This window comes from Gordonia sputi NBRC 100414 (genome assembly GCF_000248055.1).
GTDB classification, from domain to species: Bacteria; Actinomycetota; Actinomycetes; order Mycobacteriales; family Mycobacteriaceae; genus Gordonia; species Gordonia sputi.
Map to the genome: position 1 here is coordinate 1 of NZ_BAFC01000052.1, position 57671 is coordinate 57671.

Below are 57671 nucleotides of genomic sequence, written 5' to 3' on the forward strand. Positions count from 1 at the left end.
CACTCGCTCGCCGGTGTCCGCGACCAGTTGGAGACCTCGTACCAGTCGAAACCGGCGTCGTGCAGGCGCTGATCGAGCAGCACGTACCGGTCGGCGAGCACGTCGTCGTCAGGCGCGGGCAGTTCGCCGCGTCGGATTCGACGTGCGAGCGCGGTGCCGTCCTCGACGATCAGTGCGTAGGCCGAGACGTGGTCGACCGGGGTGTCGAGGACTGCGTCGACGCTGCGATGCAGATCCGCGTCCGTCTCACCGGGTGTGCCGTAGATGAGGTCGAGGTTGAGGTGTTCGAACCCCGCAGCCGACGCCTCACGCGCGGCAGCGACCGCCCGCCCCGGCGTGTGGGTGCGATCGAGTGTCGCCAGCACGTGTGGAGCGGCCGACTGCATGCCGAGCGAGATGCGGGTGAATCCCGCCTCGAGGAGGCCGTCGAAGAACGCAGGCGACGTCGACTCCGGGTTGGATTCCGTCGTGATCTCGGCGTCGGCGGCGAGGTCGAATCGCTCGCGCACCGCGTCGAGCAGTCGACGCAGGCCGTCGGCGCCCAGAAGCGACGGCGTCCCGCCGCCGACGAAGATCGTCGAGACGGGGCGTCGGGGACTCAGCAGGGCTGCCGCTGTGTCGAGTTCGCGGCCGACAGCTGCGAGCCACGACTCCGGCGACGACGACGACCCGAGCTCCCCCGCCGTGTAGGTGTTGAAATCGCAATACCCGCAGCGCGTGGCGCAGAACGGCACATGCAGGTACAGACCGAATCCGGTATCCGGATCGACCCGGGAACACGCATCGACGATCGGCTCGATCACGCGAGCGGGCGCATCGCCCCGCTGCTCGACAATCGTCTCGACATCCACCCGTCCATGATGCGCGTCGCCTCACGTCGACTTCTGTGCGGGGCAGGTCGTCGACCGACTTTGCCTCAGCATGACGCAAAATAAGTGCAAGTAGACGATGGGTACCCTCCCGTGGCACCATGGATGGCGTGAATTTCCCCGGGGTGTGGCTCGCAGCACGACGCCACGTCGATTTCAAGCGCGTCTGTAGCGCTAGCTGTCGTCCTTAGACGACGACCGGCCCCGAGAGTTCCCCGCACGCTGCGGGAATGCCGGCAGATACCCGGTGGAACACCGACGGTGTCGCCCGACGGAACACCACCGTTGCGCCCACACGGAACCGCCCAGTCACAGCCCAGACCGCGCGAAAGCCGGTGCCCGTGCGCCCGGCATCAGGAGACTTCATGACGTCCACGACAGACATCACGCCGAACAGTGGTGCAGGCTCGAACGAGCAGCCCGGTGACGGCGCGTCGGGTCAGAACGGCGATCGCCGCACGACCCGCGAACGTCCTGCCCGCACCCCCCGTGCGCAGAACGGCGACCGTCCCGCCCGTAAGCCCCGCCCGACCAAGCGTCGCGCGGAGGGCCAGTGGAAGCTCGGGTATCGCGAGCCGCTGAACCCCAACGAGCAGGTCAAGAAGGACGACAACCCGCTCAACGTGCGCGCCCGCATCGAGAACATCTACTCCAAGCAGGGTTTCGACTCGATCGACAAGCAGGATCTGCGCGGCCGGATGCGCTGGTGGGGCCTCTACACGCAGCGCGCGCAGGGCTACGACGGCACCTGGACCGGCGACGAGAACATCGACATCCTCGAAGACAGCCACTTCATGATGCGCATCCGGTGCGACGCAGGCGCGCTCAACGTCGAACAGCTCCGCACGCTGGGCCAGATCTCCACCGAGTTCGCCCGCGACACCGCCGATCTGTCCGACCGTGAGAATGTCCAGTACCACTGGATTCGCATCGAAGACGTCCCGACGATCTGGGAGCGCATCGAGGGCGTCGGCCTCAAGACCACCGAGGCGTGCGGCGACTGCCCACGCATCATCCTCGGCTCCCCGCTGGCAGGCGAGGCCATCGATGAGGTCCTCGACCCCACCCCCGCGATCGACGAGATCGTGCGCCGCTACATCGGCGACCCGCAGTACTCGAACCTCCCCCGCAAGTTCAAGACCGCCATCTCGGGTCTGCAGGACGTCAGTCACGAGACCAACGACATCGCCTTCATCGGTGTCGAGCATCCCGAGCACGGCCCCGGCCTCGACCTCTGGGTCGGCGGCGGACTGTCGACGAACCCGATGCTGGCCCAGCGCGTCGGCGCCTGGATTCCGCTCGACGAGGTTCCCGACGTCTGGGAAGGCGTCGTGTCGATCTTCCGCGACTACGGCTACCGCCGTCTGCGCGCCAAGGCCAGGCTGAAGTTCCTCATCAAGGACTGGGGCATCGAGAAGTTCCGCCAGGTGCTCGAGGACGAGTACCTGCACCGCAAGCTGATCGACGGCCCCGCCCCCACCCCGCTCACGCAGCCGCGTGACCACGTCGGCGTGCAGAAGCTCAAGAACGGCCTCAACGCAGTCGGATTCGCCGCCATCGCCGGGCGCGTGACCGGCACCAAGCTCACCGCTGTCGCCGACGCCGCCGAGCGCGTCGGCTCCGACCGCATCCGATTCACGCCGTACCAGAAGCTCGTCGTGCTCGACGTCGCCGACGACAAGGTCGAGGAGCTCATCGCCGATCTGGCCAAGCTCGGACTCGTCGCCCGTGCGTCGAACTGGCGTCGAAACCTGATGGCGTGCAGTGGAATCGAGTTCTGCAAGCTCTCGTTCACCGAGACGCGCAAGCGCTCGCAGGTCCTCGTTCCCGAACTCGAGGAACGCCTGGCAGACATCAACTCCGAGCTCGACGTCCCCATCACCGTGAACATCAACGGTTGCCCCAACTCGTGCGCGCGTTCACAGATCGCCGACATCGGATTCAAGGGCCAGCTCGTCGAGGACGCCGACGGCGGACAGACCGAGGGCTTCCAGGTACACCTGGGCGGCAGCCTCGGCCAGGATGCGGGCTTCGGCCGAAAACTGCGCCAGCACAAGGTGACATCCACCGAGCTCGGCGACTACATCGAACGCGTGGTCCGTAACTTCGTCGACCAACGCGAAGAAGGAGAGCGGTTCGCACAGTGGGCAGTGCGGGCCGACGAGGAGGCATTGCGATGACGACGAGCACCCAGAGCAGGACCGGACGGCGGTTCAGCGAGGACGAGTTGCGTGAGATCGCTGCGCGCGGCGCAGCCGAACTCGGCGACAGCGCGACTCCCGAGGAGTTGCTGCGCTGGACGGCAGAGACGTTCGGCGACAACTTCGTCGTCGCGTCGAACATGCAGGATGCCGCGCTGGTCGATCTCGCCGTCAAGCACGTCGACCGCGCCCTGCTCGACGGCGACCCGGTGAAGGTGCTGTTCCTCGACACCGGCTACCACTTCGCCGAGACGATCGGTACCCGCGACGCCGTCGAGCAGGTCTACGGCGTCGACATGATCAACCTGACACCGCAGCACAGCGTCGCCGAGCAGGATGAACTGCTGGGCCGCAACCTGTTCGCCCGCAATCCCGGCGAGTGCTGCCGGCTGCGCAAGGTGGTTCCGCTGAAGGCAGGCTTGGGCAACTACGACGCGTGGGTGACGGGCATCCGACGCGTCGAGGCGCCGACACGCGCCAACGCTCCGCTCATCTCGTTCGACGAGGGATTCGGTCTCGTCAAGATCAACCCGATCGCCGCGTGGTCGGACGAGCAGATGCAGGACTACATCGACGCCAACGGCGTCCTCGTCAATCCCCTTGTCGACGAAGGCTATCCGTCGATCGGCTGTGCACCGTGCACCGCGAAACCCGAACCCGGATCCGATCCGCGCAGTGGCCGCTGGGCCGGTCGCGCCAAGACAGAATGTGGGCTCCACGCATGACCATCACCGAACCCTCAGCGAGCGCAGGACGTGCCGTGACCGAACCGGACGATTTCACCACCCTCGATGCCCTCGAATCCGAGGCCATCCACATCTTCCGCGAGGTGGCAGGCGAGTTCGAGCGCCCGGTGATCCTGTTCTCCGGCGGCAAGGACTCGACGGTGCTGCTGCACGTGGCACTCAAGGCCTTCTGGCCTGCGCCACTTCCGTTTTCGTTGCTCCACGTCGACACCGGCCACAACCTCCCCGAGGTTCTCGAGTTCCGCGACCAGGTCGTCGAGCGGCACAATCTGCGACTGCACGTCGCCAAGGTCGAGGACTACCTCGCCGACGGCAGGCTCACCGAGCGACCCGACGGTGTGCGTAACCCATTGCAGACCATCCCGCTTCTCGACGCCATCACAGAGAACCGTTTCGACGCAGTGTTCGGCGGTGGCCGACGCGATGAGGAGCGTTCGCGCGCCAAGGAGCGAATCTTCTCCCTGCGCAACGCATTCGGCCAGTGGGACCCCAAGCGTCAGCGCCCCGAGCTGTGGAATCTCTACAACGGTCGGCACGCTCCGGGCGAGCACGTGCGCGTCTTCCCGCTCTCCAACTGGACCGAGCTCGACGTGTGGCGCTACATCACGCGTGAGCAGGTCCTGCTCCCACCGATCTACTACGCGCACGAGCGCGACGTGTTCAACCGCGACGGAATGTGGATGACATCCGGTTCGTGGGGCGGTCCACGCGAAGGCGAAGAGGTGCAACGACTCTCGGTGCGTTACCGCACCGTCGGCGACGGCTCGACGACCGGCGCGGTGCTCTCCGATGCCGCAACCAACGACGCGGTCCTCGCAGAGGTCGCCGCGTCCCGACTGACCGAACGCGGCGCAACCCGTGGCGACGATCGCGTCTCCGAAGCCGCCATGGAAGACCGCAAGCGCGAAGGATATTTCTGATGGCATCGACCACCCAGCACGTCCCCGACCTGCTCCGCATCGCGACCGCGGGCAGCGTCGACGACGGCAAGTCCACGCTCGTCGGCCGACTCCTCTACGACACCAAATCGGTGTTGGCAGACCAGATCGACGCCGTGACCAAGGCATCGGTCGACCGCGGTCTCGAAGGACCCGACCTCTCGCTGCTCGTCGACGGTCTGCGCGCCGAGCGCGAGCAGGGCATCACCATCGACGTCGCATACCGCTACTTCGCCACTCCCGCACGGTCTTTCGTGTTGGCCGATACCCCCGGCCACGTCCAGTACACCCGCAACACGGTGTCCGGCGCGTCCACAGCACAGCTGGTCATGCTGCTCGTCGACGCCCGCAACGGGGTCGTCTCCCAGACGCGCCGCCACGCCGCGGTCATGGCGTTGCTCGGTGTGCCGCAGCTCGTGTTGGCGGTCAACAAGATCGACCTTGTCGACGACGCCGCGTCGGTGTTCGCCGAGATCTCCGCCGAGTTCGGTGAGCTGACTCGCACGCTCGGCTGGTCGCCCGAGCAGGTGACCTCGATTCCCGTGTCCGCATTACACGGCGACAACGTCGCCATCCGTTCGGAGAACACGCCGTTCTACGACGGCCCCACGCTGATCGAGCATCTCGAGACCGTGCCGAACGCCGTCGAACGCCACGACGAGGTCGGACTCCGCTTCCCCGTGCAGTACGTCATCCGACCGCGCACCCCCGAGTACCCCGACTACCGCGGATACGCCGGACAGATCGCTGCCGGTCGTGTCTCCGTCGGCGACGAGGTCACCGTTCTGCCGTCCGGCGTGCGTACCACCGTCACCCAGATCGACACGGCCGACGGTCAATTGGCGACGGCACACACCGGCCGCAGCGTCACCCTGCTGCTCGCAGACGACGTCGACATCTCGCGCGGCGACCTCATCGCCGCCGCTGCCGACGCCCCCGAGCCCATCAACCAGTTCACCGCGACGGTGTGCTGGCTCGCCGAGAAGCCGCTGCGCCCAGGCGCGCGGCTGCTCCTCAAGCACGGCACCAAGACCACCCAGGCCATCGTCGGTGGACTCGACGCCCTGTTCGACGAGCAGAACCTCACACTCGTCGACGCCCCGGACACCGTCGAGCTCAACCAGATCGGCCGCATCACGGTGCAGACCGCGGAGCCGATCCCGGCAGACGACTACCAGGTGAGCCGCGAGTCGGGCAGCTTCCTGCTGATCGATCCGCAGGGCGGCAACACTCTGGCGGCAGGCCTGGTGGGCGACGCACTGTCGACGCTGCACCTCAAAGAGTTGGTGTGACACCGACACTGCTCCTCGTCGCGCACGGTAGCCGCGATCCGCGCTTCGGCGACACCGCACGGCGCGTGCGGTCAGTCGTGGCACGCAGACTACCGTGCGTCGACGTCCGGCTCGGCTTCCTCGACCTCGACGCCCCTTCTGTCGCAGCACAACTCGCGGCACTGCGGGGCGAGTGCGTCGTCGTGCCGCTACTTCTCGCGCCCGGCTACCACAGTGAAGTCGACCTCCCTGCCCTGGTGGCCGAGCATCGTCGGGCACGCGTGACGACCACACAGGTCGTCGGGTCGTACCGACTGACCGATGCACTCGCGGATCGACTCGACGAGGCGGGCGCGCAACCCGGCGACGGCATCGTCGTGACTGCGGTCGGTTCGACGAATCCCACCGCCGCGCATGTGGTTCGACGCCGCGCCATCGAGTTGTCGACACGCCTGCACCGTCCGGTCGACGTGGTGTTCGCGACGAAGCTGGGCGCCGGCGACATCATGCTGCGCAACGCGATTCGACGACTCCGCACTGCCGGAGCGGAGCGCATCGCGCTCAGTCCGTACTTCTTGTCGGCGGGGCTGCTCACCGAACGCGTGGAGACCGCGCTCGATCGGCTGGTCTCCGACGCCGTCGTCGCCGGTCCGATCGGAACGCACCCGGTGCTTGTCGACGCGGTCGTCGACAGCTATCGCCGGGCATGCGCCGACGCGGCGGTCGACATGGACTCTGCCGCAGCTGAGTCGCCGCCTGCTGGGCCGCGAATCCCATCATGTGCGAGTGCGGCGGCCGGGATGTCGCATCCCGGCCGCCGCGTCCTCACACTCTTACACCTCGCTGAGCGCAGGCACCTTCGTCGCGCGGGCGTAGATGGTCTCTCCCTGCTGCAGGTGCAGCGCGTTGGCGTCGCCGCGGGTGATCTGCGCCTGGAACTCGTCGCCGGTCGCCGCGGCGACCAACTCCACCCTGGTCTCGAATCCGAGGTTCACCACGCGCTGGACCGTCGCCTTGATGACGCCGGTGTCCAGCGAGGCGTCGGCCGCGGGCAGCGCGAGTTCAGGGTTACGCCCGATGCGAATGTCGTGCGGGCGCACCAGTTCTCCGTTGAGTCGCACAGTGGAGCCGAGGAACGACGCAACGAACGGGTTGATCGGACGGTCGTAGAGATCATCGGGTGCGCCGATCTGCTCGATCTTGCCCTTGTTGAGCACCGCGATCCGGTCGCTCACGTCGAGCGCCTCCTGCTGGTCGTGCGTGACGAGAACCGTCGTCACCTGCATGTCCTCGTGCAAGCGGCGCAACCACTTTCGCAGATCCTCACGCACCTTGGCGTCGAGCGCGCCGAACGGCTCGTCGAGCAGCAGCACCTTGGGATCGACTGCCAGCGCACGCGCGAGCGCCATGCGCTGACGCTGTCCGCCGGACAACTGAGCGGGAAAACGCTTCTGGAAGACCGTGAGTCCGACGATGTCGAGCAGTTCGTCGACCTTGGCGTCGATGTCCTTCTTGGCACGCTTACGGATCTTGAGTCCGAACGCGATGTTGTCGCGCACCGTCAGGTGCTTGAACGCCGCGTAGTGCTGGAACACGAAGCCGATGTCGCGCTTCTGCGGCGACGCACCGGAGACATCGTCACCGTTGATGACGATGGTCCCCGAATCGAGGTCGTCGAGACCTGCGATCGCACGCAGCAGCGTCGACTTACCGCTGCCGGACGGACCGAGCAGCGAGGTGAGCGAACCCGCTGGGATCTCGATCGAGACATCGTCGAGTGCGGCGAAGTCGCCGTATCGCTTGTTGGCACCAACCACCGAGATGGACATGTCAGACTCTTTCTTTCTCGTGAAGTACCTGCTGCGAATCGATGTTCTCGGGCGCATACGGCGGGGTCAGATGGATGTCGTCGGGCTCGGCGGCGTCGTCGCCGGTGGCCGTACTCGCCTCCGCGTACCGGTTGCGTGCACGTCGATCGACGAACGACATGGCGACCAGGACGAGGACCGCGACGAGCATGAGGAGCGTCGCGGCGGCGTAGGCGCCGTACTCGTTGTAGTCGTCGGTGTAGCGGGAGTGCACCAGCAGTGTCAGCGTCTGCGAGATGCCGGGGTAATTCGATGACACCATCGTCACGGCGCCGTACTCGCCGAGCGCGCGTGCGACGGTCAGCACGATGCCGTAGGTCAGGCCCCAGCGGATCGCGGGAAGCGTGATCCGCCAGAAGGTCTGCCACCCACTGGCGCCGAGGGTCGCAGCTGCCTGTTCCTGCTCGGTACCTATCTCGCGGAGGACCGGCTCCACCTCACGCGCCACGAAGGGCAGTGTGACGAAGAGCGTCGCCAGCACAAGGCCCGGGAAGCCGAAGATGACGCGGAAGCCGAGGCTCTCGACGCCGCCGAACCATCCCCCGTATCCCCACAGCAGGATCAGCGCGACACCGGCGACCACGGGCGACACCGCGAACGGGAGGTCGACGACGGCCTGCAGAACACCCTTTCCGGGGAATCTGCCTCGGGCGAGCGCCAGCGCGATGATGATGCCGAAGATGACGTTCAGCGGCACCACGATGACCACGATCAGCAGGCTCAGCTGCAGCGCCGAGATCGCGGCCGGTGTAGTGATCCACTCCCAGAACTGGCCGAGGCCGTGTTCGAAGGACCGCCAGAAGATCAGTGCCACGGGCACGATCAGTAGGACGAACAAATACACGAGCGCGATGGTGCGGAGCCCGTATCGGGTCGACGCCGACAGTTTCATCGGTCCAGTTCCTCACGCTTGGTCTGGCGCCGACCGACGATACGCAGCACGAGAAGTGCGACGAAGGCGATCAGCAGGAGTACGACCGAGATGGCTGCGGCATTGACCGGCTCGTCGATCTCGATCTGTTGCTGGATGTACTGCGAGGCGACCTGGGTCTTGCCCGGGATATTGCCGCCGATGAGGACCACGGAACCGAACTCACCGATCGCGCGGGTGAACGCGAGACCCGCGCCGGTGAGGATTGCGGGCAGGAGCGACGGCAGCACGATCTTGCGGAAGATGGTGCCGTTCCTGGCCCCGAGAACCGCCGCGGCCTCCTCGACGTCGGTGTCGAGTTCGATCAACACCGGCTGCACCTGACGGACAACGAACGGCAGCGTGACGAACGTCAGGGCAATGATCAACGCGGGCTTCGTGGCCGCGAGATGGATGTCGATGGGACTGTTCGGCCCGTACAGCGAGAGCAGCACGAGGCTGGCGACGATGGTCGGCAGCGCGAACGGAAGATCGATGATCGCGTTCACAAAGCCCTTGCCGCGGAAGTCATCTCGCACCAACACCCACGCGATGATCGTGCCGAAGACGACGTTGATGAGTGCGGCGACGATCGACACGAGCACGGTGATCCCGATGGCGTCGAGAGCATTCTCGTCGGTGACAGCATCCCAGAAGCCACTCCAGCCGTTGTCGAACGACTGAACGGTGATCGCGGCCAGCGGCAGCAGGACGATGATGCTCAGCCAGAGCCACGCCGTACCGATTGCCGCGGGGCTCACACCCGCGAAGGTCCGCGAGCGACCGAGGAATCCCTTCGGCGGCTGCGAACTCGACGACGGTGCGTGCTGGGCCGACGCATTGTCGGTAGCGCTCGCCACCTCTCCTGCGGCGGTCATTGCTTACTGCCTTCGTTGTAGATCTTGGTGATCGAGCCCTTGGTACCGAAGAGTGCGTTGTCCACGGCTTTCCACCCCTTCAGGTCTTTGCCCTTGTTCTTGGCCGCGGTGCCTTTACCCAGGGTCTTACCGAGTTCGTCGATTGTCCATAGTTTCGTGATGTCGCCGGGGAAAAGGGATTTCGTCTCGGCGATCACCGAAGGCACCACCGGCCGGAACCCCTGCTTGGCCCAGATGTGTTGTGCCTCATCGGTGAACAGGAAGTCGACGAAAGCCTTGGCCGCCGGCAGGTCCTTCGACGTATTGACCACTGCGACAGGATTCTCGATCTTGAACGTCTGCGGCGGAATCAGGTACTCGACCTGCGAACTCTCCACCGCTCCGGCGTTCTTGCGCTGCAACATGATCGCTTCGTTCTCGTAGCTGATCAGGACATCGCCCTGACCCTGCTGGAACGTGGTGGTCGCCTCACGCCCCGACTTCGGACGCACCTTCACGTGGTTGTGCACGAGGTCGCTCACGTAGTCGAGTCCGGCCTGCGGGTTCTTGCCACCCTCGCTCTTGGCCGCATACGGCGCGAGGAGGTTCCATTTGGCGGAACCCGAGCTGCCCGGGTCGGGGGTGATCACCTGCACGCCCGGCTTGAGTAGGTCGTCCCAGTCGTGAATGTTCTTGGGATTGCCCTTGCGCACCACGAGGGCGACGACCGAGCCGAACGGGACGCTGTTGTTCGGTTCGGCCTTCTTCCAGTCCTCGTCGACGAGGCCAGCCTTGACCAGACGCGTCACGTCGGGCTCGACGGAGAAGTTGACGACGTCGGCCGGCACGTGGCGAGCGACCTTGCGCGACTGGTCGCCCGACGCCCCGTACGACGCCGAGAAGCCGATGCCGTTGCCCTCGGGGGTTGCGCGGAAGGCGGGGATGATCTTGTCGAATCCGGGCTTCGGAGTCGCGTAGGCGACGAGATCGAGGTGGCGACTGCCGCTCGAGATGTCGACACCGTTGGGCGTGTCCGTCGAGCCGCCCCCACACCCGGCGACCAGTGCAACAGTTAGCGTCAATAAGCACGTCACTACTGGTAGGCGCCATCTGCGGGCCTGACTTGGACTCACGGATCCTCCACGATGATTCCCGGCTTCGCGGGACGTCGCGGCCGGAGCAGGATCACGCTAGCAACGCCGAGCGCCTACCCCAACATGAGAACGGACGCCCCGGTGTCGGTCCGAGCCGATCAGCGCGTGAGGAGCCAGGCGAGGACGACGAGAACGACGAGCGCAAGCAGCGCCCAGGTCACTCGTGACTTCATCATCGCGGTCAGAGCCCCTTTCCGTCGTCGTCGGCGAACCGTCGACGATCGAACACGTTCATCACGGCTTCGACCAGCACGTTCAGGATGAGTGCGATGCCGATTGCGACTGGGATCACCACCACGAGAGTGACCAGGAGCTGCGGGACGAACGACAATCCGGTGAGCCATTCCTCCACCGAATCCCACCACGCGAGGAAGCTGTCCATGCCTGTCTCCTCGCCCCTGCCCGGCCCCTGCCGAGTTTGGATCAGTGTGATTCGAATTCCGCGCTCGATGCCTCGCGGGCATTGCCAAACCGGCTCGAGTCGTGAACCGCGCTCACGCGGTCACTCGATCGTATCGAAATGCGCCGGACCGGCTTGCCACCCCTCTGCCCGAGCGGTTCAGCTCGCGGTCGCTGCGCCGGCGTCACCGGACGCCGGCGCCGCCTCCAGCCGCAGGCTCCTGTGCGTCACCCTTCGATAGACGATCTCCGCGACGAAGCTCGCAATCAGTACGACGATCAGAGTGATCCACGTACTCGCGGGTCCGGTGTGGATCGCGTATCCGAGGAGGAGGCAGAACAGCGCGAGGTTGAGCGTGACCGCCGCGATCAACAGCCAGGCCTTTGCGCCCGTTTGGTGACGGACCCGCAGGTGGCCGACGCTGACCGCCCCGTAGACGATCAAGAAGGCGAGACTCGCCATCTGTCCCACCGACGACAGCGGAAAGAAGACGACGAACGCACAGGTGAGTGCACCGGCCAGCAGGAGTCCCCACGTCCCGCTCCGCCACACCCCACGCGCGAAGTCGGCAGGCATCTCACCGGACTTGGCGACGGTGAAGGCCAGGTTGGCGTCCGAACAACGTGGCATTGACGCCGGATGCGGTGGCGAGCAGCGCTGCGGCACCGATCACGATGAATCCGACCTGTCCGAGCACCACGCGCCCGGCGTCGGAAAGCACGTGACCCTGGTTTGCCTCGATATCGGGGAGCGTCATCACCATGACGATCAGCGAGCTGATCACCACGTAGACGACGATCACGATGAACAGCGCCTGGTACATGGCGCGCGGGAGTTCTTTGGCGGGGTTCTTCATGTCGCCTGCGGAGTTCGTCACGACGCCGAACCCCTCGTAGGTGACGTAGAGCAGGCCTGCTGCGAAGAAGATGCCGATCACACCTTCTCCACCGCTCTGTTGGAAGTTCGATGGGTCCGACTTGAACGACGCCGCGATCACAAACGCGACGAGGATGGCCACCTCGATCGCCACGACGAACATCTCGGATCTGCCGACGAGTTTCGACCCGACCGCATTCACCCCGATCAAGACGATGACCAGCGCGACGCCGATGACCTTCCCCGACCAGTCCGGGGTATCGAAGGGCAGCAGATGTCGTGCGTAGCCTGCGAATCCGGAGGCATACAGCGCCATCGCGATGATCCAGCCGAGGAACTGAAAGATGTTGAGCCCGCCCGCGATGACACCGTCGCCGAAACAGCGGATCAGGAACTGCGCCGCGCCTCCGCGACTCGGAAACCGAGTGCCGAGCTTGGCGTACGAGTACACGCTGAACAGCGAGACCAGACCACCGACGAGGAATGCCACCGGAATCCACACGCCCGCTGTGGTCGCAGCTAGTCCGACCAGCGTGTAGAGACCCGCACCCATCATCCCGCCCACGCCGATCGCCGTCGCCGACGCGACGGTGATGGACGCCTTCTGGATGGAATCGTTCTGGCCGGAATCCTTGTGGGTGGAATCGCTTTGGGCGCGATCCTTGTGGGTCATCGACGAAGGTCCCGCCGCAGAGCAGCAGTGACGCGGTGAACACTGCGAGTCATGTGGTGCAGCATCGCACAGCAAATTCACACAGGCAGCGTCTTGCGGAAAAGGTTGCGCTAGTGCGGGTTTGAGTCCAACCGCCACGATTCGTATGCGCGCGGATCCTCGATCGGCTCGATATGAATGCTCACTCGAAGATGATCGAGAGCCGCGTGCAGTTCGTCTTCGACACGTTCAGCCACGTCGTGGGCACGGTCGACACTCCACACCCCCGGTACCAGCATGTGCATCTGCACGTACCGCTCGTGCCCCGATTCTCTTGTGCGCACATCGTGAAATGCCACCTCGTCGGTACGGAACCGGTCGAGCACGTCGTTGACCGTCGTGAGGTCGACGGCGAGCAGCGCGGCGTCGAGAAGTCCATCGCCCGAGCGCCAGATGAGTCGCGCACCGACGACGATGATGTTCACCGCGACGAGAATGGCAACGATCGAGTCGAGCGGCAGCCACCCGGTGACGGCAACAAGGAACACGCCGACGATGACGCCGACGGTGGTCCAGACATCGGTGAGTAGATGCTTGCCGTCGGCTTCGAGAGTCATCGAGCGATAGCGCCTGCCCGCCCGGAGCAGGATCACCGCGACGGCACCGTTCAGCACGGTTGCGGCGACCGAGATGGCGAGTCCGAGTCCCACCGCCGCGAGTTCGGCGGGATGCAGGAGCCGATCCACCGCGGCCACGATGATCGCGATGGCCGCCACGACGATCAGGATGCCTTCGAACACCGCCGAGAAGTACTCGGCCTTCGCGTGCCCGAAATTGTGTTCTGCGTCAGCGGGTTTCGCGACCACCCGCAGCGCAAAGAATGCGGCGATCGCGGCAGCGAGGTTGACCACCGATTCGAGTGCGTCGGAGAGCAGACCAACCGACCCGCTGACGCGCCATGCGATCAGCTTCATCACGATCACGACCAAGGCCGTGACAATGCTCAGGAGCGCGTAGCGCGTCAGATCTGGACGCGAAGGTGCGGATGCGTTCGCCACTGACCAATTGCACCACAGGACGGGTGACTCGCGCCGCCATTGAACCGGGCAGCGACGTCAGATCTCCGCGGCAACCATCCCGTCGAGGGCACCGTAGTACGTCGACATCAGCAGACTCATCGTCTGGTCTATGGACAGACCGCTGGCCAGGAGATCGAGCACCTCGCGAGGATCGAACATCTGGTTGTACAGAAACAGCGCGTGATCGAAGTGGGAGTCGTCGATTCCCTTGCTGCGCAGCACCGCCCGAATCGGACGTTCCCAGGCGTCCCGAACCGTCTGGATCGTCGGATCGCCCTCCCGTAGTCGGGTGAGGAAGCCCACCGGTCGACGCAGCCGGACCATCGCGGGACCGTTGATCACGAGAAGCCGGCCGAGATGAGCGACGACGTCCTCGAACAGGGCAGTGCCGGTTTTCGTCGAATCCTTGCTGTAGTCACGCAGTTCGACGATCACACCGTGCAGATACTCACGGACGAGCGTCTCCAACGAGGGAAAGTAGCGGTAGACAGTCGCAGTGCCGACCCCGGCACGCTCCGCGATCACGGGAATGCTGACGTTCTCATAGTCGTCGCGCAGCACTTCGCCCGTTGCAACAAGAATCTTCTTGCGATTCCGTACGGCGTCTTTGCGCGTCGGCATGGGGGCAGCGGCCGCCATCGCGATACACCTCCCGCCACATCGGCAACACCGTCGGAATCCCAACCGTACCCCAGCCGACGTACCGCTTCTCCAGGTCAGATCAGGTCGAACAACCAGCCGCGGCGAGCGCCGTCACAGCCCACGCCGCGCCAACAACGGCTCGATATAGGGCTTGCGTCCGATCAATTTCTCATGCGCGACAAGCGGGTCGACGCTGTCGCCACGCGACAGCGTCGACGTCGCGAAGCGTCGACCGTTCTCGCGTTGCAGGCCGCCCTCGGACAGGAACCACTGCTCGGTGTCGGCGTCGAGCACCTCCGACCAGATGTACGAGTAGTAGCCGGCCGAGTAGCCGCCGCCGAAGATGTGGTTGAAGTAGGTGCTCCGGTAGCGCGGCGGGATCAGGTCGGTGCCGATGCCCGCCGTCCGAAGCGCCTGCGCCTCGAAGCCCGCCACGTCGGTGATTGCCTCGGCCTGCGCGGTGTCGAGTTGGTGCCACGCGAGGTCGAGGACTGATGCCGCGAGGTATTCGATTGTGCTGTGGGCAGATTCGGTTCCTGCCGACTCGCGTGCTGCCGTGGCGAGCTCCGCGGGAATGGGTTCGCCGGTCTCGTGATGGCGCGCGTAGTTGGCCAGAACGGATGGGTGCAGCGCCCACATCTCGTTGACCTGCGACGGGAACTCGACGAAGTCGCGCGGCACCGACGTCCCGGACTGCGACGGATAGTCGACGGCCGAGAGCAATCCGTGCAGCGCATGCCCGAACTCATGGAACAGCGTGGTGAGCTGATCGACGGTGAGCAGGCACTTCTCGCCGTCATCGGGCTTCGTCAGGTTCAACACGTTGACCACGACGGGCTGTGTCTGCAGCATCGTCGACTGGTCGACGATGCTGTTCATCCATGCACCACCACGTTTGGACGGGCGCGCGAAGTAGTCACCGAGGAACAGTCCGATGCTTCGCCCGTTCTCGTCGAGTACATCCCACACACGAACGTCGGGGTGGTAGGCGGGCAGCTCAGGACGCTCGACGAAACGCAGCCCGTAGAGCACGTTGGCCGCGTAGAACACCCCGCGGGTCAGGACCGTCTCGAGTTCGCAGTAGTCGGCGAAATCATCAAGCGGGACATCGGATTTCGACCGCGCCGCGCGCGCGAGCCAGTAGGTATAGTCCGCGGCACCGATCTCGGCGTCGCCCGCGAGAACCCGGAGGTCGTCGAGCTCACGCTCCCCCGCTCGCATCGCCGACGCGCTGAGTTCGCGCAGCAAGTCGTCGACGGCCTCCGCCGACGGTGCGGTCTGCTCCGCGATCACGTAGTCGGCGTGATCGCTGTATCCGAGCAACTCCGCACGCCTGGCGCGTAGCCGCACGATCTCCAACACCAATTCGGTTGTGTCGTTGTCGTTTCCGCGCGCACAGCGGTTGATCGATGCCTCGAAGACGCGGCGTCGAACAGCACCGTCGGTCAGCTCGGTGAGGACGCTCTGGCTGGTCGGCAGTTCCAGGGCGATCAGATATCCGGTGTCGTGCCCTGCGTCAGTCGCGGCACGTCGCGCGGCGGCGATCTCACCGGCCGACATGCCGTCGAGCGCGGATGCGTCGTCGACGAACACGGCCGAATCGTTGGAGTCGTCGAGGATCTTCTGCGAGAACGTCGTGGTGAGCAGCGCCAGTCGCGACGAGATCTCGCGGATTTCCTGTTGCTGATCGGGCGACAGGCCCGCACCGGCGCGCACCGCGCCGCGATAGTGCTTGTCGAGCAGCCGACGCTGCGGCTCGTCGAGGTCGAGATCGTCGGCGTCGTCGTGGACCTTCGAAATACGCTCGAAGAGAACGGGGTTCATCGCGATCGTGTTCTGGTGATCGGTCAGCAGCGTCGACAGCTCCCGGCTGATCTCGTTGCGCTTCGGGTTGGTGTCCGGACCGACGAGGTTGAAGAAGATGCCGGCCGCGCGTGCCAGATCGCGTCCGGAGAACTCGACCGCTTCGACGGTGTTGCCGAACGTCGGCGGCTCCGCATTGTTCGCGATCTCGTCGATCTCGGCCAGCTGCGATGCCATCGCGTCGGTGAACGCAGGCAGGAAGTCGTCGTCGGAGATCGACGCGAAGTCGGGCAGGCCGTGCGGTAGATCGCTCTGTGCGAGAACGGGATTCACGTTGTCTGTACCCATGACCTCACTTGCCCTTCGGTTTGTCGCCCATCGAGTCGGTGGAAAGCGCGGCCACGAATGCCTCCTGCGGGACGTCGACCCGACCGATGGTCTTCATCCGCTTCTTGCCCTCCTTTTGCTTTTCGAGCAGCTTGCGCTTTCGGCTGATATCGCCGCCATAGCACTTGGCGAGCACGTCCTTGCGGATCGCCCGGATGTTCTCGCGCGCAATGATCTTCGATCCGATGGCCGCCTGGACGGGCACCTCGAACTGCTGACGCGGAATGAGCTCCTTGAGCTTGGTGGCCATCTTGTTGCCGTAGCCGAACGCGGCGTCGCGGTGCACGATCGCGCTGAACGCGTCGACCGCCTCACCCTGGAGGAGGATGTCGACCTTCACGAGGTCGGCTTCCTGCTCGCCCGCCTCCTCGTAATCGAGGCTGGCGTAACCGCGGGTGCGCGACTTCAGGGAGTCGAAGAAGTCGAAGATGATCTCGGCCATCGGCATGGTGTAGCGCATCTCGACGCGTGTCTCCGACAGGTAGTCCATGCCGCCGAGCTCACCGCGCCGTGACTGACACAGCTCCATGATCGCGCCGATGAATTCGCTCGGCGCGATGATCGTCGTCTTGACGATCGGCTCGTAGATGTGGCGTGCCTTGCCCTCCGGCCAGTCGGATGGGTTGGTGACGATCGACTCGGAGCCGTCTTCCATGACCACCCGGTAGACGACGTTGGGTGCGGTGGAGATCAGGTTCAGATCAAACTCGCGCTCGAGCCGCTCTCGGGTGATCTCCATGTGCAGCAGTCCGAGGAAGCCGCAGCGGAAACCGAAGCCGAGCGCGACAGAGGTCTCCGGCTCGTAGGTGAGCGCGGCGTCGTTGAGTTGCAGTTTGTCGAGAGCGTCGCGCAACACCGGATAGTCGGAGCCGTCGAGCGGGTAGAGGCCGGAGTAGACCATCGGGCGCGGTTCGCGATAGCCGGTCAGCGGCTCGGTCGCGCCGTGGCGGGCGGTCGTGACGGTGTCACCGACCTTCGACTGCCGCACGTCTTTCACTCCGGTGATGAGGTAACCGACCTCGCCGACGCCGAGCCCCTTTGTCGGCTTCGGCTCCGGCGAGACGATGCCGACCTCGAGCAATTCGTGCGTCGCTCCGGTCGACATCATCGCGATCTTCTCGCGTGGGACGATCTTGCCGTCCACCACGCGGACGTAGGTGACCACGCCGCGGTAGGTGTCGTAGACGGAGTCGAAGATCATGGCTCGCGCAGGCGCATCGGGGTCGCCCTGCGGAGCCGGCACCAGCTTGATCACCTCGTCGAGGAGTTCCGTGACGCCCGCACCCGTCTTGCCCGACACGCGCAGCACGTCGTCGGGCTCGCAGCCGATGATGTGCGCGATCTCCTCGGCATAGCGGTCGGGGTCGGCGGCGGGAAGGTCGATCTTGTTCAGCACCGGGATGATGGTCAGGTCCTTGTCCATCGCCAGGTACAGGTTTGCCAGCGTCTGCGCCTCGATCCCCTGCGCGGCGTCGACAAGCAGAACGGCACCCTCACACGCTTCGAGCGCACGCGACACCTCGTAGGTGAAGTCGACGTGACCAGGGGTGTCGATGAGGTGCAGCACGTAGTCGGTCTGCGGCCCGTCCGGTCCGTCGGACTTCCAGGGCAGGCGCACGTTCTGCGCCTTGATCGTGATGCCACGCTCACGCTCGATGTCCATGCGGTCGAGGTACTGGGCGCGCATGTCCCGCTCCGCGACCACGCCCGTGAGCTGCAGCATCCGATCGGCCAGCGTCGATTTGCCGTGGTCGATGTGCGCGATGATGCAGAAGTTCCGGATCCGGCTGGGATCGGTGAACGTGGTGTCGGCGAAAGTGGGAATCGAACTGCTCCTACAGGTGCGCACCAGTACTCGAGTGCGATGCGGGTGTGGTCGTCGTATCCAGTTTCTCACGGCCTGCCGTCGGCGGGACGCGGCCGGGTTGCGAGAGAAGCGTCGGAGCAGCCTAGTTGGCTCGATCCGAACGGTTGAGGCCGGTCAGATTCTGAAGCGAACCCGCTTCAACGCCCCGAGCGCGCTGCGAGTCCCTGCGTGCGCGCACGGCGAGATGAGCCGTCGCAACGACGATCGATGCGACGAGCAGCACAAGCGCGCCGAACGAGAGCAGGAGCCAGAAGTCAGCCCAGTTCGCGACGCCGACGAACACCAGCACGGCCATCGCGGGCACAACGAGCCATGACACCCAGACGCGCAGCGCGACCGCCGCGATCAGGGGTGCCACCACCAACAACGGACCCATCTCGATCAGCCTGCGTGGCCCGAGCGCAGCGAAAATCGAGTCCTCACATGTCGCGCCGGCGTGCGCACCGGCGACCGACAGTTCGCCGCTCTTGCCACAACTCACCGTCACCTCTCCTACGGGCATGAATCCGCACGCCACCGCATAGCCAAGGGCCGCCACTGCCATCGCAAGCCACGCCACTCGTATGGCTCTCATCCCTGCAACTTATAACGTGGACGCCGTGAGTCCCGAGACCTTCACCGGCGACGGCGTCGTCGCAGACATCTACCGTCCGGACGGCCCACCTCGCGCGGTGCTCGTGCTGGCGCACGGCGCGGGAGGCAACCGGCACACCGCGATCATGCGGGCGTATGGCGCGGAGTTCAGCGCCCGCGGGCTGTTCGTCGCCTGTATCGATCTGCCGTACCGGCAGCGCAAGCCCAAGGGTCCGCCAAGCCCGTCGGGTGCGGCAGGCGATCGGGACGGCATCCGCGAGGCGGCCGCACTGTTCGCATCCGAATCCGACGGTCCGCTCGTCCTCGGCGGACACTCGTACGGCGGCAGGCAGGCATCGATGGTCGTCGCGGAGGACGGAGCTGCCGGCCACGCGGCGGGACTGCTGCTGTCGTCGTATCCGTTGCATCCGCCCGGCAAACCCGAACGCGCGCGCACCGAGCACCTCGGCGACATCACGGTTCCGACAGTGATCGTGCACGGAGCGTCGGATCCCTTCGCGACGACCGAGGAGATCACCGACACCATCGCGCTCATTGCCGCGCCGACGCGGCTCGTCGAGATCGAGAAAACCGGCCACGACCTGAAACCCGACAAGAAGCCGACTGCTCAGCTCGCGGCCGACGCCGTCGACGACCTGATCCTGAACGGGTCGACCCGATGACGGGCCGGACGCAGGCGCGCCCCACCCATGACGCGGCGCGCGAGATCGTCTACTCCCCCGACCTCGACGGCGCGGCCGATCCCGGCGAGATCGTCTGGACCTGGGTGCGTTACGAGGACGATCCGAGCAAGGGCAAGGATCGTCCGGTGCTGGTCGTCGGACGCGACCGCGGCGAAGAGCACACGCATCTCCTCGGCCTGATGCTCTCGAGCCAGGACTACCACCGCGACGACCCGAACTGGATGGAACTCGGGACCGGCGTCTGGGACGACGAACACCGCGAGAGCTACATCCGTCTCGACCGCGTGTTGTACGTCCTCGAACACGGAATTCGACGCGAGGGCGCCATCCTCGACGAGGAGCGCTTCGACGCCGTCGCCGACCGACTGCGGCGCGACTACGGCTGGCGGTAGCCGGCAGCACGTCGAGCTATAGATGTGTGTCGAATCGAAGGATGTGGTTGCTGCAGCACCCAATTCCTTCGATTCGACACACATTTGCCGGCGGCAGAACCGAGGCCGGGTCAGGCCAGCCGCGTGATCTCCACGACGACGTCGAGGTCTGTCGCCTTGCCGCCGGTGTAGATGCCCTTGAGCGGCGAGACGTCGGAGTAGTCGCGGCCGACGCCCACCGAGACATGCTGCTCGGTGATGGGAGTGTCGTTGGTCGGGTCGTAGCCCCACCAGCCGCCTGTCCACACCTCGATCCACGCGTGGCTCTGTCCCTCGACGGTCTTGTCGATCTTGGCGTCGGGCTTGGGATGCAGGTATCCGGAGACGTACCGGGCCGGCACCCCGAGGCCGCGCAGCATAGAGAGGCTGACGTGCGCGTAGTCCTGACACACACCCTTACGCTCGTTCCACGCGTCGACGGCCGTGCTGTGCACACCTGTCGTGCCCGGTACGTACTCCATCTCCTCGTGCACGAACTTGCAGATCGCTTCGACGGCGTCCTCGGGCTCGAGCCCCTTGGCGATGCGCCGCGCTGTCGCACCCAGACGCCCGTTCTTCGGCACATACGTTGTGAAGGACAGCATTTCGTCGTAGCGGTCGGCGACGTAGTCGCTCTCCAATTCCTCCCACGTCACAGCTTTGTCGGGGCCGGGACGCTCGCCGGCCTCGGTCTCCACGACCGACATCCCCGACACCTCGAGCTCCTCGTGCGGAGCGTGGAGGTCGAAGGCGGTGACAGCGGTGCCCCAATAATCGGTGTAGCGGTACGCACGGGTCGCGGGCACCGTCTCGACACGGTTCACGATCACGTTCTGCCGAGTATCACTTCGCGGGGTCAGCCGTGCCTCGTTGAATGACGAGGTGACCGGACTCTGGTAGGCGAAGCCCGTCGAATGCACGACCCTCAGACGCCAGCTCACAGTTCACTCTCCTCGATGAAGTGTTCTTCACCATCGCTGACCCGGGCATCTGCCCACGACACATACGGTGACACATGGAAGTACTGACCCGTGACCGCCTCGTTGACGGCACGGCAGGTGTCCTGCAGGTCGAGAAGTCGCTCCTGCAGTCCGTCGAGCAGTCTGCCCGGTTCCAGGAACTCGAGCGAACTGCGCGCTCGCCCCAGCAGCAGCAGCGCTTCGGCCTGCTCGCCGACGCGGCTCGGGCGCTTTTCGATCTCCGCGAGATTCTGCTCCGCGACACGAAGCGCGTGGAACACCGATCGCGGAAAGAGCCTGTCCAGCAACATGAACTGCACGATGTTCTCGGCGTCGAGCAGACCGCGATAGGTCCGCAGGTAGGTGTCGTGGGCACCGGCGGACACCAGAACATTCACCCACGCGGGCGAGTTGATCGGATCATTGGCGCGGGAGAGAAGCATCCGGATGGTCATGTCGACCCGCTCCACGGAGCGGCCGAGCAGCAGGTACCGGTAGCCGTCGTCGTGACTCATCGTCGCGTCGGCGAGTCCGGCGAACATGGCTGCGCGGTTCTTCACGTACGAGAGGAACTCGTGAGGTCCGAGTCGACGCCCCCGACGCTCCGCTTCGGCCAGCCCGTTGTAGGTGGTGTTCAGACACTCCCACATCTCACTGGACGTGACTTCCCGTGCGCCACGGGCATTTTCGCGTGCCGCGCGAATGAGGTCGACGACTGATCCCGCCGATCCCTTCGCGTATGCCACGTGCTCGATGAGCGACCACACGTCGAGCGGCTCGTCGGTGTCGGGCACCTCGAGTCCGAGAACCTGGATGACCATCCGCACCGCACCGTCGACGTCGGCGGAGGTGTCCTCGAGGAGCTGATGGATGGCGACGTCGAGCAGACGCGCCATGTCGTCGGCACGTTCGACGTAGCGGCCGATCCAGTACAGGGATTCGGCGTTGCGGGCCAACATCATCGGAGATCACCGCTTTGCTGTTGCTGCTGCGTTTGTTCGAAGACCGGGTCGGGTGCGCTCTCGGCAGGCCTGGCCGCCTTGGCGGCCTTGGAGGTGACCACCTTGCCACCGCCGAGTTCACGCTCACTCTGTGTCGCCCTGCTGGCGAGCACCCACGTGTCCTTCGAGCCGCCACCCTGGCTGGAGTTGACGACGAGTGAGCCCTCGGGCAGCGCGACACGGGTCAATCCGCCCGGCAACACCCAGACCTTCTCACCGTCGTTGACGGCGAAGGGACGCAGGTCGACGTGGCGCGGACGTAGTGAGTCGCCGACCTTTGTCGGCACCGTCGACAACTGCACCACGGGTTGGGCGATCCATCCGCGGGGGTCGTTGCGCACCTTGCGGGCAAGGGTGTCGAGCTCGGCCTTGGTGGCGTCGGGCCCGAAGACGATCCCGTAACCGCCCGATCCCTCAACAGGTTTCACGACGAGTTCGTCGATCCGATCGAGCACTTCCTCGCACTCCTCGGGGAGCCAGCAGCGCAGCGTGTCGACGTTGCCGATGATCGGCTTCTCGCCGAGGTAGTAGTTGATGATGTCCGGCACGTAGGTGTAGATCAGCTTGTCGTCGCCGACACCGTTGCCCACCGCGCTCGAGATCACGACGTTGCCCGCGCGCGCCGCGTTGAGCAGGCCTGCCACGCCGAGCATCGAATCCGGACGGAACTGCATGGGATCGAGGAAGTCGTCGTCGATGCGTCGATAGATCACGTCGACGCGTTGCTCACCCTCGGTGGTGCGCATGTAGACGACGTTGTCGCGGCAGAACAGGTCTCGACCCTCGACGAGCTCGACGCCCATCAGCCGCGCGAGTAGCGAGTGCTCGAAGTACGCCGAGTTCGCGACACCGGGGGTGAGCACCACGATGTTGGGGTCGGCCTCGTTGAACGCTGCCGAGGCCCGCAGTGCGCGCAGCAGGTGACTCGGGTAGTCGGCGACAGGTCGCACCTTGTGCGTGGAGAACAGGTCGGGAAAGACCCGAGCCATGGTGCGACGGTTCTCCATCACGTAGGACACACCAGACGGCGATCGCAGGTTGTCCTCGAGCACCCGGAAGTCGCCGTTGGCGTCACGGATCAGGTCGATGCCCGCGACGTGAATGCGAACTCCGTTGGGAGGACGGATGTTTGCGGCCTGACGGTGAAAGTGCTCACACGAATGAACCAGACGTTTGGGCAACACACCGTCGCGCAGGATCTCCTGCTCGCCGTACACGTCATCGAGGAACAACTCCAACGCCTGCACGCGCTGAGTGATGCCCGCCTCGAGCTTGTTCCACTCCCCGGCCGAAATGACCCGTGGCACAACGTCCAACGGGAACGGTCGCTCCTTACCCGAGAGCGAGAACGTGATGCCCTGGTCGATGAACGCGCGCCCGAGTGCGTCGACGCGGGCTTCGAGGTCGGCACGATCGGACTCGGCCATGACCTTGAAGATGCCGCGATACGCGGGGCGCACCTCGCCGTCGGCGTCGAACATCTCGTCAAAGGCCTTGCCGTACGGCCCTTTCGAGTATCCCTTGAAGATTCCGGTCTCGGTGGGGACTGTCTCCCTGACGACCTTGGCCTTGGCGCTCCTGGCAACCTGTCCCGGTTCGGCGCCCTTGCCGTTGGCCGACTTGGCGGCTGTGACGGACTTCGACGACGACGGGGGCGCGGTTTTGCGCGATGCCTTCTTGGCTTGCGCACCGGTTGACGCGGGACTCATAGACACACATGGTGCCTCAGATCGCTCCAGTCGGCACGACGTCTGCGCGGGCGCGTCGCAGCGGCGTTCTCCTGACCCCATTCCTGGCCGCAGGCCGAGGCAGGCCCTAGCAGTACACCTAGCCCAGGGTTCGACGCAGCGACACCACGCGTCGCCCGATCCGGCGAGCCACGTTCGCCGCGCGCGTCTGCAATCGAGCCCCGGTCTCGGGGTAGGGCATCGTTTGCGCGATTCCCGCGATCGCGTCGAGCGAGGCGTCGAGAATCTCGTCGACTGTCGGCGGCCGGGCGTCGTCGCCTGCCATCGTGCTGACAGAGAGATCCCCGAGATCACCGGTCACGGGATACCCGGCCACGCGCACAGCGTCGATCATCGTCTCGGCTTCGTCGGCCGCCCACGCACGCTGTTCGGTGGACAGCCCACGTGGTGTGCCGCCGGTCTGTGCGAACAAGACCTTGGCGATGATGTGACCTTTGACGACGCGCTCGTACCGATCCCACTCGATGTCGTCGGGCTGTAGGCGCGAGTTCAGCCGGCGCAGGAGCTCTGCCTGCGCTGCCGAGAGTGACGTGTTGTTGTTCGGAACGTCGATGGTCATCGGCGCCGGATCTACGTCGAGCACGGAGAGAAATCTGTCCCACAACGACGATGTGCCCGTTCCCGGCTTCGCCACGGTGACCAGGTGAGCTCGTTCCGGCCCGACGAACTTGGCCCACCGTCCGAGGATGCCCACGTAGTCCTGGAATTCCCAGAAGGGCTCCTCCTCCATGTCGCCGCCCCAGGACCCCGTTCGACGTGGCGCGTGCCGACGCACCGACGTCACGAAGTCGTCGAACGACGCCAGACGCTGGTTCTTGACGTTCTCCTGCCACACCGAGGGCAGTTGGCGGGCCAGATCACGAACGGTCACGACCACGTGGACTTCGTCGGCGAAGGACAGGTCGTTCACCATCGACTCGATCTGTTCCTCGCGCGCCGTCGCGAACAACTCGTGCGACACCAGCGACGTCCCCGGCCAAGCACGCATCTGCGAGACCATCGTCGACCACCTTCCGGCGAAGGCCGGGTCGACCCAGTCGAGATACCGACTGGGCTGTAGGTGGGTTGCGGCGTGAAAGTGATCCGCCATCTCGTTTCCCGGGTAGAGCAGCCCGGAGTGACGAAAAGCGAGGTCGCGGTTCCACCACAGGCGATCCTGGAGATGGGTGGTGCCCGTCTTGGGTAATCCGACGTGAATGAAGACAACTGACATGATGGGTCTAGTTTAGTTGTGCTCACGCACACATCCGCGAGCTCGACACATGCTGTGAGGATTCACAGCCGATCGGTGGGAGACGCACGATCGCGCGCGAGCAAACGCCTGCGGATTTGGGACCCCTGTTTCCGGCTGGTAAAGTAGACCGCTGTCGCAGAGTCGACGGCGGACACGTGCTGTCCACCCGTTTGACCTGCTCAGGAACACCCAGCAACAGCAATCACCAACAACTGATAGGTACACACGCGTGGCAAACATCAAGTCCCAGGTCAAGCGCAACCGCACCAACGAGATCCGTCGGCAGCGCAACCAGTCCGTGCGCTCTTCGCTGCGCACCGCGATCCGCAGCTTCCGCGAAGCTGTTGACGCCGGCGACAAGGACAAGGCCGCCGAGCTCGGACAGTCGGCAAGCCGCAAGCTCGACAAGGCCGCCAGCAAGGGCGTCATCCACGCCAATCAGGCAGCCAACAAGAAGTCGGCCATCGCTGTGGCCGTCAACAAGCTCTGAGGTAGCACTCTCCGGCATCAGCCGGAGCTGAACGAGTCAGAGCGCGCACCCGCGACGCGCCCCGTGCACACGGGAGCACGCCGGATCGCAGCGCCGACCGTTCCCCTGTCGAGACAACTCACCCCGGCGACTTCCACGCGGTCGCCGGGGTGAGTTGCGTGGTCGCGCACGCTCCGGCTTCTGAGTGGTTCAGTCCTGCGAGCTCAGCCCTGCACGCTTCAGCGCCGACGCGACGTCGGGCGCAACGATGCAACAGCGTCGACCGCATGCAGAAGCGCATAGTCTGCGTCGGCGGCCTGTCCCTTTACATCTCCGTTGAGTCCGGCAACCACCACGACGGCCTGCGCGATCGACGGCGAATCCCATGCCCGTGCCTGCGACTGCACCTTCTTGACACGCGACGGCGGCATGCCCAACTCCGACGCGGCCGCGTACTGATCCATCGAGCCGATTCCGCGTACGCGAGCTATCGCGTGCACAGCCTCGGCGAGCGCATCGGCCAGCAGTACTCGAGGCACCCCGTGGTGCACCGCCCACGCCAAGGACTCGAGCGCTCCGGCTCGATCACCGGTGACGGCTTTGTCGGCGACCTCGAATCCCGTGACCTCCGGGCGCCCCTGGTAGTAGACGCGCACCGCGTCGCGGTCGATCTTCCCGCCGGTGTCGGCAACGAGCTGACTGCACGCCGCGGCAAGCTCACGAAGCTCCGCACCGACCCCCTCGACAACCTGCTCGACGACGTCGGCGCTGACCTTCACGCCGAGCTCACGAAACTCCTTGCGGACGAAGTCCATTCGTTCCGACGGCCAGCGCGGCGCAGTGCAGTCGTGTTCGACGGCACCGGCCTTGCGGAGTTCGCCCACCATCGACTTCGTCCGGCCGCCGCCGGTGTGGATCACCATCAGCGTGATGCCGTCGGGAAGCTCACGAGCCGCCCGCGTGATCAGCGCTGCGGGCTCCTTACCCGCCTCTGCCGCCGACTCGACGACGACTACGCGGTCTTCGGCAAACAACGACGGACTCAACAGCTCGGCCAGTTCGTATTCGCTGACGTCGCCCGCGCGCACACGCGTCACCGGGATGTCGGAGCCTGCGTGGTGGGACAGCTCGCTCGTCACACCCGAGATCACACGTCCGGTGAGGAAGTCGTCGTCTCCGAGGAGCAGATGCAGGCGATCGGTCACGCCACTCATGGTGCCAGAACGCCCCGACAACCCCGACGACGCACCGGACACCTTCCCTACTACCGGTCGCACCCGTCCCTCCGCCGACCGTGCGTCTCGTTCCCCCGACTGTGCGTACGACGCCGCACCCACCCGATCGAGCGTCGATTCACCAACGCCGCACCCAGGACTGTGAACGCCATAACGAGCACCATCCCGGCAAGCCCGTCAGGTATTTCGATTGCCGCCCAACTCAATCCACCGAGCACCCGCGCCACGGTGATCATCCACCACAGCTCCGGCGACATCGCGCGCAGTAACACTTGGGCAACCACAGCTCCCACCTCTCCGGCGAGCCCGATCAATGCGGCGAGTGTTCCCACCACACTGATCACTCCGACGACCGGCGCCACGACGACGTTGGCCAGAATAGAGACCACGTTGAACGTCCCGCTGATCATCGCGATCAGCGGCGCCGTCACGACCTGCGCAGCGATGGCGATAGCCAGCACCTCGGCGGCGACAGGCGGGATTCTCCACTCGCGCAGCATGTCTCGGATCGACGGCGCGATCAGCACGAGTCCGGCTGTCGCCACGACCGACAATGCGAACCCCGGCGCGCTCGCAAGCTCCGGCCACCACAGGAGTCCCCCGATCACGGCGACACCGAGGGCGGGCACCGCGCGAGCACGTCGCGTCGACAACAACGCGAGCAGACCGACTCCGCCCATCATCGCCGCGCGCAGCACACTCGGCGACGGCCGTACCAGGACGACGAATCCGACGATGACGATCACCCCGCTGACAGCCGCCACCTTCGGTGACCCGCCGATCAACCTGATCAACGCAATCGCTGCACCGCAGGTCAGCGCGAAATTGGCACCCGAAACAGCGGTCAGGTGGCTGAGCCCGGCCGCGAGGAACTGATCACGGACATCTTGCGACAATGCGCTCTCGTCGCCGATGACCAACCCAGGCAACAATCCCGCCGATTCACCGGTCAGCGCCTGCGCCGAGTTCTGCTGCAGCGTTGTCCGCACGATGCCGGCTCCGCGCTGCAGCGGAGGAGGCCGCCCCAACATCGTCGGCGGTCCCGACGCCGCCAACCTCGCAACACTGAGATCACCCCCTCGAGGTGCGCGCATACTCACCAGGACACGCACGCGCTGACCCGGCAACAATCCGACCCATCCGGGCGCGCGAGCGACGACATCGGCGACGGCGGAGGGAACTCGACGCTCCCCGACGGCCAGCACCGTCACCCGAGTGGTCACCTGACCCCGTTGTGCGGGCCCGAAGTTCCGCGGGTCGTCGCGAATCGACATCGTGACCGTCGCCTTGCCCGACATGCCCGACATCGGATGCGCGTCGCGTGTCTCGAGCCGAAGCCATAGCGCGAGTGCACATGTCACCGCCATCCCCGCACCGATCACCACGATGCCGACCATTCGCCAGGCCACATTCCACCGCCGATACGCGAACAGAGCTGCAGCACAGATCATTCCGCCGATCACCAGCACAGCAGGCATCGACCACGACGGCCCGTGCAGCCCGAGCAGCGTGACCAACCACACCACGAGCGCGGGTGTGACAAGCCGTAGATCCACCGGGGTGTCAACCTGCGGTCACGAGGTCGCGAAGCTTGGCGAGCCGTGCGGGTCCGATTCCGTCAACTTCGCCGAGTTGGTCGACGGACGTGAACTTTCCGTGCTGCGATCGCCAGTCGATGATGGCCTTCGCCGTGACAGGGCCGACCCCCGGGAGAGCGTCGAGCTGCTCGGCGCTCGCAGTGTTCAGATCGACCTTTCCGCCCGTGCCGCTCGCCGACCCCGAACCCGTTGTGCCAGTGCCCGACTCGGGCGCATCACCGGCCGTCGGTGGCGACGATGGGCCCGGCCTCCCTACACCCGCGGCGACCACCGCGCTGCGCAGTGAGGCGTTGCCGTCCTTGCTCGCGTAGCCGACAAGCACCTGGTCGCCGTCTCCCAACACCTGAGCGAGATTCAATGACGTCGTGTCGGCTCCCTCGCGGGCACCGCCAGCGCTCGACAGCGCGTCGGCCACCCGCGACCGCGGCGCCAATCTCACCAACCCGGGCTTCCGCACCAGTCCGACGACGCTCACCACGATCTGGGCTGGTGCAGCTGAGGGCGCGGCGTCAGACGGCACTGCGGCAGAAGACGCTGCAGCGTGGGACGGAATCGACGTCGACGGACCCGCCGATGAGGGGAAGGCAACGGTCGGCACGACGTCGTCGTTGCGGAGCAGTCCGAATCCCGCTATCACACAGGCGATTACACCCACACTGATCAGCGCGATGGCACCGGCGGGCGCCACCGCGAATCGGCGCCGGGGACGATACCCATCGTCATCTGCATCCGGGTCGAGGTCGAAATCATCTAGACGATCGTCGTCGAATCCGTTGGCATGTAGTCTTTCTCGACTATCGAGAGAACGCCTACGTCCCACCTCGGGAGCCAGCCAACCCGGCGTCGTGTCGATCTCCCAGGAATCAGGCGACACATCGTCGTTTGCAGCCGACGAGTTCGCGTCGGGTTCGGGCACCCGGGTGGCTCCGACAGGCGTGGGGGCGGTCGCCGACAACCGGTCCAGCGGGGAGCGCCCGACCGCGGTGGACCCGGTGCGCTGTCCGCGCTCGACAACACCTCGCGCGGCGAATCCACGTGCCGTCCGGATTGGTTTGTCGCTCATAGCCTCTGACGCTACGGCGGGCACACCACGCCTTGGGGTCGGCGGCCACGCACCGACGCAGCGCTGTGGACGACGGTCAGGTTGTGGACAACCCCTCGGCCACCGACGGGCCCCTGGTGATGGGGTCGAGTTGGGTACCGATCACGACGCCGACCGCTCCGGGGCCGACGTGACAGCCGAGCACGGGACCGAGATCGACCGTGATGCTCGACGTCACGCTCCGCAGGCTCTCCCGCAGTCGGACGACGAGATCGGCTGCGGCAGCAGGAGCTTGGCAATGTTGCACGCCAAGGGTCACCGCGCGGCCGTCGGCGTAATCGACTGCTGCGTCTGCCATCTTGTCCAGCGCCTTGGAGAAGGTGCGCGTGCGTTCCCGAAGCGTCAGCGTGCCGTCGACGACGTGCAGGATCGGTTTGATCGACAACGCGGAACCGAGCATCTTGCTCGCGGCGCTGATTCGGCCACTGTTGCGAAGGTTGTCGAGGTTCTGCACACAGAGCAGTGATTCGACGGTCGCCGCCTGGCGGATGGCGGCTTCGTACGCACGGTCCCGGTCGGCACCGTCCCGGGCGGCCTGCGCCGCGGCGATGGCCACGAACCCGACTGCCAGTCCAACTGACCGCGAGTCGACGACCCGCACCTGCCCCGAGTAGTCCTCTGCGGCGAGGCGCCCTGCGCTCCACGTGCCGGACAGTTTTCGCGACATGTGGACCGCGACGACGCCGTCGCCCTTACTGCGCTCGATGGCTTCGCCATACGCCCGCACCAGATCGTGCGGAGTCGCCCCGGCGGTGGTGACTCCCGGCGTCGACACGATATCGGCGGGGACGTTGTCGTCGTCTTCGAGATAGTCGACGCCGTCGAGCGTCAGATGCAACGGAACCTGGATGATGTCGTAGCTGTCAGCAACGGCAGCGGGCAACCGCGCGGAGGAATCTGTGACGACGACAACAGGCACCCGTCTACGTTAGCCGGTTCGCCGTGCGGCTCGGACATCCGGATCGTCGAGCACGCGCAGAATCGGCTCCGCCACCACATCGGCGACCGCCCGGTGGCACGCGAAGCCCCAGTGGATGCCGTCGGGGTTCATCACAGCATCTGAGTTCATCGCAGCGTCTGGGTTAGTCGCGGCGTCTGGGTTCACGGCATCTGGATCGTCGTATGCGTCGCGTGTCGGTGGATAGAAGTCGGCATAAGAGACGCCGTGCCGGTCGCACCACGCGCGCATCGCCGCGGTCGTCGGTATCCGCCCGGTGTGGACGTAGCCGTAGTAGGGGCTCCGATGCGTCGACGGCAGACACACGACCATCGGCAGGTCGGGGCGCAACTGGGTCAGCGCCTCGTGGATCTTGTCGAGGTAGTCGACGGTCACCGTCGGCGGCAGGGCCACCGGCCACCCGATCTTCGACGCACGCGGCTGGACCCACTGATACGCCGACCGGACGATCTGGCGCAGTCGGCCCGGCCGCACGTATCTGATCTGCTCGCGCAACGCGGTCGGAAGCGGCGACGGCAACGAATCCATTCCGCCGAACGCGAGGATCACCGCGCGTGCGTGCGGTACCGCGGCCCAGATGTTCGGGTCCTGGGTCATCGCCCACCAGACGTCCCGGCTGGTCCAGCCGATCCGTCCGAAGAGCCGCACCGGCAGACCACACCGCGCGCCGACGATGTTCGGCCAGATTCGAGCGTCGTCTGCGGGCAGCCCACCCTGCGGCCCGAAGTAGGCGAGCGAGTCGGAGAGGATGAGTAGGCAGTCGTCGGGCGTACCCGCCGCAACCGAGTCGGTCACTGCACCCCTGCGTCGGCAACCTCGGCCGAGGCGTTCCACACGTCCAGCCGCCACCGCGGCTTCTCACCGGGGAGTCCGTGGCCCGACAGTTGGACCCAGCTCGTGTTGGCCAGTCCGCCGAACACCGGCCAGTTGGCGACCGGAAGGTCGAGCAGTGCGGCGGTCATCGCGGCGATCACACCTCCGTGCGCGACGAGCACGACGGGCGACTCCGGGCTCGCGCCGCTCCCCCAGTCGTCCACACTCGCGAGCAGTTCATCGACGACCGGTAGGGCGCGGGCAGCGACGTCGACGCGGCTCTCCCCGCCCGGCGGGCGCCACGTGGCGTCGTCGCGCCACAGCGCGCGCGCACCGGGCATGATGTCGTCGACCTCGTAGTGCGTCATGCCCTGCCACTCACCGAGATGTGTTTCGCGGAGCCGTTGATCGGTCTCGACAGGCAGGCCGGTCAGCACGGCGAGCGCTTCCGCGGTGTCGCGAGCACGCCGCAGATCCGACGACCTGATGAGCATCGGATTGCGTTCGGCGAGTGCGGCGGCGGCCGACTTCGCTTGTCGCACACCGAGATCGGAGAGATCGGTGTCAAGTTGTCCCTGCATCCGACTCGTCGCGTTGTACTCGGTCTGCCCGTGCCGCAACAGAATCAGCCTGCGGACCACCGGGGTGAGTCGTTCGACGGAGGTGTCGTGGTCGTCGGGCGCTCCACTCACGCCTGCGGCTCCAGGTCGATGACCGGGCAGTCCTGCCACAGACGGTCGAGCGCGTAGTAGGCGCGCTCGTCGGCATGCTGGACGTGCACCACGATGTCGACGTAGTCCAGCAGCGCCCAGCGACCCTCACGTGTGCCTTCGCGTCGGACGGGCTTGTAACCCGCCTCGCGCATCTTGTCTTCGATCTCGTCGGTGACCGCGTTGACCTGACGCTCGTTGTCGGCCGACGCGATCACGAACAGGTCGGTGATCACGAGTTGTTCGGACACGTCGATCACCGTGACATCGGTGGCGACCTTGTCCTGCGCGGCAGCGACTGCCACCTTCGCCATGTCCAGTGACTCGGCTGCTGCTGTCACGTTCGTCCTTTCGAGCGTTGCGTTTCCGCACGGTGTGTTGAGGTGTCGGAGGTTGTCGGTTCATCGTCGGCGTCGCTCGCCAGTGGCGCCGAGACACCCGGCGAGTTCACCCGCGGCCTGCGGTAGAGCCTGCGTTTGGCGATGTACTGGACGACGCCGTCTGGCACCAGGTACCAGACCGGTCGTCCCGTCGCAGCGCGTGCCCGACAGTCCGTCGAGGAGATCGCCAGTGCGGGAATCTCCATCAGATGAAGCGTATCGGCTGGCAGATTTCGCAGATGCGTGGCCAGATGGCTGGCGTTCAACTCGTATCCCGGTCGGCTCACCCCGACGAAGTTCGCCAGTTCGAACAGTTCCTCCCAGTCCTGCCACGACAGGATCGACTCCAACGCATCGGCGCCGGTGATGAAGTAGAGCGCAGCGTCGGGAAGGGTTTTGCGCAGATCCCGCAGCGTGTCGACCGTGTAGGTGAATCCCTCTCGGTCGATGTCGACGCGACTCACGCTGAACTGAGGATTCGACGCCGTCGCGATGACCGTCATCAGGTAGCGGTCCTCGGGGGGACTGACCTGCTTCGTCCGGTCGGGAACCTCCCCGCCGTCTTCGGTCAGCTTCTGCCATGGCCGTCCGGTCGGGACGAAGATCACCTCGTCGAGCGAGAACCGGTTGGCGACCTCACTGGCTGCCACGAGGTGCCCGTTGTGGATGGGATCGAACGTTCCGCCCATCACACCGATCCGGCGTACACGCGGACGGTCATGTGCCATGAGGGGTCAGTTTACGCGAGCGATCACACCGGCAGGAGGTCGGCGATGACCGCGGACAGCTGCGTGGCGTTGCGACACTCGAACATATCGATGATCTCCGCGTAGTCGTCGGCCGCGGAATCGCCGGTACCCCAGTCGCCATGCGCCTCCGGGTTGAGCCAATACACGTGACGCGCACGCTCCACCAACTCGCGCAGCGAGTCCTCGGAGGCGTCATGGTAGTTGTTGCGGGCGTCGCCCAGGATCAGGAGCGCTCCGCGATGTGTCAGCGTGTCGCCGTAGGCGTCGACGAACCCGCGCAGCATGTGCCCGTAGTCGGAATGACCGTCACGCGTGATGAGCCGGGCCTGCGTCAACATGCGATGCGTCGCCTCACCGATGTCGGTGCCGCCGAACCCCTCGTCGTCGGTGAAATACTCGGTGACGTCGTCGACAGTGTCGACGAATGCGAAGATCCGAACCTTCGCGAACTGCTGTCGCAGCGCGTAGACGAGTTGCAGCGTGAACTGCGAGAACCCGGACACCGAACCCGATACGTCGCAGATGATCACCAGTTCGGGGCGGCCGGGGCGGGGCTTGCGGTTCTTGAGTTCGATCGGCACCCCGCCCGTCGACAGCGACGCACGCAGCGTCGCACGGACGTCGACAGCACCCCGGTGGGCGCGGCGTCGTCGAATCTCCAAGCGGGAGGCCAACAGACGCGCGAGCGGTGCGACGGTCCGTCGGATCTCGGTGAGGTCCTTCTTGCCTGCCGCGAGAAAGTTGATGTTCTCGGGCAGTGTCGGCACCGCGTAGTCGCTGACCTTCTCGCGTCCGTTGCGGTCGGCCATCCGACGCTGCGTCTCCACCTCGATCGCGGTGCGTAGTCGGTTGGCCCGTTCGCGGGCGGCCCTGCGGAACGTCGGATCGTCGCCGACGCTCAGGTCGTCACCCGATCCGCCCGCCATCGCGGCGGCTATCCGTGCGATCAGCGTCTGGGGATCGATACTCGAGAGTGCCTGATACGCCGAGTACGCCTCCCCGCGGCTCGACTGGTAGCGGCCCATCTCGTCGACCACCTGCGCGACCGCGGCAGACAGACGTCCGTCTGCGTCGGCCGACTCGTCGGCGAGCAACTCTGCGAGCATTTCGCGCACGGCAGCGACGTCGACCTCGCCGGAGGTGTCGCGCGGCAGTTCTTCCTCTGCGCTGCGTGCACCGATCGCGACCGGAAACCAGAGGTCGAAGATGCGGTCGAAGGCCGGCCGGTGCATGTGATCGTCGACGAGCGTCGCCGCGAGTCCCTCGCGCAGGCTGCTGCGATCGAGCAGGTCGAGCACCTCCATCGCCCGCGCGGCGTCGATCAGCGCCGACGGACCGACCGCGATCCCCCGTCGCCGCAACGCGTCGACGAAGTCGGTGAGATGAGCGACGAGCGGCACTGCTGTCGCGATGTCGCCCGTGGCGGGTTCGGCCCCGGACATCAGCCCAACTTGAGTTCTTTGACAGCGGTCTTCAGGTCGGGGCGATGCTTGAGCACGACGCCGAGCGTGCGTGCGATCAGGCCTTCGTCGAGTCGACCACCCTTCGAGCGTTCCTCGCCCGCGCCCAATGCGAGCAGGGTGTTGGCCCAGTCGATGGTCTCGGCGACCGACGGCTTCTTGCGAATGTCGAGGGTGCGCAGCACGCCGACGATGCGGACCAGTTCGGATGCCAGCGCGTCGGGCAGGTTCGGGACCCGCGACTCGAGAATCTCTTTTTCGCGCGCAGCGTCGGGGAAGTCGATGAAGAGGTAGAGGCAGCGACGTTTCAGCGCCTCCGACAATTCTCGTGTCGCGTTCGACGTCAGGATCACGATCGGCCGACGCGACGCGACGACAGTCCCCATCTCCGGGATGGTCACCGCGAAGTCGCTGAGCACCTCGAGCAGCAGCCCCTCGACGTCGACGTCGGCCTTGTCGACCTCGTCGATCAGGAGCACGGTGGGATCGGTGCGCGAGATCGCTGTCAGCAGAGGTCGCGGCAGCAGGAACTCCTCGGAGAAGATGTCGGTCTTCGCCTCGGCCCAGTCGCGCGTACCGGTCGCCTGGATGTGCAGGATCTGCTTGGCGTGGTTCCACTCGTAGAGTGCGCGCGCCTCGTCGATTCCCTCGTAGCACTGCAGACGCACGAGCTCTGCGTCGGTGGCCGCGGCGATGGCACGCGCCAACTCCGTCTTACCCACTCCCGCAGGGCCTTCGACGAGCAGCGGCTTACCGAGCCGGTCGGCGAGGAAGGTCGACGTCGCCGTCGCGTCGTCGGCCAGATAGCCGGTGGAGCGCAGCCGGTCGACGACGTCGGGCACGGCTGTGAACGAGGGGACGATGGGTGCCGCGTCTTGCGTCGCAGGGCCGTTCGTCGTTGCGCTGTCGGTCATCACGCGGGCCGGATCTGGCCGTCGCCCCACACGATCCACTTGGTGGAGGTGAGTTCCGGCAGTCCCATCGGTCCGCGGGCATGTAGCTTCTGCGTGGAGATTCCGATCTCCGCACCGAAGCCGAACTGCTCGCCATCGGTGAAGGCGGTCGACGCATTGACCATCACGGCTGCGGCGTCGACCCGGTTCGTGAACTCCTCGGCCGCGGCGAGGTCGGTGGTCACGATGGCCTCGGTGTGCCCGGTTCCATAGGTGTCGATGTGTGCGACAGCGGCGTCGAGTCCGTCGACCACCTTCATCGCGATGTCCATCGACAGGTACTCATCGGCCCAGTCGGACTCGCCGGCCGGCTCCATCCCCGGCTCATCACCGTGGATCACGACACCCTGCGACTGCAGCGCCTGGCTGATCTTGGGCAGCGCGTCGGCGGCGATCGCTTTGTCGACAAGCACCGTCTCTGCCGCGTTGCACACGCTCGGTCGCCGCGTCTTGGCATTGAGGATGATGCGGGTCGCGACACCGACGTCGGCGAGCGCATGCACGTAGACGTGGCAGTTTCCGGTTCCGGTCTCGATCGTGGGGACCGTGGCGTTCGCGACGACCGCGTTGATCAGGCCAGCACCCCCGCGCGGAATGACGACGTCGACGAGTCCGCGCGCACGGATCAGCGCGGTCACACTCGAGCGGTCGTCACTCGGCAGCAGCGACACGACATCGGACGGGATGCCCGCGCCTGCGACAACGTCGCGAAGAATGCGAACGAGCTCCGCGTTCGACGACGCCGCCGACGACGAACCACGAAGCAGCACAGCGTTTCCGGACTTGAACGCGATTCCGAAAGCGTCGGCCGTCACGTTCGGCCGCGCCTCGTAGACGATGCCGACCACACCGAGTGGCACGCGAACCTGCCTCAGGCGCAGACCGTTGGGGAGCGTCTTGCCCGCGACGATCTCGCCGATCGGATCGGGGAGGATCGCGACCTGACGCAGACCGTCGGCGATCCCCGCGACGCGCTCGGTGGTCAGGCGCAGACGGTCGATCAGGTTAGCCTCGGTTCCGGCCTCCTCGGCGCGCGCAACGTCGTCGGCGTTGGCGGCCAGGATGGTCTCGGTATTCGCGTCGACGGCGTCGGCAGCGGCGAGCAGCGCAGCATTCTTGGCTGTCGTGGTGAGCGCTGCCAGCGCTCGTGAGGCGGTACGGGCCGCGCGGGCCTGCGCGTGCACGACCTCTTCGACGTCGGGCCCTGTCGCGGCCTGCCTTCCGGTCACGGTGGGTGCGCTCATCAATTCCTCGATTTCGAGTTCACGGCAGATGATTGCGTCCTGCGCGGCACTGCCGGCGGACAACATGTCCAGGGTACGTCCCGCACCAAGCCACCCCAAGATCGCCCACCCGAGAACGTCACCGCGGGCCGGACGTCGAGATGCCGCACGTCAGCAACGGTTGAGTATTCCGGCGAGCACGCTGCGGGACGCGGCATCGACCGCCAATCCGTAGGCGCGGCTCACCACGACGAACTCGATCGCGTACTGACAGTGGAAACCGCGATTGGGCGGCAGCCAACGGGCGGGTTCGCTGTCGCTCTTCTCCTGGTTCGACGCCGCGTCCACGGCGACGAGGTTGGCAGGGTCGTTCGCCAGGTCGACTCGACGCCGCGTCGACCACCCGAACGCACCCATGTCCCAGGCGAAGGCCAGGGGCACGATGTGGTCGATCTGAACCGCGGTCGCACTACGATCACGCCGAAACACCACGGTCTTGCCGGTATACGGGCTGCGCAGCTCGCCTGCGAGGACAGCGCGCGGACACGAGGTCACCGGGCCGATACGCACATCACCGAGGTCGCGGGTCAGCACGTCGTTTCGGGTATCGCAGCCGTTTCCGCCTCCCGTCACGCTCGCGTCGTCGGTCCACGACGCCCCGAACGCCGACCGTTCGTAGTCGTCGCGACCGCTGCGCGCCGCGACGACGGGCACCCCTGCGAGTTCGCGCAACGCCAGCTGCGCACCGGCGTGCCACTGCCCCGCTCGGGTGCGCGGCACATCGCGGTACACACCCACGGCCACGACGACCGCAGTGAGCACGAACGCGATCGTGACCACCCACCTGCGGGCGGGCCACTGCGCGTCGCGGCGGGCGTGTCGATAGCGCATCCGCAGCCGGTACAGCGGCACCGCGATGACGGGATTCACGCCATCTTCGACGCTGCGCGGCGGCCCGCGGTTCCACTACCCGCGAGCGGCGTCGCAGACGCGGTTCGATCTGGTAAACGCGGTTGGTACACCAGCCGCGTCTGCGGGTTCGGGCCGCGTTCGGCGCGCGGGTTCCGGGACGCAGGCGAGCCGGGTCAGGATTTGTCGAGGTAGCGCACCTTGTTGGGTACGAGAATGGCGTCGACGAGGTCGGCGAGTGGCCGGTGGTCGGCCAGCGGAAGGTCGGTTGCCACCACGGATTCGGCCAGCTCGCGAGCGTCGGCGATCACGTCGACGTCGTCGAGTAGCGAGAGGTGACGCAGCGACGACACCCCACCCGACTGCAGTGAGCCGAGCAGATCACCTTCGCGGCGCTGCAGCAGGTCGACGCGAGCGAGTTCGAATCCGTCGGTCGACGCCTCGACGGCACGCAGCCGCTCCATCGCCTGCGACACAGGCTTCGTCGACGTCATCAGGAGGCACAGACCGGGATGGCCGCCGCGGCCGACACGTCCGCGGAGTTGGTGGAGCTGGCTGACCCCGAATCTCTCTGCGTCGATGATGATCATCATCGACGCATTGGGAACGTCCACACCGACCTCGATCACGGTGGTGGCCACGATCGCGTCGATCTCGCCGCGCCCGAACGCGTCCATGACCTCGTTCTTCTCGTCGGCGGGTAGCCGCCCGTGCAGGACTGCCAGCCGATGGTGGCCGAGCGGTCCGACAAGCAGTTCGTCGTAGAGGTCGAGCACGGAGGTGGTCTGCTGCTGCGCGTCGGCTTCCTCGCCCGCCGTGCGCTTGCCAGCGCCGCGCTTCGGGGCGACCGGCTCGATGTCGCCGATACGCGAGCAGACGATGTAGACCTGCCGCCCGGCCTCGATCTCCTCCGCGGCGCGCCCCCACATGCGTTCGATCCATTGGGGTTTCGCCGTCGGCACCACGGTCGTGGTGATCGGCTGACGCCCCTGCGGAAGTTCGGTGAGCACCGACGTGTCGAGGTCGCCGAACGCCGTCATCGCCACCGTCCGCGGGATCGGCGTCGCCGTCATCACCAGGAAGTGCGGCATGAGGTGGTCACGACCGCGGCCCCGCAACACATCTCGTTGTTCGACGCCGAAGCGGTGCTGTTCATCGACGACGACCATGCCGAGATCGAAGAACTCGACCTTCTCCTCGAGCAGCGCGTGGGTTCCGACGACGATGCCCGCCTTGCCGGTCACCACGTCGAGCAGCGTCTGACGTTTGCCCTTGGTCTTCATCGAGCCGGTCAGCAACACCACACTCGTCGCGCCGTCGGCGGCGCCGAGTTCACCGGCAGTACCCAGATCGCCCAGCATCGTCGTGATGGTCCGAAGATGCTGCGCGGCAAGAACTTCCGTCGGCGCGAGAATCGCGCACTGATGGCCGTTGTCGACAACGCGCAGCATGGCGAGCAACGACACGAGGGTCTTGCCGGAACCGACCTCACCCTGCAGCAGCCTGCTCATCGGTGTCGGGTGGCCGAGGTCGTCGGCGATCTCGGCGATCACCAATTGCTGCCCATCGGTGAGAGTGAACGGAAGTCGTTGCAGGAGTCGGTCTTCCAGGCCGCCGGGAACGTGCGGGCACGCGGGTGCGGATTCGGCACGACCCGCGAGGCGACGCTGCGCGAGGACTGTCTGGATCGCGAGTGCCTCGTCGAATTTCAGTCGATCGTTCGCGGCGGTGACGTGTGCATCGGAGTCGGGGACATGAATGGTGCGGATCGCCTCGTCAAGCGACATCAAACCTCGGCGTTCGCGTTCGTCGTCGGACAGCGGGTCGACGAACGACTCGACGTCGTCGAGAACCTGACGAATCGACGCCCAGATGTCCCATGTCTGGATCTCGCGGTTCGCGGGATACAGCGGCACGATCGCTCGATCGAACGCGGCGGCGATGTCGGCCGAGTGCGCTCCCGGGCGCCGCTGTTCGCCGGTGATCTCGGCCTCGGCCGCGTACATCTCGGCGAGCATCGCCGACCCGACGACACGATCGACCTCGACGTCGCCGTCCGGCAGGACCATCCATTCGGGGTGTGAGAGTTGCGGCTGCTCGCGGAAGAACTTCACGGTGCCCGCCACCATGAGCCGCGTGCCGGGTTTGAGTGCGTTCTTGATGAAGCGCGGGTTGAAGAAGCTGACCTCGTAGGAGCGGTTGCCGTCGTCGACGGTCACCTTCAGGAACTGCCCGTGACGCTTCTTCATGCGGATCAGGTCGGCACGGGTGATGCGTCCGACAACCGTGACCCACTCCCCCTCGGTGAGGTCCTGCTCCTCCGAGGGTTGGCCATGCGTGAGATAACGACGCGGTGCGTAACGCAGCAGCTCTCCGACGGTCGCGATCCCCAACGACGCGAGACTCGCCGCCCGTTCAGCGTTGAAGACATCGGACAGAGAGTCGGATGCACGGACCACTACTCGATACCCACTTGCATCAGATCGTCGGTCTGCCCGGTCTCGTACACGACCATTTCGACGCCTGGATAGGCCCGTCGGATCTGCGCTTCGAGCGCCGCCAACGCGGCGCGGTCGACGCTCGAACCCGCAAGGACGGTGACCATCTCGCCGCCGGTCGCCAACATGAGGTCGACCAACGACACGACAGCGGCCGTCTGCTCCGGCGCGATGACAAGGACATCAGAGCCGATGAGGCCCAACACATCTCCGACGTCGCACGTACCGGCGAGGGTGATCATGCGCTCGTCGGCGAGCAGCAGCGAACCCCAGCGTGCACCCGCTGCGGCTTCGGCCATCGCGTAGGCGTCGGCATCCGGCGACTCGGAGGGGTCGTGGACCGCGAGGGCCGCAAGGCACTGGGCCATCGATGAGGTCGGCAACGAGATCACCGACCGCTGTGCAGACCGGACCTCCGCTGCAACGCTCACCAGATCCTGCGAGGTCAGCGATCCGTTCGCCATGACCACCACGTGCGCCGAATCGGTGGCGCGAATGGCCGCGGCGAGCGCCTCCGGGGTCACCCCGTCGTCGGCGCGGACCACGGCCGCTCCGGCCTCGGCGAAGAGTTCCGCGGCCCCGTCCCCGCGCACGACAGCGACGACGGCGCGCCGGTGACGAGGCGGCGGCTCCATCGAATTGGCTTGCGCGCGAATCGAATCGAGCGCAAAGCAGGAGATCCGGATGTCGGAGACGTTCCCGTGCGCTATCGCTGCCTCGACCGCGGCCCCCGGCTCGTCGGTGTGGACGTGCACCGAGAACCGTTCACCCGACGGCGAACTGTCTCCGACGATCACCACGGCGTCGCCGAGTTCGCCGAGTTCGGATCGCAGCGTCGCGATGCTCTCGCCCGCAGCCCCGGTGAGCAGATACATCACCTCGAAGTCCATGTCGCCCGGGCCATCACACGTCTGGTCGACGGGATGACCGGGCTGTCCTCCCCCGGTGAGGGTTCCGCGGTACCGACGACGCCGCTGCGTGACACCGGTGAGCACCCCGACCATCGCGTCGAGCATGGCGAGAAAACCCCGACCGCCCGCGTCGACGACGCCCGCCGACGCCAGTTCGGGGAGCTGTTCGGGCGTTCGTTCCAGACCATCGGCCACGTCGTCGGCGATCGTGCGGGCCTGGTCGGCGGCGGTCTCACCGGCGTGACGCGCTGCAGACTCCGCGGCGATGGTCAGCAGCGTCAGGACGGTGCCCTCCCTGGGGTCGCTGACCGCGCGCTGTGCTGCCAACGATCCAAGCCTCAGCCCTGATACCGCCAGCTGCGAAAAGGTCAACTGTCCGTCCGGTGCGCCGATCTCCACGGCGTCGGCGAGGCCGACCAGGATCTGCGACATGATGACGCCGGAATTGCCGCGCGCGTTGGCCACGGCACCTTCTGCCATGGCCCGCGTCACGGCGACCACGTCGGCGTCGGCGGGAAGCCCGGTGGCGGCGTCGGCAGCAGACCTCATGGTGAACAGCATGTTGCTGCCGGTGTCCGAATCAGGGATCGGGAAGACATTGAGGTCGTTGATCTCACCGCGCAGGTCTTCGAGCCGGGCAACACACTCCTGGGCCCAGTCACGCAGGACCTGTGGATTCATCACGCGAACGAGTCCACCGTCGGTCGACATGGGGGTCCTCCTTCACCGCGGGGGCTCACGCCGTGTCTCCACGTCATCGAATCCACGTCATCGAAAAAGTGCGCACCAACAAAGTGCCACGACACGTGCTGCCCAGGATGTGTGAGAGATTACTCGGAGTCGCCGACACGGTCGCCGTCGACGGGTCCGGCGCATTCGCCGCCTACCCGACGCCGACGCCGCGGCAGATCACGCTCGGCCCGGATTTGGTGGTGACGCACCCGGACGGTTACCCTTGCAGGGTTGCCTTGCCGCCGCCGTGGATGACGTTGCGTTTCCGCGAGCAGCGAGCTGGCGTAACCGCAAGATCATTCCATCTATCAAGGGAGTTCGACAATGGCTGCCGTCTGTGACGTCTGCGGCAAGGGTCCGGGCTTCGGCAAGTCCGTTTCGCACTCGCACCGCCGTACCAACCGCCGCTGGAATCCCAATATCCAGTCTGTGCGTGTCGAGGTGGCCCCGGGCAACCGCAAGCGTAAGAACGTCTGCACCTCCTGCCTGAAGGCCGGCAAGACCACCCTCGCCTGATCGCGAGAACTGACAACCCGATCCCGACCGAGCGAACGCTCGGCCCCGGGGTCGGGTTGTCTGCATCTGCGGGTTAGGGTGTCGTCCATGACCTTGACCACAACGTCCCCGGCAGACTCGGCTGTGACACAGGACGGCGACGTCCTCGTCCTACGCATCTCCGATGCGAGCAAGGGCGGCGCACTCGACGACGCCTCACTGAAATCGGCAACCACCGCCCTGCGCGAGATCGCACGCGGCGAACGCGAAGTCGGCGCGGTCCTGCTGCTCGGCGCCGGCCGAAATTTCTGCGCGGGCGGCAATGTGCGCGATTTCGCCTCTGCCGAGCACCGCCCCACCTTCATCCGTGCCCTCGCCGACACCTTCCATGACTTCGTCACCGCCCTGCTCGACGCCGATCGTCCGGTCGTCGCGGGTGTGCGCGGATGGGCCGCAGGGGCCGGGCTGAGCATCGTGCTGCACGCAGACATCGCGATCGGAGGGCCGTCGACCAACCTGCGTCCCGCCTACACCGGAATCGGCTTGTCGCCGGACGGCGGTATGACGTGGACCCTCCCGCGCACCGTCGGAGCGGCCCGCGCCCGCGACATCATCCTCACCGACAGAGTCATCACCGCTGACGAGGGACTCGCGTGGGGCATCCTCTCGCGCCTCGTCGACGACGCCGAGATCGACGACACCGCCGCCGAGATCGCCCGCACACTCGCCGCAGGCCCACGCGCCGGACTGGCCGCGACACGCGCCCTCCTGAGCGCGTCGGCCACCGCGACACTCCGCGATCAGCTAGCCGCCGAGGCTCACGCGATCTCGACCAACAGCGGCTCCGCGGAGGGTGTCGAGGGCGTCGACGCGTTCGTGGGCAAGCGGACCCCCGACTTCGCAGCGGCACGCGAGCGGTGACGACGTTCGACGCTTCGTTCATCGACAACCTCGACACGTTGTTCGCGTGGCGTCGTGACGTCCGACATTTCCGGGCCGATCCACTCGAGCCAGACTTGCTCGACGAGTTGCTGGCACGAGCCGAGCTCGCGCCGTCGGTCGGCAACAGCCAACCGTGGCGATGGGTGCGCGTCGACTCGGCGCAGGCCCGCGTTCGCATCCGCCGCAACTTCGTCGCATGCAACGCCGAGGCCCTCGACGGGTACGCGGGCGAACGCAAACGTGCGTACGCGGCGCTGAAGCTCTCCGGACTCGACGACGCTCCGATCCAGCTCGCCGTCTTCACCGACCATGCGGGCACGCAGGGGCACGGCCTGGGCAAGCGGACGATGCCGGAGACACTCGACTACTCGACGGTCACGGCCGTCGCGACGCTGTGGCTGGCAGCACGGGCGCGCGGCGTCGGAGTCGGCTGGATATCCATCCTCGACGCCCCCACCGCGGCAACCGATCTCGGTGTGCCCGACACGTGGCGACTCACCGCATACCTGTGCCTGGGTTATCCCACCGAGGCCGACGACGTCCCCGAACTCGAGAGGGTCGGCTGGCAGGAACGCACCGACGCCGAAGCCCGACGCTTCGTCCGCTGACAGGAAGGCAGTGGATTCAGGAGAGCAGGGGGGCTTCAGGAGAGCAGTGGGCGTCAGGAGGGCAGGCGCCAGTCGACCGGTTCGCCGCCGAGGTCTTCGAGTTCGGTATTGGCCCGACTGAACGGACGCGAGCCGAAGAACCCCTTGCTCGCCGACAACGGCGAGGGGTGCGGCGACACGATCACCGGGACGTCGGGCATCCATTGCTGAAGGCCTGCGGCATCGCGTCCCCACAGGATTGCCACGAGCGGCTCGTCGCGCGACACGAGCGCTTTGATCGCGCACTCGGTCACCGCCTCCCAGCCTTTGTTGCGGTGCGACGCGGGCTCGCCGGGAGCGACGGTCAACACTCTGTTGAGCAGCAGCACACCCGATTTCGCCCACGGTGTCAGGTCGCCATTGGCCGGCTTGGGATACCCGAGATCGGCGCAGTACTCGGTGTAGATGTTGGCCAACGAGCGCGGAACGGGCGAAACATCCTCTGCGACAGAAAAACTCAGTCCGACCGCATGCCCGGGCGTCGGATACGGATCCTGTCCGACGATGAGCACGCGGACGTCGTCGAAAGGTTGTGTGAACGCGCGCAACACATTTCGCCCGGCCGGGAGGTAGCGGCGACCAGCGGCGTTCTCGTCGCGCAGGAACTGCCCCATCTGCGCGATGTTCTCTTCGACCGGCGCGAGTGCCTGCGCCCACCCGGGATCGATGAGTTCGCTCAACGGTTGTGGGGTCATGATCAGTCGAGTCTCCTGAGCTTCGATCGGTAGTACAGCGAATTCTGGTGGTACATCTCGACGTTCAGGTCGACATGGTCGGCGGGCACCTGGAATCCCTCGCGGATGCGCGCGGGCACACCGAGTGCCATCGCCCGTGCGGGAACCGAGAACTTGAATGGCACAACGGCTCCCGCGCCGACAATCGCGCCGTCACCGACCGTCGACCCGTTGAGGACAACGGAACCCGACGCGATCAAACAGTTGTCGCCGATCGTCGCACCCTCGATGTGGGCGTTGTGCCCGACGACGCATCCGGCACCGATGACCGTCGGATCGATCGGCGTGCAGTGGATGACCGTGCCGTCCTGGATGTTGGTTCGCCGACCGATGGAGATGGTCCCGTAGTCACCCCGCAGCACAGCCCCGGGCCACACCGACACCCCGTCTGCGAGGGTCACGGCGCCGATCACCGTCGCGTCGGGGTGGATGTACACGTCCTCACCGAGGATCGGTTCACGATCGTCGAGTGCGTAAATCGCCATGAGTCGATCTAATCACCGCGGTGACGGCCGCCACCTACTGGTGTCCGAAGGACTGCCATCCGCGCAGGTCACTCGTCGCGATGCCGTCGAGAGACACCGGTGCGCGATCGCCCGTGCGTTCGCGGACATCACCGATGACGACCCACCCTAGCGGAACGTCGGCGGCCGCGAACGCAGCCAGTAACTGGTGGTCTTCGCCGCCGGTCAGTGCCCAGATGTCGTCGGACTCACCGAGTTCGGCCGCGGCTCGTCTGGTCGCCTCTGTTCGCGGAACTCGCGAGACATCAACTGCAAGAGCGACATTCGACGCTGCCGCCAGGGTCTTCAGCTCCTCGACCAGTCCGTCGGAGACATCGGTCATGGCGTGAGCGCCTGCGCGCGCCGCCACCACACCCGCCGAGAGGTCGGGGTTGGGCAGACGGTGCGAATCCACCACCTCGGCGTGCTGTGCACGTAGTCGGTGGGAGCGCTCGGCACTCCGCTCGCCGTCTTCGTCGCATCCATCAGCGGCGAGCAGGACGGCGAGCCCGGCGGCGGCGCTGCCGAGCGGTCCGCTCACAGCCAGCACATCGCCGACCTGCGCGCCGGTCAACGCCACCGGAGTGAGTCCGTCGAGTGCGCCAACCGATGTCACGGTCAGCACCACCTCGTCCGCGGCGACGAGGTCGCCGCCGAGCACCCGACCGCCGAGACGATGGGTTGCGGCGAGGATGCCGTCATTGATCTCGGTCAGAGTGGCAGCGGGAGTGCTCACCGGACATGCGATCGATACGACGACGCCGACCGTACGTGCCCCCATCGCCGCGATGTCTGTTGCACTCTGGATCACCGCCCGCTCTCCGATCTGGCGCGGCGTCGACCACTCGAAGCGAAAGTGACGGTTCTGCACGGCGGTGTCCGTACTGATGACGGTCGGGCCACCCGCGTCGAAGACCGCGGCGTCGTCACCGGATCCGACGACGATGTCGCCCGACGTTGCGGTCGTCGCCGCCGAGGTGAACAGCGAGATGAGCGCCCGCTCACCCAGGTCACCGACTGTGACACCACTGGGCTCCGGGTGGTCGGGGGTCGTGGCGTTCTCGTCGCCACCTGCCACTGTCAACTCCTCGTCGGCTCCACGGTTATTCGTTTCGGTTCGCGCTCTCGCGGCGTTGTGGTGACAATATCCCCACAGTGTAGTGACTTCGTGTGGCGCTTCGACGCGCGAAGTGGTTTCCGGGAGACCGGAGCCAGATGCCTTCGGCGGCTTGCCGCGGGCGTCGACTCGCCGCTCCCCAGCCCGGGGCCGACGGCACAGTGGATACGAGAGGATGGCCGTGGTTCAGGCATACATACTGATCCAGACGGAGGTCGGACGAGCCGCATTGGCGGCTGCGACGATCGCAGAGATCTCCGGAGTTGCCTCCTCCGAGGAGGTCAGTGGACCCTACGACGTGATCGTGCGGGTCGAGGCCACCGATGCGGGCCACCTGAACAACGACGTCGTACCTCAGATCCAGAAGGTCGACGGCATCACACGCACCCTGACATGCCCGGTGGTGAACGCAGCGCACTGACCGGCACGCCACAGGAGCTGCGCGGCGATGTCCTAGGGTTGTCGTCGTGACCCCACCCGGACCGGACGAACCCGACAACAACGCCGACCGCGCGGAAGAGACCGACGCCGAACGTGTCAGCGCGGCCGAAGGCGTCGAAAAGTCCGGCTCCGCCGACAGCGTCGAAAAGTCCGGCTCCGCCGAAAGCGTCGAAAAGTCCGGCTCCGCCGAAAGCGTCGAGGACACGACGCACGCGCGCTACGGCGACTCAGGACCGCGGCTGAGTCCGGCGCTGATCGCCACACTGGTGACGATTCCGGTGATGGTGATCGTGGGCTTCATCGTGTTCGCGGCGCTTCGTCCGGGCAACTCGGACTCGACGCCCGTCGACTCGTACGCCGCGGAGTCGTCGACTCCCGCCGAATGCCCGAAGTTCCTCGCCGCGCTGCCGCAGACCTTCGAGGGATACGGCAACAAGACGATCTCGGGAACACAGGCCAGTTGGCCTGCGAGCAAAGACGGCGATCCGGTGATCGTGCGGTGCGGCGTCTCGCGCCCGGCGGAGCTCTCCCCCACCAGCAACCTGCAGGTGGTCAACCCCGTGCAGTGGTTCATCACCGATTCCATCGAGGGTTCCGGGCAGGCGTTCATCTGCGTCGATCACCGCCCGTACGTTGCGCTGTGGGTTCCGGTGAACGCGGGCAACGGACCGATCACCGACGTCTCGGCCGCCATCGAACGGACACTCCCCCGAGGACCACTCGACTTCGGCTGAGCGACAACCCCTTTCGCGCCGCCCGGGCGCGGGGGTAGATCACGCGTCGCCGGCTCGGAACTCCGGTTTGGTCTTGCGACCCAGCAATGAGCTGACCGCGTCGGCGACGGGCAGGCCGTCGTGGCAGACACTGTTCACCGCTTCGGTGAGCGGCATGGAGACCTGGTACTTCTCGGCGAGTGCCGTGACGGACGTGCACGACTTCACGCCCTCGGCGACCTGACCCGACGCTGCGGCCTGCGCCTCTTCCATCGTCGCCCCCTGCCCGAGATGGGCACCGAAGGTGCGGTTGCGCGACAGCGGCGACGAGCAGGTGGCGACGAGGTCGCCGATACCCGCGAGACCGGCGAGGGTCTCTATCTGCCCACCGACTGCGCTCGAGAGTCTGATGGTCTCCGCGAGGCCACGCGTGATGATCGTCGCGAGGGTGTTCTGCCCGAACCCGACGCCGCTGGCCATACCGCACGCCAGCGCGATCACGTTCTTGACCGCACCGCCGATCTCACAGCCGATGACGTCGGTGTTGGTGTACGGCCGGAAGTACCCGGTGTTGAACATCTGCTGCAGCTGTTCGGCACGCGCGAGGTCGGAGCACGCGATCACCGTTGCGGCGGGCTGGCCCTCGGCGACCTCTCGCGCGAGGTTCGGCCCGGTGAGCACCGCGATCTGCTCGGCGGGAACCTCGGCGACCTCTGCGATCACCTCGCTCATCCGCATCAGCGTCGACGTCTCGATGCCCTTGGCCAGCGAGACCAGCGTCGCGTCGTCGCTCAGGTGCGGGCGCCAATTGGCGAGGTTGTCGCGCAGCGACTGCGCCGGGACCGCACACACCACCAGATCGGCGTCGGTCAGCGCCTCGGCGATGTCGCTCGACGCCGTGAGATTCGCGGGAAGGGTGATTCCCGCCAGGTAGTCGGCATTGGTATGCGACTCGTTGATCCGATCGGCGAGTTCTTCTCGCCGACACCACAGGGTGGTGTCGGTCCCCGCGTCGCTGAGTACCTTCGCCGTCGCCGTGCCCCATGACCCGGCACCCATCACAACCGCCCGCACAACTCTCCTCATTCGCCCGACATCGCTTCGGTCAAGGGTAGACCGCCGACGATGCCCGTCCGATCGATTCGAGAACCTGCGACGCCGATCACCCCTCGCGTCCACACGTCCTCTCGTGCATGGGTCATCATGTCTACATGACCCTCTCCTGTGTACGCGGTCATCCGAACGAGCGACGACGCATGCCCGCCGACGCTCCGGTACCCGCCGATCGCGGGCAGCACTGCGGCGACTCCGGCGACGAGTGCGCGCTCGGCACCGTGGTCGCGGTCCTCGCGGTCAAACGACTCGGCGACGCCAAATCGCGTCTGGTCTCCACCATGAGCGACGCCGCAGGGGTTGAGACTCCCGAGACGTCCCTGATCGAGCTCTCCCCCGCACAGCGCGAGCGCCTGCGGGCCGATCCGGGCGCCTTCGTGCTCGCCATGCTCGCGGACACCATCGGCACCCTGCACGAAGCAGGAATTCGCGACGTCGTCGTCGTGACCCCGGACGACCGGGTCCGCGAGCGGGCCCAGCAGCTCTCGGCACACGTCGTCGACGAGCCCGGCGACGTCGCAGGCGACCTGAACGCGGCCTACGCGCTCGGCGCCGCGGAGGCTCGAACCATGTGGCCTTTGCATCGATGGGTCGTGATCGTCCAGGCCGACCTTCCCGCGGCGCAGCCGTCGAGTCTGCGCGAGATCGTCGACGCCGCAGTCGAGCGCGGCGAGTCGATGGTGACCGACCGCGCAGGCACGGGCACATCTCTTCTGCTGCGGTCGATGACGGCGCACGAATTGCCGCGTTTCGGGCCGGATTCGGCTGCGGCGCATCGTTCCGCGGGCGTTGTCGAACTCGACCCAGAGCATCTCCTCTGGCCCGACGTGCGCACCGACGTCGACACCGTCGATGATCTCGCCGCCGCACTGCGACTCGGCGTCGGCGAGCACACACTCTCTGTGCTCGGAAATGCCGAGATCTCCGACGCGACGGCCAGCGGTGTCGGCGATCAGTCCGATGCGTCATGATTGAACGGTGAGCACAGCTGACGACACCACGACGACTCCGGTCACCACACAACCGATCAGTGCGATTCCTGGTGCGCCGCCCGCGGCAACTCTCGAACCGGGCGAGTCAGCCGATCTTCCCGAGGACAGATACCTCAATCGCGAGCTGAGTTGGCTCGACTTCAATTCGCGTGTTCTCGCCCTCGCCGAGGACACGTCGATCCCGCTGCTCGAACGCGCGAAGTTCCTCGCGATCTTCGCGTCGAATCTCGACGAGTTCTTCATGGTCCGCGTCGCGGGTCTCAAGCGCCGTGACGAAACCGGCCTGTCGGTGCGCTCAGCCGACGGACTCTCCCCGCGCGAACAGTTGCTGCGGATCGCCGGACGCACCCAGACCCTCGCCGACCGGCACGCCAGAGTGTTCCTCGACTCGGTGCGTCCTGCACTGGCGGACAACGACATCTACGTCGTCGGCTGGTCGGATCTGACCGAGGCCCAGCAGGCCCGGATGGTCGAGTACTTCCACGATGACGTGTTCCCGGTGCTGACGCCCCTCGCCGTCGATCCCGCCCACCCCTTCCCCTACATCAGCGGACTGAGCCTCAACCTCGCTGTCACGGTGCGCGACGCCGGCGAGGGTGGCGAGCACTTCGCGCGAGTCAAGGTGCCCGACAACGTCAATCGGTTCGTCCGTGTCGATCGACTGATGCCGCCCAGTGCGGAAGCCGACGGCAAAGGACATCGCACCGCGATCTTCCTTCCGATGGAAAATCTGATCGCCGCCAATCTCGGACATCTGTTCCCTGGCATGGAGATCGTGGAGCACCACGCGTTCCGTATCACGCGCAACGCAGACTTCGAGGTCGAAGAGGATCGCGACGAAGACCTGCTTCAGGCGCTCGAACGTGAACTCGCACGACGCCGGTTCGGTTCGCCGGTCCGACTCGAGGTCGCCGACGACATGACCGAGCACATGCTCGAACTGCTCCTGCGTGAACTCGACGTCAACCCCGCCGACGTGATCCAGGTTCCCGGGCTGCTCGATTTGGCGTCGCTGTTCGAGATCGGTTCGCTCGACCGGCCACAGCTCAAGGACCCCCCGTTCGTACCGTCGACACATCCCGCGTTCGGCGAGCGGGAGACGCCCAAGAGTGTGTTCTCCACGTTGCGCGAAGGCGATGTCCTCGTGCACCACCCCTACGATTCGTTCTCGACGAGCGTGCAGCGATTCATCGAGCAGGCTGCAGCCGACCCGCAGGTCCTCGCGATCAAGCAGACGTTGTATCGCACCTCCGGTGACTCGCCGATTGTCAACGCGCTCATCGACGCTGCCGAGGCAGGCAAGCAGGTCGTGGCTCTCGTCGAGATCAAGGCTCGCTTCGACGAACAGGCCAACATCAAGTGGGCGCGCCAGCTCGAGCAGGCAGGCGTGCACGTCGTCTACGGCCTTGTCGGACTCAAAACCCACTGCAAGACATGCCTTGTGGTGCGTCGTGAGGGATCGTCGATCCGACGCTACTGCCACATCGGCACCGGCAATTACAACCCGAAGACCGCTCGGCTCTACGAGGACGTCGGATTGTTCACTGCCGCACCGGACATCGGCGCCGACCTGACCGACCTGTTCAACACACTGACCGGTTACTCCCGTAAACGCGAGTACCGCAACATCCTGGTCGCTCCCACCGGGATTCGTTCCGGCATCGTCGAGCGCATCAACCGTGAGATCGAACTCAAGCACGAAGGCGATCCCCGCGCCCGAGTTCGGTTGAAGGCCAACGCTCTCGTCGACGAGCAGGTGATCGATGCCCTGTACCGCGCATCGCAGAACGGCGTTCCGGTCGAAATCGTCGTGCGTGGAATCTGCGCATTGCGTCCCGGGATGCCGGGCGTCAGCGACAACATTCACGTGCGCTCGATCCTCGGCCAATTCCTCGAACACTCACGCATCTTCCATTTCGGGGCGCAGGATGAGTACTGGATCGGCAGCGCCGACATGATGCACCGCAACCTCGATCGACGTATCGAGGTGATGGTGCAGGTGCGCGATGACCGGCTGACCGCCGAACTCGGCGACATCTTCGACTCGGCGCTCGACCCCCGAACACGATGCTGGGTCCTGCAATCGGACGGAAGCTGGATGGCCTCACCCGCCGCGGGCGAAGAGGTACGCGACCATCAACGACAGATGATGCGGCGCACCCGCCGTCGCGACGCAGGCATGTGACAAGCCCACCCTTTTCGTAACCTTCGGCCACTAGCATCACAGGCAATGTCTAAGACACACAAGACGATCTGGGCTGCGGGCGGCGTGCTGTGGCGTCCGCGGGAGAACAACGGTGTCGAGATCGGTGTGATCCATCGACCTCGCTACGACGACTGGACCCTACCCAAAGGGAAGATCGAAGCCGACGAGACACTCGTGATGACCGCGGTGCGCGAGATCGGCGAGGAGACCGGTTACCGCGTACGCATCGGCAGGTATCTCCGCGACGTCGGCTACGACATCTCGAGCGGCCGAAAGCGCGTGCGGTATTGGTCGGCTCGAGCTGTCGGCGGAGAATTCGTCGAGAACCACGAAGTCGACGAGATGGAGTGGCTCGGCATCGACGCGGCAGAGCGGCTTCTGAGCTACTCGCAGGATCGCCGCGTACTACGCGAATTCCTAAGGCTCCCAGTCGATCTCGATACTCTGCTGCTGGTTCGCCATGCCAAGGCAGGCAGTCGTTCCCGCTACCACGGCGACGACCGGCTGCGTCCGCTCGACCCCGAGGGACGCACACAGGCCGACGCGCTGTCGGTACTGCTCCCCGCGTTCGGTACCAACGAGATACACAGCGCCGACCGGACCAGGTGCGAGCAAACCGTTGCGCCGACCGCTCGTGCGCTGGGGGTGCCGATCATCACGGAATCGACGCTGTCGGAAGAGGCCTACCGCGACGACCCCGTTGCCGCGCAACGACGCATCGTCGACCTCGCGACCGATTCTGGTTCCGTCGTGCGCGCAGTATGCAGTCAGGGCAAGGTGATTCCGCCGCTCATGGAGTGGTGGGGCAAGCAGGACGGCGTCTCGTTGCCTGCCTCGCGTAACCGCAAGGCGAGCGTGTGGGTGGTGTCGACGCATCAGGGCAAGCTCGTCGCCGCCGACCACATCGACAGCCCGTTCCCCGGCCACGACGTCGAGTGACCCGCCAGCGCAGTTGAATCGGCTCCCAACGCACCTCACCCCCGACGGGGGAAGACCATCGGGGGTGAGTTGAGGATGTGAACTTGTCGCTGCGAGACTTTCAGCGACGGGTCGTCTTCTTGGCGGCTGTCTTCTTGGCCGTCGTCTTCTTTGCCGGCGTGGTCTTCTTGGCCGCAGTCGTGGTCTTCTTTGCCGGCGTGGTCTTCTTCGCCGCGGTGGTGGTCTTCTTTGCCGGCGTGGTCTTCTTCGCCGCGGTGGTGGTCTTCTTTGCCGGCGTCGTCTTCTTCGCCGCAGTCGTCGTCTTCTTCGCGGCGGTGGTCTTCTTCGCCGCAGTCGTCGTCTTCTTCGCGGCGGTGGTCTTCTTCGCCGCGGTACCTGTCGACTTCTTTGCCGCAGTGGTCTTCTTGGCCGCGGTACCCGTGGTGGCGCCGCTGCCACGCTTCACGGCCGGACCCGACGAGGCGAGCTTCTGCTTGCCGGACACGACAGCCTTGAACTGAGCACCCGGACGGAACGCGGGCACCGACGTCGCGCGAACCTTGACAGTCTCGCCTGTGCGCGGGTTGCGCGCGACGCGTGGTGCGCGACGACGCTTCTCGAAGACACCGAAGCCGGTGATGGTGACGCTCTCACCCTTATTGACTGCGCGCACGATCGAGTCGACCAACTGCTCGACTGCCTCGGTCGCGGTCTTTCGATCCGTGTCGAGTTTTACTGTCAGCTCATCGATGAGCTCTGCCTTGTTCATTGGATACCTCCGCAAGCCGATCTGGCCCTCTTATCAGGCCAGCTACCACCACACGGTAAACGTCGACGCCGAAAACTTCCATCTTCCACGCCAATTAGCGCGACGTGTCACCAATTCGTCACGCTTTCGGGCACTTCCGTCGTCGTATCGCGGAAAGGCTTGCCTAGAGCCGTAAATCAGAGCGGCAATGTTGTCGGCTTCCATGACGGGCGACGCTGCTCGTACTCAGAAATCGCGTCTACCTGCCGTAATGTCAGCCCGATGTCGTCGAGTCCCTCCATCAGACGCCACCGCGTGTAGTCATCAATTGTCAACGGCACCACGAGGTCTCCCGCGGTTACGGTCCTATCTTCGAGGCTCACAGTCAGTTCGAGGCCCGGCTGCTCTTCGAGACGCTTCCAGAGCAGTTCGACGTTGGATTGCTCGACCTGTGCGGCGACGAGACCGGCCTTTCCGGCGTTGCCGCGGAAGATGTCTGCGAACCTCGACGAGATGACAACGCGAAAACCGAAGTCCGACAGTGCCCAGACCGCATGCTCGCGCGACGACCCGGTGCCGAAGTCGGGACCCGCGACCAGAACCGAACCGCGATTCCAGGGTTCGACGTTGAGGATGAAGTCGGGGTCGGTGCGCCACCCGGCGAACAGTCCGTCCTCAAAACCGGTGCGGGTCACACGCTTCAGGTAGACGGCGGGGATGATCTGGTCGGTGTCGACGTTGCTTCGACGCAGCGGAACGCCGATGCCTGTGTGAGTGATGAATGGTTCCATGATGTGTGCCTCTTGCGATCTGGGAGTTGGCTTCGGAGATGGCGGACTCAGACGGCGCGTTGCGCGCCTGTCACAGATCCGCGGGCGACGACAGTGTGCCTCGCACAGCCGTTGCCGCGGCGACGGCGGGTGACACGAGATGCGTACGGCCGCCCTTGCCTTGTCGCCCTTCGAAGTTGCGGTTCGACGTCGACGCGCAGCGCTCGCCGGGCGCGAGCTGGTCTGGGTTCATTCCAAGACACATCGAGCAACCGGCCTGACGCCACTCCGCGCCTGCGGCGGTGAAGATCTCACCGAGACCCTCCTCGTCGGCCTGCGCACGCACCCGCATCGAACCCGGGACCACAAGCATCCGAACACCTTCGGCGACCGTCCGGCCGTCGAGGATCTCGGCGACGGCACGCAGATCCTCGATCCGACCATTCGTGCACGAGCCGACGAAGACGGTGTCGACACTGATCTCACGCAACGGGGTTCCGGGGGTGAGGTCCATGTACTCAAGGGCTTTCGACGCCGCGCCCGCCGCATTCTCGTCGCCGAAGTCGGCCGGATCCGGCACCGACGCCGAGAGTGGCGCTCCCTGGCCGGGATTGGTGCCCCACGTGACGAAGGGACTCAACGACGCGCCGTCGATATGCACTTCTTCGTCGAATTCGGCGTCGTCATCGGTGCGCAACGACTTCCAATACTCGACGGCCGCATCCCAATCCGCTCCCTTCGGAGCATTGGGGCGGCCCTTGAGGAATTCGAAGGTGATCTCGTCGGGAGCGATCATGCCCGCACGCGCGCCCGCCTCGATCGACATGTTGCAGATGGTCATCCGCGCTTCCATCGAGAGTTTTTCGATGGCGCTACCGCGATACTCGAGCACGTAGCCCTGTCCGCCGCCCGTACCGATTTTGGCGATGACGGCCAGGATCAGATCCTTACTCGTGACACCGGGCGCCAATTCGCCGTCGACCGTGATGGCCATCGTCCTAAACGGTCGCAACGACAGCGTCTGCGTCGCGAGCACGTGCTCGACCTCCGATGTCCCGATTCCCATGGCGAGCGCACCGAAGGCGCCGTGGGTCGACGTGTGACTGTCGCCGCAGACAACCGTCATTCCCGGCTGGGTCAGTCCCAGCTGAGGTCCGACGACGTGAACGATGCCCTGTTCCTTGTCGCCCATGGGGTGCAGGCGAATACCGAACTCTTCACAGTTGCTTCGCAGCGTGTCGACCTGGGTCCGTGACACCGGGTCGGCGATGGGCAGGTTGGTGTCGACCGTCGGCACATTGTGATCCTCGGTCGCGATCGTCAGATCCGGTCGGTGCACGGGCCTGCCTGCGAGCCGCAGACCCTCGAATGCCTGCGGGCTGGTGACCTCGTGAACGAGGTGGAGATCAATGAAGATCAGATCGGGGTCGTTCCCGCCGTTCGCGTCTCCGCGTACGACGACGTGGTCGTCCCACACCTTCTCGGCGAGAGTACGAGGCTTACTTGCGCTGTTCGTCATCACTGCACTCATTCTGGCTGTAGCACTTGTGGTTTGGGGTGGGATGCGGCGGGAGTCGGCGGGCTGTGCCGCCTCTCGCGTGCATCTCACGATGTGGACCGCTAGTATCGTCCTATGGGAAAGGATAGCGCACCGGAACCGCAGAGCGGAATCGGTGTACTCGACAAGTCCGTGATCGTATTACGGGCCGTCGCGCATGCCCCGGCCAACCTCACGGAGCTCTGCGAGCGCACCAGCCTGCCGCGGGCAACGGCCCATCGGTTGGCCGTCGGATTGGAGACACATCGCCTGCTTGCACGCAACGCCGCCGGACGGTGGTACCCGGGGCCCGCCCTGAGCGAGTTGGCGTCGAGCGCGCACGATCCCATCCAGGAGGCCGCACTCATGGTGCTCCCCCGACTGCGTGAGATCACCGGCGAATCCGTTCAGGTCTATCGCCGAGAAGGCTCCGAACGCGTCTGCATCGCGGCCATGGAACCGCCAACCGGACTGCGCGACACCGTACCCGTGGGCACCCGCTTCCCGATGAGCGCGGGCTCGGCGGCCAAGGTCCTGCTCGCCTGGGCCGAACCGTCGACCCAGCGGGCGCTTCTACACGACAGCGTCTTCAGCGAACGCGCACTCTACGAGATCCGCCGCCGCGGCTGGGCGCAGAGCGCCGGTGAGCGAGCCGCGGGTGTCGCCAGTGTCTCGGCACCGCTGCGCGACGCCAACGGCGATGTGGTTGCGGCAATCTCGGTCTCCGGGCCGATCGATCGTATGGGCCGACGCCCCGGCGCTCGGTGGGCTGCCGATCTACTCGCCGCCGCCGAGGCCATCCAGAAACGGTTAGTGCCAACCGCGCGAGGCTGATTCGGTTAGCGTCTGGGCATGGGAACAAACCAACGTCAACAGATCGTCATGTCCGACGCCGAGATCACCGACTTCGTCGAACGCAGTCGCACAGCAACTCTCGCGACCCACGGCGCCGACGGCGGTATCCATCTCGTCGCCATGTGGTACGGCGTCATCGACGGCGAGATCTGGTTCGAGACAAAGGCCAAGTCGCAGAAGGCGGTCAATCTCGGCCGCGACGCGCGATGCTCGGTCCTCATCGAGGACGGCGACACCTACGACACTCTGCGCGGCGTCGCCTTTGAAGGACATGCGGAAATCCACGACGATCCCGACCATTGCCATCGCATCGGTGTGAGTGTCTGGGAACGCTACACGGGCCCCTACACCGACGAGATGAAGCCCTTCGTCGACCAGATGATGCACAAGCGCGTGGCCGTGCGGCTCGTCCCGGCGCGCGTTCGGTCCTGGGATCACCGCAAGCTCGGCCTCGACCCGATGCCGGTCGCCGGGTCGACGGCCGTCGTCGACTCATCGGGGTTACAGGCCTGACCCGCTTTCGAAGGCGCGGCAACAAAAAAACGCACCTCTCCGAAAGGAGAAGTGCGTTTTTCTTGTAGCCCCGACGGGATTCGAACCCGCGCTACCGCCTTGAGAGGGCGGCGTCCTAGGCCGCTAGACGACGGGGCCAAGAAACGACATCAGATGTCTCGATATTCAGTTATAAAAGCCAGGGTTTGGTGTCCCGGCTTTCGCTGGGGTACCAGGACTCGAACCTAGAATGGCGGTACCAGAAACCGCTGTGTTGCCAATTACACCATACCCCAAAGGTCTCGTTCTCCGTGAGGAAAACAACCTGCGATAGCCTAGCAGAGGCCGACCGGGTTACTACAAATCGCCTGGTCAGACCCGCTAATTGGCCACCTGGCCCGCTGCCGACCGGAGCCGTGCGAGGCTCTTGTCGCGTCCGAGCAACTCCATCGACTCGAACAGCGGCGGACTGATGTGCGATCCGGTGATCGCCACACGCACGGGCCCGAACGCCTTTCGTGGTTTCAGTTCGAGTCCGTCGACCAGCGCGCTCGTCAAGGCTTCCTGGATGGCGTCGGTGTTCCACTCGGCGAGTGAGG

At 65.8% G+C, this 57671-nt stretch carries 56 protein-coding genes, 2 tRNA genes and 1 pseudogene (1 of these 59 running past the window's edge); 18 read left to right on the forward strand and 41 right to left on the reverse strand.

What is annotated here, in order from left to right:
* Positions 1-836: coproporphyrinogen-III oxidase family protein (locus tag GOSPT_RS08310; protein WP_051993791.1), on the reverse strand; the 836-nt coding region annotated here is incomplete at its 3' end.
* 398 nt (positions 837-1234) lie between these two features.
* Here GOSPT_RS08310 and GOSPT_RS08315 point away from each other — a divergent pair.
* The 5 genes and pseudogenes from GOSPT_RS08315 to GOSPT_RS23110 form a co-directional block, all read left to right on the forward strand.
* On the forward strand, positions 1235-3049 hold the full coding sequence (locus GOSPT_RS08315) for a nitrite/sulfite reductase (protein ID WP_005205083.1): 1815 nt from the start codon (positions 1235-1237) through the stop codon (positions 3047-3049).
* Positions 3046-3795 (forward strand): phosphoadenylyl-sulfate reductase, encoded by a 750-nt coding sequence (locus GOSPT_RS08320; protein ID WP_005205085.1) that lies wholly within the window; start codon positions 3046-3048, stop codon positions 3793-3795. Before GOSPT_RS08315 ends, GOSPT_RS08320 begins: the two co-directional genes overlap by 4 nt.
* The gene (cysD, locus tag GOSPT_RS08325; RefSeq protein WP_005205087.1) at positions 3792-4736 is read left to right on the forward strand and encodes a sulfate adenylyltransferase subunit CysD; all 945 of its coding nucleotides are present in this window, start codon (positions 3792-3794) and stop codon (positions 4734-4736) included. The genes GOSPT_RS08320 and cysD overlap by 4 nt, the downstream gene beginning before the upstream one ends.
* Positions 4736-6046 (forward strand): sulfate adenylyltransferase subunit 1, encoded by a 1311-nt coding sequence (locus tag GOSPT_RS08330; RefSeq protein ID WP_005205090.1) that lies wholly within the window; start codon positions 4736-4738, stop codon positions 6044-6046. Before cysD ends, GOSPT_RS08330 begins: the two co-directional genes overlap by 1 nt.
* Positions 6043-6738: pseudogene (locus GOSPT_RS23110) on the forward strand (sirohydrochlorin chelatase); the annotation flags it as partial. The gene GOSPT_RS08330 and the pseudogene GOSPT_RS23110, both read left to right, overlap by 4 nt.
* A gap of 120 nt (positions 6739-6858) precedes the next feature.
* Here the strand turns inward: GOSPT_RS23110 and GOSPT_RS08340 are convergent.
* From GOSPT_RS08340 to GOSPT_RS08395, 12 genes are all read right to left on the reverse strand, one after another.
* Positions 6859-7854, reverse strand: coding sequence for a sulfate/molybdate ABC transporter ATP-binding protein (locus tag GOSPT_RS08340; protein ID WP_005205094.1), 996 nt, complete (start codon positions 7852-7854; stop codon positions 6859-6861).
* Position 7855: 1 nt separating this feature from the next.
* Positions 7856-8785 carry a sulfate ABC transporter permease subunit CysW gene (cysW, locus tag GOSPT_RS08345; protein ID WP_005205096.1) on the reverse strand — a complete coding sequence of 310 codons (930 nt, stop codon included), beginning with the start codon at positions 8783-8785 and terminating at the stop codon, positions 7856-7858.
* The gene (cysT, locus tag GOSPT_RS08350; RefSeq protein ID WP_005205098.1) at positions 8782-9681 is read right to left on the reverse strand and encodes a sulfate ABC transporter permease subunit CysT; all 900 of its coding nucleotides are present in this window, start codon (positions 9679-9681) and stop codon (positions 8782-8784) included. Before cysT ends, cysW begins: the two co-directional genes overlap by 4 nt.
* Positions 9678-10742 (reverse strand): sulfate ABC transporter substrate-binding protein, encoded by a 1065-nt coding sequence (locus tag GOSPT_RS08355; protein ID WP_005205100.1) that lies wholly within the window; start codon positions 10740-10742, stop codon positions 9678-9680. Before GOSPT_RS08355 ends, cysT begins: the two co-directional genes overlap by 4 nt.
* Positions 10743-10995: 253 nt before the next feature.
* On the reverse strand, positions 10996-11196 hold the full coding sequence (locus tag GOSPT_RS08360; RefSeq protein WP_005205102.1) for a hypothetical protein: 201 nt from the start codon (positions 11194-11196) through the stop codon (positions 10996-10998).
* A 177-nt stretch (positions 11197-11373) separates the two neighbouring features.
* Positions 11374-11844 (reverse strand): APC family permease, encoded by a 471-nt coding sequence (locus GOSPT_RS08365; protein WP_005205110.1) that lies wholly within the window; start codon positions 11842-11844, stop codon positions 11374-11376.
* A complete protein-coding gene (locus GOSPT_RS08370) occupies positions 11792-12763 on the reverse strand; it encodes an APC family permease (protein WP_005205111.1) in 972 nt (323 codons plus the stop codon). The genes GOSPT_RS08365 and GOSPT_RS08370 overlap by 53 nt, the downstream gene beginning before the upstream one ends.
* A 110-nt stretch (positions 12764-12873) precedes the next feature.
* Entirely contained in the window at positions 12874-13800 is a 927-nt protein-coding gene (locus tag GOSPT_RS08375) for a cation diffusion facilitator family transporter (protein WP_005205112.1), read from the reverse strand.
* A 57-nt stretch (positions 13801-13857) separates the two neighbouring features.
* The gene (locus GOSPT_RS24545; RefSeq protein WP_005205113.1) at positions 13858-14460 is read right to left on the reverse strand and encodes a TetR/AcrR family transcriptional regulator; all 603 of its coding nucleotides are present in this window, start codon (positions 14458-14460) and stop codon (positions 13858-13860) included.
* 114 nt (positions 14461-14574) lie between these two features.
* Positions 14575-16614 (reverse strand): M3 family metallopeptidase, encoded by a 2040-nt coding sequence (locus GOSPT_RS08385; protein WP_005205114.1) that lies wholly within the window; start codon positions 16612-16614, stop codon positions 14575-14577.
* Positions 16615-16618: 4 nt separating this feature from the next.
* On the reverse strand, positions 16619-18502 hold the full coding sequence (gene lepA, locus GOSPT_RS08390) for a translation elongation factor 4 (protein WP_039855239.1): 1884 nt from the start codon (positions 18500-18502) through the stop codon (positions 16619-16621).
* 100 nt (positions 18503-18602) lie between these two features.
* Positions 18603-19094, reverse strand: coding sequence for a hypothetical protein (locus tag GOSPT_RS08395; RefSeq protein ID WP_005205117.1), 492 nt, complete (start codon positions 19092-19094; stop codon positions 18603-18605).
* Between GOSPT_RS08395 and GOSPT_RS08400 the strand changes: the two genes are divergently transcribed.
* Together GOSPT_RS08400 and GOSPT_RS08405 are read left to right on the forward strand one after the other, a co-directional pair.
* Positions 19084-19776 (forward strand): alpha/beta hydrolase family protein, encoded by a 693-nt coding sequence (locus tag GOSPT_RS08400; protein ID WP_005205119.1) that lies wholly within the window; start codon positions 19084-19086, stop codon positions 19774-19776. The two genes, GOSPT_RS08395 and GOSPT_RS08400, sit on opposite strands and share 11 nt — an antisense overlap.
* Positions 19773-20189, forward strand: a complete 417-nt coding sequence (locus GOSPT_RS08405; protein WP_005205127.1) for a type II toxin-antitoxin system PemK/MazF family toxin — start codon at positions 19773-19775, stop codon at positions 20187-20189. Before GOSPT_RS08400 ends, GOSPT_RS08405 begins: the two co-directional genes overlap by 4 nt.
* Positions 20190-20299: 110 nt before the next feature.
* On the opposite strand, the gene GOSPT_RS08410 is transcribed toward GOSPT_RS08405, so the two are convergent.
* The 4 genes from GOSPT_RS08410 to GOSPT_RS08425 all read right to left on the reverse strand — a co-directional run bounded on the left by GOSPT_RS08410 (position 20300) and on the right by GOSPT_RS08425 (position 25128).
* Positions 20300-21148 (reverse strand): transglutaminase family protein, encoded by an 849-nt coding sequence (locus GOSPT_RS08410; RefSeq protein WP_005205129.1) that lies wholly within the window; start codon positions 21146-21148, stop codon positions 20300-20302.
* On the reverse strand, positions 21145-22125 hold the full coding sequence (locus GOSPT_RS08415) for an alpha-E domain-containing protein (RefSeq protein ID WP_210734601.1): 981 nt from the start codon (positions 22123-22125) through the stop codon (positions 21145-21147). Before GOSPT_RS08415 ends, GOSPT_RS08410 begins: the two co-directional genes overlap by 4 nt.
* Positions 22125-23876 carry a circularly permuted type 2 ATP-grasp protein gene (locus GOSPT_RS08420; RefSeq protein ID WP_005205132.1) on the reverse strand — a complete coding sequence of 584 codons (1752 nt, stop codon included), beginning with the start codon at positions 23874-23876 and terminating at the stop codon, positions 22125-22127. The genes GOSPT_RS08415 and GOSPT_RS08420 overlap by 1 nt, the downstream gene beginning before the upstream one ends.
* Positions 23877-23994: 118 nt before the next feature.
* Complete coding sequence (locus tag GOSPT_RS08425; RefSeq protein ID WP_005205134.1) at positions 23995-25128, reverse strand: hypothetical protein; 1134 nt, start codon at positions 25126-25128, stop codon at positions 23995-23997.
* Positions 25129-25378: 250 nt separating this feature from the next.
* On the opposite strand from GOSPT_RS08425, the gene rpsT reads away from it, so the two are divergent.
* Positions 25379-25639, forward strand: a complete 261-nt coding sequence (gene rpsT / locus GOSPT_RS08430) for a 30S ribosomal protein S20 (RefSeq protein ID WP_005205136.1) — start codon at positions 25379-25381, stop codon at positions 25637-25639.
* Between the two features lie 218 nt (positions 25640-25857).
* Here the strand turns inward: rpsT and holA are convergent, their stop codons facing one another.
* The 14 genes from holA to fakA all read right to left on the reverse strand — a co-directional run bounded on the left by holA (position 25858) and on the right by fakA (position 41828).
* Positions 25858-26832 carry a DNA polymerase III subunit delta gene (gene holA / locus GOSPT_RS08435; protein WP_005205138.1) on the reverse strand — a complete coding sequence of 325 codons (975 nt, stop codon included), beginning with the start codon at positions 26830-26832 and terminating at the stop codon, positions 25858-25860.
* Between the two features lie 50 nt (positions 26833-26882).
* Positions 26883-28409 carry a ComEC/Rec2 family competence protein gene (locus tag GOSPT_RS08440; protein WP_005205139.1) on the reverse strand — a complete coding sequence of 509 codons (1527 nt, stop codon included), beginning with the start codon at positions 28407-28409 and terminating at the stop codon, positions 26883-26885.
* Positions 28410-28416: 7 nt separating this feature from the next.
* Entirely contained in the window at positions 28417-29514 is a 1098-nt protein-coding gene (locus GOSPT_RS08445) for a ComEA family DNA-binding protein (RefSeq protein WP_082946525.1), read from the reverse strand.
* Positions 29515-29590: 76 nt separating this feature from the next.
* The gene (locus GOSPT_RS08450; protein WP_005205144.1) at positions 29591-30472 is read right to left on the reverse strand and encodes a DegV family protein; all 882 of its coding nucleotides are present in this window, start codon (positions 30470-30472) and stop codon (positions 29591-29593) included.
* Positions 30473-30481: 9 nt separating this feature from the next.
* Positions 30482-31306, reverse strand: coding sequence for a diglucosylglycerate octanoyltransferase (octT, locus tag GOSPT_RS08455; protein ID WP_005205146.1), 825 nt, complete (start codon positions 31304-31306; stop codon positions 30482-30484).
* Entirely contained in the window at positions 31303-32016 is a 714-nt protein-coding gene (locus GOSPT_RS08460; RefSeq protein WP_005205147.1) for a histidine phosphatase family protein, read from the reverse strand. The genes octT and GOSPT_RS08460 overlap by 4 nt, the downstream gene beginning before the upstream one ends.
* Positions 32013-32375 (reverse strand): ribosome silencing factor, encoded by a 363-nt coding sequence (gene rsfS, locus GOSPT_RS08465; protein WP_005205149.1) that lies wholly within the window; start codon positions 32373-32375, stop codon positions 32013-32015. Before rsfS ends, GOSPT_RS08460 begins: the two co-directional genes overlap by 4 nt.
* Positions 32372-33142 (reverse strand): nicotinate-nucleotide adenylyltransferase, encoded by a 771-nt coding sequence (gene nadD / locus GOSPT_RS08470; protein WP_005205151.1) that lies wholly within the window; start codon positions 33140-33142, stop codon positions 32372-32374. Before nadD ends, rsfS begins: the two co-directional genes overlap by 4 nt.
* A gap of 23 nt (positions 33143-33165) precedes the next feature.
* The gene (locus GOSPT_RS08475) at positions 33166-34605 is read right to left on the reverse strand and encodes a vWA domain-containing protein (protein WP_005205153.1); all 1440 of its coding nucleotides are present in this window, start codon (positions 34603-34605) and stop codon (positions 33166-33168) included.
* Positions 34605-35537 (reverse strand): AAA family ATPase, encoded by a 933-nt coding sequence (locus tag GOSPT_RS08480; protein ID WP_005205154.1) that lies wholly within the window; start codon positions 35535-35537, stop codon positions 34605-34607. The genes GOSPT_RS08475 and GOSPT_RS08480 overlap by 1 nt, the downstream gene beginning before the upstream one ends.
* The gene (locus GOSPT_RS08485) at positions 35537-36820 is read right to left on the reverse strand and encodes a glutamate-5-semialdehyde dehydrogenase (RefSeq protein ID WP_039855298.1); all 1284 of its coding nucleotides are present in this window, start codon (positions 36818-36820) and stop codon (positions 35537-35539) included. The genes GOSPT_RS08480 and GOSPT_RS08485 overlap by 1 nt, the downstream gene beginning before the upstream one ends.
* A 150-nt stretch (positions 36821-36970) precedes the next feature.
* Positions 36971-37729 carry an HNH endonuclease family protein gene (locus GOSPT_RS08490; RefSeq protein ID WP_005205158.1) on the reverse strand — a complete coding sequence of 253 codons (759 nt, stop codon included), beginning with the start codon at positions 37727-37729 and terminating at the stop codon, positions 36971-36973.
* Between the two features lie 155 nt (positions 37730-37884).
* Complete coding sequence (gene recG / locus GOSPT_RS08495; RefSeq protein ID WP_005205161.1) at positions 37885-40167, reverse strand: ATP-dependent DNA helicase RecG; 2283 nt, start codon at positions 40165-40167, stop codon at positions 37885-37887.
* A complete protein-coding gene (fakA, locus tag GOSPT_RS08500; RefSeq protein WP_005205163.1) occupies positions 40167-41828 on the reverse strand; it encodes a DAK2 domain-containing protein in 1662 nt (553 codons plus the stop codon). Before fakA ends, recG begins: the two co-directional genes overlap by 1 nt.
* Before the next feature lie 345 nt (positions 41829-42173).
* Between fakA and rpmB the strand changes: the two genes are divergently transcribed.
* The 3 genes from rpmB to bluB all read left to right on the forward strand — a co-directional run bounded on the left by rpmB (position 42174) and on the right by bluB (position 43894).
* Positions 42174-42365, forward strand: coding sequence for a 50S ribosomal protein L28 (rpmB, locus tag GOSPT_RS08510; protein ID WP_005180428.1), 192 nt, complete (start codon positions 42174-42176; stop codon positions 42363-42365).
* Positions 42366-42452: 87 nt separating this feature from the next.
* Positions 42453-43265 carry an enoyl-CoA hydratase/isomerase family protein gene (locus GOSPT_RS08515; RefSeq protein WP_005205166.1) on the forward strand — a complete coding sequence of 271 codons (813 nt, stop codon included), beginning with the start codon at positions 42453-42455 and terminating at the stop codon, positions 43263-43265.
* On the forward strand, positions 43262-43894 hold the full coding sequence (gene bluB, locus GOSPT_RS08520) for a 5,6-dimethylbenzimidazole synthase (protein ID WP_005205169.1): 633 nt from the start codon (positions 43262-43264) through the stop codon (positions 43892-43894). Before GOSPT_RS08515 ends, bluB begins: the two co-directional genes overlap by 4 nt.
* Before the next feature lie 53 nt (positions 43895-43947).
* Here the strand turns inward: bluB and GOSPT_RS08525 are convergent, their stop codons facing one another.
* Genes GOSPT_RS08525 through thiL form a run of 3 tightly spaced genes read right to left on the reverse strand, consistent with a single transcriptional unit; the run spans position 43948 to position 46248 of the window.
* Positions 43948-44628 carry a uracil-DNA glycosylase gene (locus tag GOSPT_RS08525; protein WP_005205171.1) on the reverse strand — a complete coding sequence of 227 codons (681 nt, stop codon included), beginning with the start codon at positions 44626-44628 and terminating at the stop codon, positions 43948-43950.
* Positions 44629-44630: 2 nt separating this feature from the next.
* Complete coding sequence (locus GOSPT_RS08530) at positions 44631-45152, reverse strand: gamma carbonic anhydrase family protein (protein WP_005205173.1); 522 nt, start codon at positions 45150-45152, stop codon at positions 44631-44633.
* A 34-nt stretch (positions 45153-45186) separates the two neighbouring features.
* Entirely contained in the window at positions 45187-46248 is a 1062-nt protein-coding gene (thiL, locus tag GOSPT_RS08535; protein ID WP_005205183.1) for a thiamine-phosphate kinase, read from the reverse strand.
* A 214-nt stretch (positions 46249-46462) separates the two neighbouring features.
* Here thiL and GOSPT_RS08540 point away from each other — a divergent pair, with 214 nt between their 5' ends.
* Positions 46463-46708 (forward strand): Lrp/AsnC ligand binding domain-containing protein, encoded by a 246-nt coding sequence (locus tag GOSPT_RS08540; RefSeq protein WP_005205185.1) that lies wholly within the window; start codon positions 46463-46465, stop codon positions 46706-46708.
* 46 nt (positions 46709-46754) lie between these two features.
* A complete protein-coding gene (locus GOSPT_RS08545; RefSeq protein WP_005205187.1) occupies positions 46755-47462 on the forward strand; it encodes a DUF3515 domain-containing protein in 708 nt (235 codons plus the stop codon).
* A 39-nt stretch (positions 47463-47501) separates the two neighbouring features.
* On the opposite strand, the gene GOSPT_RS08550 is transcribed toward GOSPT_RS08545, so the two are convergent.
* Positions 47502-48515 carry an NAD(P)H-dependent glycerol-3-phosphate dehydrogenase gene (locus GOSPT_RS08550; RefSeq protein ID WP_039855255.1) on the reverse strand — a complete coding sequence of 338 codons (1014 nt, stop codon included), beginning with the start codon at positions 48513-48515 and terminating at the stop codon, positions 47502-47504.
* 137 nt (positions 48516-48652) lie between these two features.
* On the opposite strand from GOSPT_RS08550, the gene cofC reads away from it, so the two are divergent.
* The 3 genes from cofC to GOSPT_RS08565 are packed head-to-tail and all read left to right on the forward strand — an operon-like array spanning position 48653 to position 52691.
* Entirely contained in the window at positions 48653-49525 is an 873-nt protein-coding gene (gene cofC, locus GOSPT_RS08555; protein ID WP_141630839.1) for a 2-phospho-L-lactate guanylyltransferase, read from the forward strand.
* Between the two features lie 7 nt (positions 49526-49532).
* Complete coding sequence (locus GOSPT_RS08560; RefSeq protein WP_005205192.1) at positions 49533-51731, forward strand: RNA degradosome polyphosphate kinase; 2199 nt, start codon at positions 49533-49535, stop codon at positions 51729-51731.
* Positions 51732-51776: 45 nt separating this feature from the next.
* A complete protein-coding gene (locus GOSPT_RS08565; RefSeq protein WP_005205193.1) occupies positions 51777-52691 on the forward strand; it encodes an NUDIX hydrolase in 915 nt (304 codons plus the stop codon).
* Positions 52692-52791: 100 nt separating this feature from the next.
* Here the strand turns inward: GOSPT_RS08565 and GOSPT_RS08570 are convergent, their stop codons facing one another.
* From GOSPT_RS08570 to leuC, 3 genes are all read right to left on the reverse strand, one after another.
* The gene (locus GOSPT_RS08570) at positions 52792-53439 is read right to left on the reverse strand and encodes an HU family DNA-binding protein (RefSeq protein ID WP_005205195.1); all 648 of its coding nucleotides are present in this window, start codon (positions 53437-53439) and stop codon (positions 52792-52794) included.
* 176 nt (positions 53440-53615) lie between these two features.
* Complete coding sequence (gene leuD, locus GOSPT_RS08575; protein ID WP_005205196.1) at positions 53616-54209, reverse strand: 3-isopropylmalate dehydratase small subunit; 594 nt, start codon at positions 54207-54209, stop codon at positions 53616-53618.
* Between the two features lie 70 nt (positions 54210-54279).
* Positions 54280-55707 carry a 3-isopropylmalate dehydratase large subunit gene (leuC, locus tag GOSPT_RS08580; RefSeq protein ID WP_005205199.1) on the reverse strand — a complete coding sequence of 476 codons (1428 nt, stop codon included), beginning with the start codon at positions 55705-55707 and terminating at the stop codon, positions 54280-54282.
* A 114-nt stretch (positions 55708-55821) separates the two neighbouring features.
* Here leuC and GOSPT_RS08585 point away from each other — a divergent pair, with 114 nt between their 5' ends.
* On the forward strand, positions 55822-56559 hold the full coding sequence (locus GOSPT_RS08585; RefSeq protein ID WP_005205200.1) for an IclR family transcriptional regulator: 738 nt from the start codon (positions 55822-55824) through the stop codon (positions 56557-56559).
* 18 nt (positions 56560-56577) lie between these two features.
* The gene (locus tag GOSPT_RS08590) at positions 56578-57093 is read left to right on the forward strand and encodes a pyridoxamine 5'-phosphate oxidase family protein (protein ID WP_005205202.1); all 516 of its coding nucleotides are present in this window, start codon (positions 56578-56580) and stop codon (positions 57091-57093) included.
* 65 nt (positions 57094-57158) lie between these two features.
* Here the strand turns inward: GOSPT_RS08590 and GOSPT_RS08595 are convergent.
* The 3 genes from GOSPT_RS08595 to gltX form a co-directional block, all read right to left on the reverse strand.
* A tRNA-Glu gene (locus GOSPT_RS08595) sits at positions 57159-57231 on the reverse strand.
* Positions 57232-57296: 65 nt separating this feature from the next.
* A tRNA-Gln gene (locus GOSPT_RS08600) sits at positions 57297-57368 on the reverse strand.
* Positions 57369-57453: 85 nt separating this feature from the next.
* Positions 57454-57671 carry the end of a glutamate--tRNA ligase gene (gltX, locus tag GOSPT_RS08605; RefSeq protein ID WP_005205203.1) on the reverse strand. Its footprint extends 1261 nt past the window's final position, so 218 of the gene's 1479 nt are visible here — the last part of the coding sequence; its start codon lies off the right edge, out of view; its stop codon occupies positions 57454-57456.

Bases quoted from the DNA above. Each gene is read 5' to 3' on its own strand.
- GOSPT_RS08315 (WP_005205083.1), top strand. From the start codon at position 1,235: ATGACGTCCACGACAGACATCACGCCGAACAGTGGTGCAGGCTCGAAC.
- GOSPT_RS08320 (WP_005205085.1), top strand. From the start codon at position 3,046: ATGACGACGAGCACCCAGAGCAGGACCGGACGGCGGTTCAGCGAGGAC.
- cysD (WP_005205087.1), top strand. From the start codon at position 3,792: ATGACCATCACCGAACCCTCAGCGAGCGCAGGACGTGCCGTGACCGAA.
- GOSPT_RS08330 (WP_005205090.1), top strand. From the start codon at position 4,736: ATGGCATCGACCACCCAGCACGTCCCCGACCTGCTCCGCATCGCGACC.
- GOSPT_RS08340 (WP_005205094.1), bottom strand. From the start codon at position 7,854: ATGTCCATCTCGGTGGTTGGTGCCAACAAGCGATACGGCGACTTCGCC.
- cysW (WP_005205096.1), bottom strand. From the start codon at position 8,785: ATGAAACTGTCGGCGTCGACCCGATACGGGCTCCGCACCATCGCGCTC.
- cysT (WP_005205098.1), bottom strand. From the start codon at position 9,681: ATGACCGCCGCAGGAGAGGTGGCGAGCGCTACCGACAATGCGTCGGCC.
- GOSPT_RS08360 (WP_005205102.1), bottom strand. From the start codon at position 11,196: ATGGACAGCTTCCTCGCGTGGTGGGATTCGGTGGAGGAATGGCTCACC.
- GOSPT_RS08365 (WP_005205110.1), bottom strand. From the start codon at position 11,844: ATGCCACGTTGTTCGGACGCCAACCTGGCCTTCACCGTCGCCAAGTCC.
- GOSPT_RS08370 (WP_005205111.1), bottom strand. From the start codon at position 12,763: ATGACCCACAAGGATCGCGCCCAAAGCGATTCCACCCACAAGGATTCC.
- GOSPT_RS24545 (WP_005205113.1), bottom strand. From the start codon at position 14,460: ATGGCGGCCGCTGCCCCCATGCCGACGCGCAAAGACGCCGTACGGAAT.
- GOSPT_RS08385 (WP_005205114.1), bottom strand. From the start codon at position 16,614: ATGGGTACAGACAACGTGAATCCCGTTCTCGCACAGAGCGATCTACCG.
- GOSPT_RS08400 (WP_005205119.1), top strand. From the start codon at position 19,084: ATGGCTCTCATCCCTGCAACTTATAACGTGGACGCCGTGAGTCCCGAG.
- GOSPT_RS08395 (WP_005205117.1), bottom strand. From the start codon at position 19,094: ATGAGAGCCATACGAGTGGCGTGGCTTGCGATGGCAGTGGCGGCCCTT.
- GOSPT_RS08405 (WP_005205127.1), top strand. From the start codon at position 19,773: ATGACGGGCCGGACGCAGGCGCGCCCCACCCATGACGCGGCGCGCGAG.
- GOSPT_RS08415 (WP_210734601.1), bottom strand. From the start codon at position 22,125: ATGTTGGCCCGCAACGCCGAATCCCTGTACTGGATCGGCCGCTACGTC.
- GOSPT_RS08420 (WP_005205132.1), bottom strand. From the start codon at position 23,876: ATGAGTCCCGCGTCAACCGGTGCGCAAGCCAAGAAGGCATCGCGCAAA.
- GOSPT_RS08425 (WP_005205134.1), bottom strand. From the start codon at position 25,128: ATGTCAGTTGTCTTCATTCACGTCGGATTACCCAAGACGGGCACCACC.
- holA (WP_005205138.1), bottom strand. From the start codon at position 26,832: ATGAGTGGCGTGACCGATCGCCTGCATCTGCTCCTCGGAGACGACGAC.
- GOSPT_RS08445 (WP_082946525.1), bottom strand. From the start codon at position 29,514: ATGAGCGACAAACCAATCCGGACGGCACGTGGATTCGCCGCGCGAGGT.
- nadD (WP_005205151.1), bottom strand. From the start codon at position 33,142: ATGGCACATGACCGTCCGCGTGTACGCCGGATCGGTGTGATGGGCGGA.
- GOSPT_RS08475 (WP_005205153.1), bottom strand. From the start codon at position 34,605: ATGTCCGGGGCCGAACCCGCCACGGGCGACATCGCGACAGCAGTGCCG.
- GOSPT_RS08480 (WP_005205154.1), bottom strand. From the start codon at position 35,537: ATGACCGACAGCGCAACGACGAACGGCCCTGCGACGCAAGACGCGGCA.
- GOSPT_RS08485 (WP_039855298.1), bottom strand. From the start codon at position 36,820: ATGAGCGCACCCACCGTGACCGGAAGGCAGGCCGCGACAGGGCCCGAC.
- fakA (WP_005205163.1), bottom strand. From the start codon at position 41,828: ATGTCGACCGACGGTGGACTCGTTCGCGTGATGAATCCACAGGTCCTG.
- rpmB (WP_005180428.1), top strand. From the start codon at position 42,174: ATGGCTGCCGTCTGTGACGTCTGCGGCAAGGGTCCGGGCTTCGGCAAG.
- GOSPT_RS08515 (WP_005205166.1), top strand. From the start codon at position 42,453: ATGACCTTGACCACAACGTCCCCGGCAGACTCGGCTGTGACACAGGAC.
- GOSPT_RS08525 (WP_005205171.1), bottom strand. From the start codon at position 44,628: ATGACCCCACAACCGTTGAGCGAACTCATCGATCCCGGGTGGGCGCAG.
- GOSPT_RS08530 (WP_005205173.1), bottom strand. From the start codon at position 45,152: ATGGCGATTTACGCACTCGACGATCGTGAACCGATCCTCGGTGAGGAC.
- GOSPT_RS08540 (WP_005205185.1), top strand. From the start codon at position 46,463: ATGGCCGTGGTTCAGGCATACATACTGATCCAGACGGAGGTCGGACGA.
- cofC (WP_141630839.1), top strand. From the start codon at position 48,653: ATGACCCTCTCCTGTGTACGCGGTCATCCGAACGAGCGACGACGCATG.
- GOSPT_RS08565 (WP_005205193.1), top strand. From the start codon at position 51,777: ATGTCTAAGACACACAAGACGATCTGGGCTGCGGGCGGCGTGCTGTGG.
- GOSPT_RS08570 (WP_005205195.1), bottom strand. From the start codon at position 53,439: ATGAACAAGGCAGAGCTCATCGATGAGCTGACAGTAAAACTCGACACG.
- leuD (WP_005205196.1), bottom strand. From the start codon at position 54,209: ATGGAACCATTCATCACTCACACAGGCATCGGCGTTCCGCTGCGTCGA.
- leuC (WP_005205199.1), bottom strand. From the start codon at position 55,707: ATGACGAACAGCGCAAGTAAGCCTCGTACTCTCGCCGAGAAGGTGTGG.
- GOSPT_RS08585 (WP_005205200.1), top strand. From the start codon at position 55,822: ATGGGAAAGGATAGCGCACCGGAACCGCAGAGCGGAATCGGTGTACTC.
- GOSPT_RS08590 (WP_005205202.1), top strand. From the start codon at position 56,578: ATGGGAACAAACCAACGTCAACAGATCGTCATGTCCGACGCCGAGATC.